We start from the raw sequence: 57,671 nt of genomic DNA, 5'->3' as shown, positions 1-57,671 counted from the left end.
CTTCTGGGGCATCTCCGCAGTATGTGGGGGATTGGCAGTGGCACTGCCTAATATGTTGTTTATGATATTTGCCTGGCGTCACCAGGCGCATACACCTGCTAAGGGCCGCGTGTCCTGGACTTTCGCCTTCGGTGAAGCCTTCAAGGTGTTAGCGATGCTGGTTTTACTGGTGGTGGCGTTGGCGGTTTTAAAGGCGGTGTTTTTGCCGCTGATCGTTACGTGGGTTTTGGTGCTGGTGGTTCAGATACTGGCGCCGGCTGTAATTAACAACAAAGGGTAAAAGGCATCATGGCTTCAGAAAATATGACGCCGCAGGAATACATAGGACACCATCTGAATAACCTTCAGCTGGACCTGCGTACTTTCTCGCTGGTGGATCCGCAGAACCCCCCAGCCACCTTCTGGACGCTCAATATTGACTCCATGTTCTTCTCGGTGGTGCTGGGTCTGTTGTTTCTGGTGATGTTCCGTAGCGTTGCTAAAAAAGCGACCAGCGGCGTGCCAGGCAAGTTTCAGACCGCGATTGAGCTGATAGTCGGCTTTGTGCATGGCAGCGTCAAAGACATGTACCATGGCAAAAGCAAGCTGATTGCGCCGCTGGCCCTGACGATTTTCGTCTGGGTATTCCTTATGAACCTGATGGACTTACTGCCTATCGACCTGCTGCCGTATATCGCTGAGCATTGGCTGGGTCTGCCGGCAACGCGCGTGGTGCCGTCTGCTGACGTCAACATCACCCTGTCGATGGCGCTGGGCGTATTCATCCTTATTCTGTTCTACAGCATCAAAATGAAAGGCATCGGCGGCTTCGCAAAAGAGTTGACGCTGCAGCCGTTCAATCACTGGGCGTTCATTCCTGTCAACTTAATCCTTGAAGGGGTAAGTCTGCTGTCCAAACCGGTTTCTCTCGGTCTGCGACTGTTCGGCAACATGTATGCCGGTGAGCTGATTTTCATTCTGATTGCTGGTCTGTTGCCGTGGTGGTCACAGTGGATTCTGAATGTGCCGTGGGCCATTTTCCACATCCTGATTATTACGCTGCAAGCCTTCATTTTCATGGTTCTGACGATTGTCTATCTGTCGATGGCGTCCGAAGAGCATTAATTTACCAACACTACTACGTTTTAACTGAAACAAACTGGAGACTGTCATGGAAAACCTGAATATGGATCTGCTGTACATGGCTGCCGCTGTGATGATGGGTCTGGCGGCAATCGGTGCTGCGATCGGTATCGGCATCCTCGGGGGTAAATTCCTGGAAGGCGCGGCGCGTCAACCTGATCTGATTCCTCTGCTGCGTACTCAGTTCTTTATCGTTATGGGTCTGGTGGATGCTATCCCGATGATCGCTGTAGGTCTGGGTCTGTACGTGATGTTCGCTGTCGCGTAGTAAGCGTTGCTTGAATTAAGAGCAATATCAGAAGGTTAACTAGATAGAGGCATTGTGCTGTGAATCTTAACGCAACAATCCTCGGCCAGGCCATCGCGTTTATTCTCTTTGTCTGGTTTTGCATGAAGTACGTATGGCCGCCGTTAATGGCAGCCATCGAGAAACGTCAGAAAGAAATTGCTGACGGTCTCGCTTCTGCTGAACGAGCACATAAGGATCTTGACCTTGCAAAGGCCAGCGCGACCGACCAGCTGAAAAAAGCGAAAGCGGAAGCTCAGGTAATCATCGAGCAGGCAAACAAACGCCGCGCTCAGATCCTGGACGAAGCCAAAACTGAAGCAGAGCAGGAACGTACTAAAATCGTGGCGCAGGCGCAGGCGGAAATTGAAGCCGAGCGTAAACGCGCCCGTGAAGAGCTGCGTAAGCAAGTTGCTATCCTGGCTGTTGCTGGCGCCGAGAAGATCATCGAACGTTCCGTGGATGAAGCTGCTAACAGCGACATCGTGGATAAACTTGTCGCTGAACTGTAAGGAGGGAGGGGCTGATGTCTGAATTTGTTACGGTAGCTCGCCCCTACGCCAAAGCAGCTTTTGACTTTGCCGTTGAACACCAAAGTGTAGAGCGCTGGCAGGATATGCTGGCGTTTGCCGCCGAGGTAACCAAGAACGAACAAATGGCAGAGCTTCTCTCTGGCGCGCTGGCGCCGGAAACGCTCGCTGAGTCGTTTATCGCAGTCTGCGGTGAGCAGTTAGACGAAAACGGTCAGAACCTGATTCGGGTGATGGCTGAAAATAATCGTCTGAACGCGCTCCCGGATGTTCTGGAGCAGTTTATTCATCTGCGTGCCGCCAGTGAAGCTACCTCCGAGGTAGAAGTTACGTCGGCAACCGCATTGAGTGAAGAGCAGCTTTCGAAAATCAGCGCCGCGATGGAAAAACGTCTGTCACGCAAAGTGAAGCTGAATTGCAAAATCGATAAGTCTGTAATGGCAGGCGTTATCATCCGGGCGGGTGATATGGTCATTGATGGCAGCGTACGCGGCCGTCTTGAGCGCCTTGCAGACGTCTTGCAGTCTTAAGGGGACTGGAGCATGCAACTGAATTCCACCGAAATCAGCGAACTGATCAAGCAGCGCATTGCTCAGTTCAATGTGGTGAGCGAAGCTCACAACGAAGGTACTATTGTTTCTGTCAGTGACGGTGTTATCCGCATTCACGGCCTGGCCGATTGTATGCAGGGTGAAATGATCTCCCTGCCGGGTAACCGTTACGCTATCGCACTGAACCTGGAGCGCGACTCCGTGGGTGCGGTAGTCATGGGTCCATACGCTGACCTTGCCGAAGGCATGAAGGTTAAATGTACGGGCCGTATCCTGGAAGTTCCGGTTGGCCGCGGCCTGCTGGGACGTGTGGTAAACACCCTGGGTGCGCCAATCGACGGTAAAGGTCCGGTTGATAATGACGGCTTCTCTGCCGTTGAAGCGATTGCGCCGGGCGTTATCGATCGTCAGTCTGTCGATCAGCCGGTGCAGACCGGCTATAAAGCCGTTGACTCCATGATCCCAATCGGTCGTGGTCAGCGTGAACTGATCATCGGTGACCGTCAGACCGGTAAAACCGCGCTGGCTATCGACGCCATCATCAACCAGCGCGACTCCGGCATCAAATGTATCTATGTCGCTATCGGCCAGAAAGCGTCCACCATCTCTAACGTGGTGCGTAAACTGGAAGAACACGGCGCGCTGGCTAACACCATTGTTGTGGTGGCGACCGCGTCCGAATCCGCTGCGCTGCAATATCTGGCGCCGTATGCCGGTTGCGCAATGGGCGAATACTTCCGCGACCGCGGCGAAGATGCGCTGATCATTTACGATGACCTGTCTAAACAGGCTGTTGCTTACCGTCAGATCTCCCTGCTGCTCCGTCGTCCGCCAGGACGTGAAGCATTCCCGGGCGACGTATTCTACCTCCACTCTCGTCTGCTGGAGCGTGCTGCGCGTGTTAACGCCGACTACGTCGAAGCCTTCACCAAAGGTGAAGTGAAAGGGAAAACCGGCTCTCTGACCGCGCTGCCGATTATCGAAACGCAGGCAGGTGACGTTTCCGCGTTCGTTCCGACCAACGTAATTTCCATTACCGATGGTCAGATCTTCCTGGAATCTAACCTGTTTAACGCCGGTATTCGTCCTGCGGTTAACCCGGGTATCTCGGTATCCCGTGTAGGTGGCGCAGCCCAGACCAAGATCATGAAAAAACTGTCCGGTGGTATTCGTACCGCGCTGGCGCAGTATCGTGAACTGGCGGCGTTCTCTCAGTTTGCATCCGACCTTGACGATGCCACCCGTAAACAGCTTGACCACGGTCAGAAAGTGACCGAACTGCTGAAACAGAAACAGTATGCGCCGATGTCCGTCGCGCAGCAGTCTCTGGTTCTGTTCGCAGCAGAACGTGGTTATCTGGCGGATGTCGAACTGGCGAAAATCGGTAGCTTCGAAGCCGCACTGCTGGCTTACGTCGACCGTGATCACGCTCCGCTGATGCAAGAGATCAACCAGTCCGGTGGCTATAACGACGAAATCGAAGGCAAGCTGAAAGGCATCCTCGATTCCTTCAAAGCAACCCAGTCCTGGTAACGTCTGGCGGCTTGCCTTAGGGCAGGCCGTAAGGCATTGAGGAGAAGCTCATGGCCGGCGCAAAAGAGATACGTAGTAAGATCGCAAGCGTCCAGAACACGCAAAAGATCACTAAAGCGATGGAGATGGTCGCCGCTTCCAAAATGCGTAAATCGCAGGATCGCATGGCGGCCAGCCGTCCTTATGCAGAGACCATGCGCAAAGTGATTGGTCACCTTGCGAACGGTAATCTGGAATATAAGCACCCCTACCTGGAAGAGCGCGACGTTAAACGCGTGGGCTACCTGGTAGTGTCGACCGACCGTGGTTTGTGCGGTGGCTTGAACATTAACCTGTTCAAAAAGCTGCTGGCGGATATGAAGGCATGGTCCGATAAAGGCGTTCAGTGCGAACTCGCAATGATCGGCTCTAAGGGCGTGTCATTCTTTAATTCCGTAGGCGGCAACGTTGTCGCTCAGGTGACAGGTATGGGGGATAACCCTTCTCTGTCCGAACTGATCGGTCCGGTTAAAGTGATGTTGCAGGCCTACGACGAAGGCCGTCTGGACAAGCTTTACATTGTCAGCAACAAATTTATTAACACCATGTCTCAGGTGCCGACGATCACTCAACTGCTGCCGCTGCCGGCGTCAGAAGATGATGATCTGAAGCGTAAAGCCTGGGATTACCTGTATGAACCAGACCCGAAAGCGCTGCTGGATACTCTCCTGCGTCGTTATGTGGAGTCTCAGGTTTATCAGGGCGTGGTAGAAAACCTGGCCAGCGAGCAGGCCGCACGAATGGTGGCGATGAAAGCCGCAACCGATAATGGCGGCAGCCTGATTAAAGAGCTGCAGTTGGTATACAACAAAGCTCGTCAGGCCAGCATTACTCAGGAACTCACCGAGATCGTCTCGGGGGCCGCCGCGGTTTAACCAGGTTATTTCGTAGAGGATTTAAGATGGCTACTGGAAAGATTGTCCAGGTAATCGGCGCCGTGGTCGACGTCGAGTTCCCTCAGGATGCCGTACCACGCGTGTACGATGCCCTTGAGGTGCAGAATGGTAATGAGAAGCTGGTGCTGGAAGTTCAGCAGCAGCTTGGCGGCGGTATCGTGCGTACCATCGCGATGGGGTCTTCTGACGGTCTGCGTCGCGGTCTGGATGTAAAAGATCTCGAACACCCGATCGAAGTCCCGGTAGGTAAAGCTACGCTGGGTCGTATTATGAACGTCCTGGGCGAACCGGTCGACATGAAAGGCGAGATCGGCGAAGAAGAGCGTTGGGCGATTCACCGCGCAGCGCCTTCCTACGAAGAGTTGTCAAACTCTCAGGAACTGCTGGAAACCGGTATCAAAGTTATCGACCTGATGTGTCCGTTCGCGAAGGGCGGTAAAGTCGGTCTGTTCGGTGGTGCGGGTGTAGGTAAAACCGTAAACATGATGGAGCTTATCCGTAACATCGCGATCGAGCACTCCGGTTACTCTGTGTTTGCGGGCGTAGGTGAACGTACTCGTGAGGGTAACGACTTCTACCATGAAATGACCGACTCCAACGTTATCGATAAAGTATCCCTGGTGTATGGCCAGATGAACGAGCCGCCGGGAAACCGTCTGCGCGTTGCACTGACCGGCCTGACCATGGCGGAGAAATTCCGTGACGAAGGTCGTGACGTACTGCTGTTCGTCGATAACATCTATCGTTACACCCTGGCCGGTACGGAAGTATCCGCACTGCTGGGTCGTATGCCTTCCGCGGTAGGTTACCAGCCGACTCTGGCGGAAGAGATGGGCGTTCTGCAGGAACGTATCACCTCCACCAAGACCGGTTCTATCACCTCCGTACAGGCGGTATACGTACCTGCGGATGACTTAACTGACCCGTCTCCAGCCACCACCTTTGCGCACTTAGATGCAACCGTGGTACTGAGCCGTCAGATCGCATCCCTGGGTATCTACCCGGCCGTTGACCCGCTGGATTCCACCAGCCGTCAGCTGGATCCGCTGGTTGTTGGTCAGGAACACTACGACACCGCGCGTGGCGTTCAGTCCATCCTGCAGCGTTATCAGGAACTGAAAGACATCATCGCCATCCTCGGTATGGATGAACTGTCTGAAGAAGATAAACTGGTGGTAGCTCGCGCGCGTAAGATCCAGCGCTTCCTGTCCCAGCCGTTCTTCGTGGCGGAAGTATTTACCGGTTCTCCGGGCAAATACGTCTCCCTGAAAGACACCATCCGTGGCTTTAAAGGCATCATGGAAGGCGAATACGATCACCTGCCGGAGCAGGCGTTCTACATGGTCGGTTCCATCGACGAAGCCGTGGAAAAAGCCAAAAAACTTTAACGCCTTAATCGGAGGGTGATATGGCAATGACTTACCACCTGGATGTCGTCAGCGCGGAGCAACAAATGTTCTCCGGTCTGGTCGAGAAAATCCAGGTTACGGGTAGCGAAGGCGAACTGGGGATTTACCCGGGGCACGCGCCGCTACTCACCGCCATTAAGCCTGGTATGATTCGCATCGTTAAGCAGCACGGTCATGAAGAGTTTATCTATCTGTCCGGCGGCATTCTGGAAGTGCAGCCTGGCAGCGTGACCGTTCTGGCGGATACCGCGATTCGCGGTCAGGATCTCGACGAAGCGCGAGCCCTGGAAGCGAAGCGTAAAGCCGAAGAGCACATTAAGAGCTCGCACGGTGACGTGGATTACGCTCAGGCGTCTGCGGAACTGGCCAAAGCGATCGCTAAACTGCGCGTTATCGAGTTGACCAAAAAAGCGATGTAACACCGGCTTGAAAGCATAAAACCAGTCTGATTGCGGACTGGTTTTTTTTTATCCTCTCAATTTTTATTCGATAAACTAGCAACGAAAAAAACAAGCGGCTGAAGGCGACGCGTTTTCAGCGACAGCGCTGTTTTCATTAAATCTTTCTTTCTGTCATTGGCATCTGCACATTGTGCGAAGAAGGAAGGAATGGATGCGTTTTTATTGCATAAAATGAGGGATTATTACTATGTCATTTCAGCCATCCTTTGCGGGTCCACAACCCGACTCAAGGATTGATCGTACTACCTTTATTCGTCGCGCTTATCTTCATCTCGCCGGCGCCATCGTCGGTTTTATCGTATTGAGCGCGGCGTGGAGTTTTATAGGGGTCGGGGAGTATGCGCTTGATGTGCTGCTGGCTGGTGGAAGATATAGCTGGTTGGTTGTTCTCGGCGCTTTTATGCTGGTGGGAATGCTGGCGACCCGTCTGGCGGATAATGCGGGGACTAATCAAACGCAACTTATCGGGCTGGGGATTTATGTGTTGGCAGAATCCCTGATTTTTGCCCCCCTGTTAACGGTGGCGGCGTATATTAACCCGTCGAGCATTGGCGCGGCGGCAATAACGACCCTGTTGCTGGTTGGTGGTCTGACGTTTACCGCTTTTTCCATAAAAAAAGACTTTTCTTTTCTGCGCTCGTTTCTGACTATGGCTGGGTTCATTGCTTTTGGCGCGATTATTGCCAGCGTCATCTGCGGCTTCTCGCTGGGCGTCTGGTTTTCTGCGCTAATGGTACTGCTGTGCGCCGGGTTTATACTTTACGACACTTCTAACATTATTCACCATTACCCTACCGATCGCCCTGCTGGCGCGGCATTACATCTGTTCGCTTCTATCGCGACCATGTTCTGGTATATTTTGCGGATTTTTATGTCGCGTAATTAAGTAAAAAATACGTGCAACGGAAAACCAGCGGCCTCTGTCGCTGGTTTTTGCTTTTCTGACTCCCCTGCGCTTTATTACGTTATCTTCTTTATTTATGGTGTAAAAAAACAGCAAAAACATCGGACTACGTTGCCAATACGCGGGTGTTTTTACTTTTCAGGAGACAAGAGGCGCGGTAATGAACGAAAATGATTCATTAGCAGGCGGGGATGTTATCCCGGTGAGCGTTTTATCCTTCTTCCATTTTACGATGAAAAAAATGTAGTATTTTCAACGTGAAACAGTATAAATTCGTTCTCAAATTACAGTCAGGACGCGTATGTTAAATAGTGCTATGAGCGTAGTGATCCTTGCCGCAGGTAAAGGCACGCGCATGTATTCCGATATTCCTAAAGTGCTGCACACGCTGGCGGGTAAACCCATGGTGCAGCATGTCATTGATGCAGCTACTAAATTAGGGGCCGCACAGGTTCATCTGGTCTATGGCCACGGTGGCGAGTTGTTAAAACAGACCCTGAAAGATGACAAGCTAAACTGGGTGCTTCAGGCGGAACAGTTGGGTACAGGTCACGCAATGCAGCAGGCCGCGCCCTTCTTTAGCGACGATGAAGATATTTTAATGCTTTACGGCGACGTGCCGCTGATTTCGGTTGAAACCTTACAGCGCCTGCGCGATGCCAAACCGCAGGGTGGTATTGGGTTATTAACCGTGAAGCTGGACGATCCGAGCGGCTATGGCCGTATTACGCGTGAAAACGGTAAAGTGACCGGCATCGTTGAACATAAAGACGCCACTGATGAACAGCGTCAGATCCAGGAAATTAACACTGGTATTCTGATCGCCAACGGCGCGGACCTGAAACGCTGGTTGTCTAAGCTGACTAACAATAATGCGCAGGGTGAATATTACATCACAGATATCATCGCGCTGGCTTATCAGGAAGGACGGGAAATCGCCGCGGTGCATCCGGCTCGCATCAGCGAAACGGACGGCGTGAATAACCGTCTACAGCTTTCTCGTCTGGAGCGTATTTACCAGGCCGAACAGGCGGAGAAACTGCTGTTATCCGGCGTTATGTTGCGCGATCCGGCACGTTTTGATCTCCGCGGCACCCTTCATTGTGGAATGGATGTCGAAATTGACGCTAACGTTATCATCGAAGGTTATGTAACGCTCGGTCACCGCGTGAAGATCGGCGCGGGCTGCATTATTAAAAACAGCGTTATTGGCGATGACTGCGAAATTAGCCCATACAGCGTGGTGGAAGATGCGCATCTGGAAGCGGCCTGCACCATCGGCCCGTTTGCTCGCCTGCGTCCCGGCGCTGAGTTGTTAGCGGGCGCTCACGTCGGCAATTTCGTTGAAATGAAAAAAGCGCGTCTGGGTAAAGGTTCTAAAGCCGGCCATCTGACCTACCTGGGCGATGCGGAAATTGGCGACAACGTGAATATTGGCGCGGGGACCATCACCTGTAACTATGATGGCGCGAACAAATTCAAAACGGTTATTGGCGACGATGTGTTTGTCGGCTCCGATACCCAACTGGTGGCGCCGGTTACTGTTGGTAAAGGGGCCACCATCGCCGCAGGGACTACCGTCACCCGTAATGTAGCCGACAATGAACTGGTATTAAGCCGCGTGCCGCAGGTGCATAAGCAAGGCTGGCAGCGTCCGGTGAAGAAAAAGTGATTTTGTAGGCCGGATAAGCGTCAGCGCCATCCGGCAGACCGGAGATGAGAGGATAAAATAATCCTCCGCTCCATGAGCAGTACTTATAAAAATAACCCCACTCTCTACAAGGCTCGGGGCGCCCGCAACGACGGGCATACAGGTCAGCGACAACGCATGGCGTAATGCCATAATCAGGAAATAAAACTATGTGTGGAATTGTTGGCGCTATCGCGCAGCGTGATGTAGCTGAAATCCTTCTCGAAGGTTTACGTCGTCTGGAATACCGCGGATATGACTCTGCCGGTCTGGCCGTGGTGGATGCAGAAGGTCATATGACCCGCCTGCGTCGCCTCGGTAAAGTCCAGATGCTGGCTCAGGCAGCGGAAGAACACCCGCTGCATGGCGGCACCGGTATTGCTCACACTCGCTGGGCGACGCACGGTGAACCTTCAGAAGCTAACGCGCATCCGCATGTTTCTGAACATATTGTGGTGGTGCATAACGGCATCATCGAAAACCATGAACCGCTGCGTGAAGCGTTAAAAGCGCGTGGCTATACCTTCGTTTCTGAAACCGACACCGAAGTGATTGCACACCTGGTAAACTGGGAACTGAAACAAGGCGGCACTCTGCGAGACGCGGTTCTGCGTGCGATCCCGCAACTGCGTGGCGCATATGGCACGGTGATCATGGATACCCGTCACCCGGATACCCTACTGGCTGCCCGTTCAGGTAGCCCGCTGGTGATTGGCCTGGGTATGGGCGAAAACTTTATCGCTTCTGACCAGCTGGCGCTGTTGCCAGTGACTCGTCGCTTTATTTTCCTTGAAGAGGGCGATATCGCTGAAATCACTCGCCGTTCGGTAAATATCTTCGATAACACCGGCGCGGAAGTAAAACGTCAGGATATCGAATCCAATCTGCAGTATGACGCCGGTGATAAAGGCATTTACCGCCACTATATGCAGAAAGAGATCTACGAGCAGCCGAACGCGATCAAAAACACCCTTACCGGGCGCATCAGCCACGGTCAGGTGGATTTAAGCGAGCTGGGACCGAACGCCGACGAACTGCTGTCGAAGGTTGAGCATATTCAGATCCTCGCCTGCGGTACGTCTTACAACTCCGGTATGGTTTCCCGTTACTGGTTTGAATCGCTGGCAGGTATTCCGTGCGACGTTGAAATCGCCTCTGAATTCCGCTATCGCAAATCTGCCGTGCGTCGTAACAGCCTGATGATTACCCTGTCACAGTCTGGCGAAACCGCAGATACCCTGGCTGGCCTGCGTCTGTCGAAAGAGCTGGGATATTTGGGCTCTCTGGCCATTTGTAACGTGCCGGGATCTTCGCTGGTGCGTGAATCCGATCTGGCGCTGATGACCAATGCCGGAACGGAAATTGGCGTAGCATCTACCAAAGCCTTCACCACCCAGTTAACCGTGCTGTTGATGCTGGTGGCGAAACTGGCGCGTCTGAAAGGTCTGGATGCGTCCATTGAGCATGATATCGTGCATGGCCTACAGGCGCTGCCGAGCCGTATTGAGCAGATGCTGTCGCAGGACAAACGTATCGAAGCCCTGGCGGAAGATTTCTCTGACAAACACCATGCACTGTTCCTGGGGCGTGGCGATCAATATCCGATTGCGCTCGAAGGCGCGCTGAAGTTGAAAGAGATCTCTTACATTCACGCGGAAGCCTATGCTGCAGGCGAGCTGAAACACGGGCCGTTGGCGCTGATTGACGCCGATATGCCGGTGATTGTGGTGGCGCCGAACAACGAACTGCTGGAGAAACTGAAATCCAACATCGAAGAAGTTCGCGCACGTGGCGGTCAGTTGTACGTCTTCGCCGATCAGGATGCGGGTTTCGTCAGCAACGACAACATGCACATCATCGAGATGCCGCATGTGGAAGAAGTGATCGCGCCTATCTTCTACACCGTTCCGCTGCAACTGCTGGCGTATCACGTGGCGCTGATTAAAGGCACCGACGTTGACCAGCCGCGTAACCTGGCGAAATCGGTGACGGTAGAGTAAGTACAAATGTTGCACCAGGCAGAAGGCCGTCGACAGACGGCCTTTTTTTGTGCGCTGTGACAGGCGCTGTTCTTTCTCTATGGTGGCTGAAGAGCGACTAAGAGGTGCTACGCCTGCCTGCGCTACGGGCACCCGGTCACATTCTCTTCTTTAAGGCCCTGGCTCAATCCAGGTGGATCGGAAATCAAACCACCCCAGGTTATTCAGGTGGATCCCCCTGGCCCGGTCGGGGCTTTTGAGTCGCATCCAGTGGTGAAAAAGCGGCTGTAGCCAGCCTGAACGGGTGGTTTCCCTGACCAGTTGTTCCGCGCTGATGGTTTCGGCATGCCACTGGGTTTCCCATTGGGCCAGCAGCGCATCATCCCCACCACTGATGGCGTGGCGCAGTAAAGGGGAGCCCAGTAGCCATGTACCGACGTTCCACTCTTCGGGAATGGGGAAATTGACCGTCCCCAGCCAGAGATCCACATTGGCTTTGCCATTCGCCCAGTCATCATAATTCAGCTCAACGCCCTCAAGTAAAATGCCCTGCTGGCGCATGATCTCTTGCATGATATCCAGGAGCATTGGAAATTCAGGGTGCTGATCGTGATAGGCCAGACGCAGTTTCGCGTAGGGCGACGACGAAATAAAAGGTGAACAGGCCGGGCCCGCCTCAATAGTATGAAACCAGGAGGACAGCAGGCTGCCGCCCGGTACCCAGAAGGGGCGAATTGCCTCACTCAGATGCTGGAGTATGGCGTAAGGGCTGAGTGTTTCCCGTAGCCAGCGGCGATGTTCGGCGGTATGCCAGTGCGGGGAGCGGCTGTCGCATAATAAAAAATATCCTCCACGCTCAAGAAACATCTCGCGCAGGTTGTCAGAAGGTTTGCCTGATACCTGGCTAAGCCGTCCGGAAACGTAATCCTCATCGCTCAGGCTGGAGCTGAGCCAGGCTGCCGTGTCGTTATCCGACAGCGATTCCGCCAGATTGTCTGTCTCCGTTAAATTCGGCCAGATAAAGACCTCCACTTCATCCAGCAGCCCGCGCAGACCAAAGTAGTGGTCAAAGGCCTTCATTTGCAGATGAAAGCCATTGTTTTCCACCACCTCATAAGGGCCAGTCCCCACAGGATGTGCCGGGAAATCAGCGCGTTGTGTATGGTCAGGTGGTAGGATCATGGCATCAATATGGCTGAGCAGCAGAGGCAGTCGGTTATCCGGGTGCGCCAGCGTAATTTCAAGGCTCAGCGGCCCGGTGGCCTGAATGGTCTGCAAGTGCGAGAACAACGGCAGCTTAGCGCTGCGGGTCAGTGAAGCGATAACCGCGTCGATCGTCAGCTCCTGACCATCATGCCAGAGGACGGCGGGGCGCAGATAAAAACGCCAGCGCAGTGGATCAATCTGCCGCCAGTGGTGGGCAAGATCGGCTTCGACTTCACCTTTTTCCTCATTTATGCGCGTCAGGCCGCTAAAAATCTGCCTGACCAGATGCTGTTCAGAGCGGCGCAACGGCGTGCCGGGGCACAGCGACGGCATTGTCCGGTAATAGGGGATGCACAGCCGCTGATAGTCTGCCCGCACGCTATAGCCCAGTTTTGAGCGCAGCAGTTGCGCCACCTGGTGCTTATTTTTACCCAGCAGCTGAATGGCCTGATCAACATGACCAGACTCCAGTAACTGCTCCGCCTTTTCGCTTAACAGCTGTTCTGGTTTATAGCGCAGGTGAAGCCGGGCGCGATGCCCACGTCCGGCCTGTGATTGCCAGATGAGCCACTTTGCCTCCTGCATCTGAAGCAACAGATTACGCATATGCCGCCGGGTACAGAACAACACATCCGCCAGCTCCTGTAGCGTCACGCTAACGGGCTTATCGCCATAGTGCTGGAGTAGCTTTAAGTATTTTTGTTCAGTGTGCCGGGTTGTCATAAAAGGTGAAATTTCCCGAACGGGAATGAGCAATTTTTAATATCCCCTTTTTAGCCGATGATTTTCTCTATCGCAACTTCTATGAGGATTCATCATGACAAAGCGCATTAATAAAGATACTCAGGTCTGCATGTCCCTGGCGGCACGCCCAAGTAACTTCGGTACACGCTTTCACAACTATCTGTACGAAGCGCTGGATCTCAATTATCTCTACAAAGCTTTCTCGCCGACCGATCTTACGCAGGCCATTAGCGGCGTGCGCGGTCTGGGGATCCGTGGGTGCGCGATCTCTATGCCGTTTAAAGAAGCCTGCATTCCGCTGGTGGATGAACTGGATGCTTCCGCTCAGGCCATTCACTCAGTTAATACCATTGTGAATACCAATGGCCATCTGAAGGCGTACAACACCGATTACATTGCAATAGCTCGCTTGCTGGCGAGTTACAAGGTCTCTCCCGACCTGGTGTTTGCTTTGCGTGGCAGCGGTGGTATGGCAAAGGCGGTGGCCTGCGCGCTGAAGGATGCGGGGTTTACCCGTGGTTATATTGTCGCGATTGATGAAGCGTCAGGTAAACAACTGGCCGAACTCTATGGCTATGAATGGCGCCCGGATACCGACGGTATTGAAGCCGATTTGTTAATTAACGCCACGCCTATCGGAATGGCTGGCGGTAATGATGCCGACAAACTCTCTTATTCCGAACAGGAAGTGGATAAGGCGAGCGTTATCTTTGATGTGGTGGCGCTACCGCCCGTCACGCCGCTGATCCGCTACGCCCGTGAACGCGGTAAAACCGTGATTACCGGTTCCGAAGTGTTTGCTATTCAGGCCGTGGAGCAATTTGTCCTTTATACCGGGATTCGCCCGGATGACGTGCTGTTTCAGAAAGCCGCGGCCTGGTCACGTCTGTAACATTTTTTCCCGCTTTTTCTTTAAATTAAAAGAACAGGGTACCCTACTATGACTAAAAAAATTGTTGCTGTGACGGCCTGTCCGACGGGCGTCGCCCATACCTTTATGGCGGCAGAAGCGTTGGAAATTGAAGCCCGCAAGCGTGGTGACTGGATCAAGGTTGAAACCCGCGGTTCCGTCGGGGCGAAGAACACGCTGACCGCGGAAGAGATAGCGCAGGCGGATGTGGTGATTATCGCGGCGGATATTGAGCTGGATCTGTCAGGCTTTGTTGGCAAAAGACTCTATCGCACCAGTACCGGCGCGGCGCTAAAAAAGAGTGCGCAGGAAATGGATAATGCTTTCAATAGCGCCGAGGTCTATCAGGGGAGTGCCGGGCGATCTTCTTCAGCTGGTAAAACAGAGCTACCTGGCGTTTATAAGCATTTAATGACCGGCGTATCCCATATGCTTCCTTTGGTGGTGGCGGGAGGGTTGTGTATCGCACTCTCTTTTGTCTTCGGTATCCAGGCCTTCAACGAGCCGGGCACGCTGGCGGCTGCGTTATTTCAAATTGGTGGTAAGGCGGCCTTTGCGCTGATGGTGCCGGTACTGGCTGGGTTTATTGCCTTCTCAATTGCCGATCGTCCGGGTCTGGCCCCGGGGCTTATTGGCGGGATGTTGGCCAGCCTGTGCGGTGCTGGTTTCCTGGGAGGGATTGTGGCCGGTTTTCTGGCCGGTTACAGCGTACGGTTTCTGGCGCAAAATATTAAGCTACCAGCGTCAATGGAAGCGCTTAAGCCTGTGCTGGTTCTGCCGCTACTGTCTACGCTGATTACCGGCCTAATCATGATTTACGTGGTGGGTGGCCCCGTTTCTGCGGTGATGGAAGGGCTGACGACGTTCCTGGGGAATATGACCTCTACGAATGCTATCTTGCTGGGAATGTTGCTGGGCGCAATGCAAGGTTTTGACCTTGGTGGGCCGGTGAATAAAGCTGCGTATACCTTCGGCGTCGGTTTACTGGCTTCTCATTCGTATATGCCGATGGCGGCCATTATGGCGGCAGGGATGGTACCGGCATTAGGGATGGGCGTCGCAACCTGGGCGGCCAGAGCGAAATTCACTGCTTCTGAGCATGAAGCGGGTAACGCATCCTTTATCCTGGGGCTGTGCTTTATCTCTGAAGGGGCGATTCCCTTCGCCGCGCGTGACCCGATGCGCGTCATCCCTTCTACGATGGTCGGTGGCGCAATCGCCGGGGGACTGTCCATGTATTTCGGTTGTACACTGATGGCGCCACACGGCGGCCTCTTTGTCCTGGCGATCCCGCATGCGGTAGAACATGTGATGCAGTACCTGCTCTCGATTGCCCTGGGCACGATTGTCTGCGGCCTGATGTACGCGCTGTTGAAACCGTCTGCGGTTGCGCAAACAGTTTAATTCATCTCCCCCTGCAGGCTGGTCTGGTGTCTCCCCGGGCCAGCTTTTTTATTTCCATTGTCATCAAACCGTCATAATCAAGACATATAACTGTCATCAATTTGTCCTATTTTGCTCATCGTAGCAACTCAAACAACGATTTACCGAAACCGTGCAGGAGACATTATGAAAGTTATGCGTACCACTGTCGCAACTGTTGTCGCCGCGACCTTATCGATGAGCGCGTTCTCTGCCTTTGCAGCAGCAAGCCTGACAGGTGCCGGTGCAACGTTTCCTGCGCCGGTGTATGCCAAATGGGCGGATACCTACCAGAAAGAAACCGGTAACAAAGTCAATTACCAGGGGATAGGCTCTTCCGGCGGCGTGAAACAAATCACCGCGAATACCGTTGATTTTGGCGCTTCCGATGCGCCGCTGTCTGACGAAAAACTGAATCAGGAAGGCCTGTTCCAGTTTCCGACGGTGATCGGCGGCGTGGTGCTGGCGGTGAATATTCCAGGCCTCAAATCCGGTGAACTGGTGCTGGATGGTAAAACGCTGGGTGACATCTACCTCGGTAAAATCAAGAAGTGGGATGATGAAGCCATCACCAAACTGAACCCAGGCGTGAAGCTGCCCTCACAGAATATCGCTGTGGTGCGTCGCGCTGACGGTTCCGGTACCTCCTTCGTGTTCACCAGTTACCTGGCGAAAGTCAACGACGAGTGGAAATCGAAAGTGGGCGCGGGTTCTACCGTGAACTGGCCAACCGGTCTGGGCGGTAAAGGTAACGACGGCATCGCGGCATTTGTACAGCGTCTGCCAGGCGCTATCGGCTACGTTGAATACGCTTACGCTAAGCAGAACAACCTGGCCTACACCAAACTGGTTTCTGCCGACGGCAAACCGGTAAGCCCGACGGAAGAGAGCTTCTCTAATGCGGCGAAAGGCGCAGACTGGAGCAAAACCTTCGCGCAGGATCTGACCAACCAGAAAGGTGACGATGTGTGGCCAATCACTTCCACCACGTTTATCCTGGTCCACAAAGCGCAGAAGAAACCTGAGCAGGGTGCTGAAGTGTTGAAGTTCTTCGACTGGGCCTACAAAAATGGCGCTAAGCAGGCGAATGATCTGGACTACGCCAGCCTGCCGGATAACGTTGTTGAGCAGGTTCGTGCTGCATGGAAGACCAGTATAAAAGACAGCAACGGTAAGGCGCTGTATTAATTAACGAATTGGCGGATGGCGCTACGCTTATCCGCCCTACGGTTTCGACCGCAGGCCCACGTTGTAGGCCGGATAAGCGTAGCGCCATCCGGCAGGGGCAACGTCGTAAAATGCGTTTAATGGAAAGAGTAATTTATGGCTGCAACCAAGCCTGCTTTTAACCCGCCGGGTAAAAAAGGCGACATGATTTTCAGCGCGCTGGTAAAACTGGCTGCGCTGATTGTGCTATTGATGTTGGGCGGTATTATCGTCTCATTGATCATCTCCTCCTGGCCAAGTATTCAGAAATTTGGTTTCTCATTTCTTTGGACTAAGGAATGGGACGCGCCAAACGATATCTACGGCGCTCTGGTGCCCATTTATGGCACGCTGGTGACCTCCTTTATCGCACTGCTGATCGCCGTTCCGGTCAGTTTCGGCATTGCCCTGTTTTTAACCGAGCTGGCGCCAGGCTGGCTAAAGCGTCCGCTCGGCATCGCCATTGAACTGCTGGCGGCAATTCCCAGTATCGTGTACGGCATGTGGGGGCTGTTTATCTTCGCGCCGCTGTTTGCGACGTACTTCCAGGAGCCGGTCGGCAATATTCTTTCCAACATTCCGTTTGTCGGCGCGCTGTTCTCCGGCCCGGCCTTTGGTATCGGCATTCTGGCGGCGGGCGTCATCCTCGCCATCATGATCATCCCCTACATTGCGGCGGTTATGCGCGACGTCTTCGAGCAAACACCGGTAATGATGAAAGAGTCCGCTTACGGTATCGGCTGTACTACCTGGGAAGTTATCTGGCGCATCGTGCTACCGTTCACCAAAAATGGCGTGATCGGCGGCATTATGCTGGGGCTGGGCCGTGCTCTGGGTGAAACGATGGCGGTCACTTTTATCATCGGCAACACTTACCAGCTCGACAGCGCGTCGCTGTATATGCCGGGCAACAGCATCACTTCCGCGCTGGCGAACGAATTCGCTGAGGCGGAATCGGGCCTGCACGTGGCAGCGTTGATGGAGCTGGGGCTGATCCTGTTTGTGATCACCTTTATCGTCCTGGCGGCGTCTAAGTTCATGATTATGCGTCTGGCGAAGAACGAGGGAGCACGTTAATGGCTACGCTTGATATGCAGAACACCGCGCAGCTCGCGGAATCCCGTCGCAAGATGCAGGCGCGTCGCCGCATGAAGAACCGTATCGCACTAACGCTCTCAATGGCGACGATGGCATTTGGCCTGTTCTGGCTGATCTGGATTTTGATGTCCACCATCACGCGCGGCATTGATGGTATGTCGCTGGCGCTGTTTACCGAAATGACGCCGCCGCCGAACACGGCGGGCGGCGGGCTGGCGAACGCCCTGGCGGGGAGTGGATTGTTGATTCTCTGGGCTACCGTATTGGGTACGCCGCTGGGGATTATGGCGGGTATTTACCTGGCCGAGTATGGCCGTAAATCCTGGCTCGCCGAAGTCATTCGCTTTATTAACGACATTCTGCTTTCCGCGCCGTCAATTGTTGTGGGGCTGTTTGTTTACACCATCGTGGTGGCGCAGATGCAGCACTTCTCCGGTTGGGCTGGGGTGATTGCACTGGCGCTGTTGCAGGTACCGATCGTTATCCGTACCACTGAAAACATGCTCAAGCTGGTACCGGATAGCCTGCGTGAAGCCGCTTATGCGCTGGGTACGCCGAAGTGGAAGATGATCTCCGCGATTACGCTGAAAGCCTCTATCTCCGGCATTATGACCGGTATTCTGCTGGCTATTGCCCGTATTGCCGGGGAAACGGCGCCATTGTTGTTTACCGCGCTCTCGAACCAGTTCTGGAGCACCGACATGATGCAGCCGATCGCCAACCTGCCGGTGACCATTTTTAAATTCGCGATGAGTCCGTTTGCCGAATGGCAACAATTAGCCTGGGCGGGCGTGCTGATTATTACCCTGTGCGTACTGCTGCTGAATATTCTGGCGCGTGTTGTTTTCGCGAAGAAAAAACACGGTTAAAGACATTGTAGGCCTGATAAGCGTAGCGCCATCAGGCATTATTTTACGGCGTGGCGGATGCGGCGCTGGATGAGGAAAAGAGTGAAATGAGTATGGTTGAAACTGCCCCGAGTAAGATTCAGGTTCGTGATTTGAACTTCTACTACGGCAAATTCCATGCCCTGAAGAACATTAATCTGGATATCGCGAAGAATCAGGTAACGGCATTTATCGGGCCATCCGGCTGCGGTAAATCAACGCTACTGCGTACCTTCAATAAAATGTATTCGCTTTATCCGGAGCAGCGCGCGGAAGGTGAAATTCTGCTGGATGGCGACAATATTCTCACCAACACCCAGGATATCGCGCTGCTGCGCGCAAAAGTGGGGATGGTATTCCAGAAGCCGACGCCGTTCCCGATGTCCATCTATGACAATATCGCCTTTGGCGTGCGTCTGTTTGAGAAGCTGTCTCGTGCCGATATGGACGAGCGCGTGCAGTGGGCGTTGACCAAAGCCGCATTATGGAACGAAACCAAAGATAAATTGCACCAGAGCGGGTACTCTCTCTCCGGTGGTCAGCAGCAGCGTCTGTGCATTGCGCGCGGTATCGCCATTCGTCCGGAAGTGTTGCTGCTGGATGAGCCATGTTCAGCTCTGGACCCGATCTCCACCGGGCGTATCGAAGAGCTGATCACCGAGCTGAAACAGGATTACACCGTGGTGATCGTGACCCACAACATGCAGCAGGCGGCACGTTGCTCCGATCATACGGCGTTTATGTACCTGGGCGAGTTGATTGAGTTCAGCAACACGGACGATCTGTTCACCAAGCCCGCGAAGAAACAAACAGAAGACTATATCACCGGTCGTTACGGTTAATTCAGGAGTGCGTAATGGACAGTCTGAACCTTAATAAACATATTTCCGGCCAGTTCAACGCCGAACTGGAAAGCATCCGCACTCAGGTAATGACCATGGGCGGCATGGTGGAGCAGCAGCTTTCTGACGCTATCACCGCCATGCACAACCAGGACAGCGAGCTGGCGAAGCGCGTGGTAGAAGGCGATCATCAGGTTAATATGATGGAAGTCGCCATCGATGAAGCCTGCGTGCGTATTATCGCCAAGCGCCAGCCGACGGCGAGCGATCTGCGTCTGGTAATGGCGATTATCAAAACCATCGCCGAACTGGAGCGCATTGGCGACGTGGCGGATAAAATCTGCCGTACCGCGCTGGAGAAATTCTCCCAGCAGCACCAGCCGCTGCTGGTCAGCCTGGAGTCACTGGGCCGCCACACCGTGCAGATGCTGCACGACGTGCTGGATGCGTTCGCGCGCATGGATCTCGATGAAGCGGTGCGTATCTATCGTGAAGATAAGAAAGTTGACCAGGAATATGAAGGCATCGTGCGTCAGCTGATGACCTACATGATGGAAGACTCGCGCACCATTCCCAGCGTGCTGACCGCGTTATTCTGCGCTCGTTCTATCGAGCGTATCGGCGACCGCTGCCAGAATATCTGCGAATACATCTTCTACTTCGTGAAGGGGCAGGATTTCCGTCACGTCGGCGGCGATGAGCTGGATAAACTGCTGGCGGGGAAAGATCCGAAAGAGTAAATCTCATTCTTTTGCCCGGTGGCGCAGCGCTTACCGGGCCTACAGGTACAGATGCTGTAGGCCGGATAAGCGTCAGCGCCATCCGGCATTTCAGTTAACGCGTAATCTCCCACCCGCGCGCTTTCCACAATCCCGGCAACTGCGCCAAATCGGTAAAAGTCGTCACGTTAGGGTGATCGATCGGCTTGTTATGCGGATCGGCGCAGAAATAAAACACTTCCATTCCCGCCGCAATTCCTGACTGCGCGCCTGCGCTGGAATCATCCACCAGAATACACTTCTCAACATTGACCTTCATGGCGTTCGCCGCATGGAGCATCAGCGCCGGATCGGGCTTCCAGCGTTGAATATCGTAACCGCTAAACAGCAAATCAGGAAAATGATGCAACATGCCCAGTTTACCCAGCGAATGCTGCATCTTACTGACCGGCCCGTTGGATACCACGCACATGGGCGTCTTAATGCTGTCCAGCAGCGTATTTGCGCCCGCGATCGCTTCCAGTTCGGTATCGAACAGACGCGCCACTTCCGCGCGGTACACCGGCTCCAGCTCCGCCTTTGCCAGCGCAACGCCATGCTCTTTACTGATGGTATCGATAATTTCGTAGAGCTTTACGCCTTTAAAGCGTCTGAATACTTCCGTGAGCTTAAGCGTAATGCCGAACTGCCGGAACATAGTGACATAGGCGCGCGAGCAAATTACTTCACTGTCGACCAGCGTGCCGTCACAGTCAAAAAACACCGCTTCGATTTGGGACATGTCATTTCCATTTTAACAAGTTTAACGTTTACGTAATGCTGAATGAGGGGACGCAATCGTTGCCGTACTAACAAATTGAGTGAAAAAAATTACCACACAACTGCGCCAGGTGTCGCATTTTGGTATAGGATAACGGCGAATTTTCCCTCCTTTCTCCGGAAATTGATAATGAGTCAACAACACACCACCCAGGCTTCTGGTCAGGGTATGCTGGAACGCGTGTTTAAACTGCGCGAACATGGCACGACGGCACGAACCGAAGTGATCGCCGGTTTTACCACTTTCCTGACGATGGTTTATATCGTTTTTGTTAACCCGCAAATTCTGGGCGTAGCTGGCATGGACACCAGCGCCGTCTTTGTGACCACCTGTCTGATTGCGGCCTTTGGCAGTATTCTGATGGGTCTGTTCGCTAACCTGCCGGTGGCGCTGGCGCCCGCGATGGGGCTGAATGCGTTCTTTGCCTTCGTGGTTGTGCAGGCAATGGGACTGCCGTGGCAGGTAGGCATGGGCGCCATTTTCTGGGGCGCTGTTGGTCTTTTATTGCTGACTATCTTCCGCGTGCGTTACTGGATGATCGCCAACATTCCGGTCAGCCTGCGCGTGGGCATCACCAGCGGCATCGGCCTGTTTATCGGCATGATGGGGCTGAAAAACGCCGGCGTGATCGTCGCTAACCCGGAAACGCTGGTCAGCATCGGCAACCTGACCTCGCACAGCGTGCTGCTGGGGGTTCTCGGATTCTTTATTATTGCGATTCTCGCTTCGCGCAACATTCATGCGGCGGTGCTGGTGTCCATCATCGTCACGACGCTGCTTGGCTGGATGATGGGCGATGTACACTACAACGGCATTGTCTCCGCGCCGCCAAGCGTCACCAGCGTGGTAGGGCATGTCGATTTGGCAGGCTCGTTCAATCTTGGCCTGGCGGGGGTTATTTTCTCCTTCATGCTGGTAAACCTGTTTGACTCCTCCGGTACGCTGATTGGCGTGACCGATAAAGCCGGCCTGGCGGATGAGAAAGGCAAATTCCCGCGCATGAAGCAGGCGCTGTTTGTTGATAGTATATCTTCCGTCACTGGCGCATTTGTCGGAACGTCTTCTGTGACCGCTTATATTGAGTCCTCTTCCGGCGTTTCGGTGGGCGGTCGCACCGGTTTGACGGCGGTAGTGGTCGGTATTTTGTTCCTGCTGGTTATCTTCCTGTCGCCGCTGGCGGGCATGGTGCCGCCTTACGCGGCGGCGGGCGCGCTGATTTACGTCGGCGTGCTGATGACCTCCAGCCTGGCGCGGGTAAACTGGCAGGATTTAACCGAATCGGTCCCGGCGTTTATTACGGCGGTAATGATGCCGTTTAGCTTCTCGATCACCGAAGGTATCGCGCTGGGCTTTATCTCTTACTGCGTGATGAAGATTGGTACCGGTCGCCTGCGCGACCTTAGCCCGTGCGTAGTGATTGTCGCGCTGTTATTTGTGCTGAAGATTGTGTTTATTGATGCACACTGATGAAATGAACCCTCGCCCCATCGGGGGGAGGGTTTTTAAATAACTTACGCTTTAACGCGCTGAATATACTCGCCAAATGCGGTCAGCTGACCGGTCAAATGATCTAACGTTCCCTGATCCACCACTTCTCCAGTCTGCGGGTCGACTTTATTCTGAATCACGCCGCCCATAAACTCCGGTTTGTTCATCACCATTGCATCAAGGAACACCAGAATCTGGCGCAGATGATACTGGCAGCGCGCGCCGCCAATCGCCCCCATTGAGCTGGTCTGGATAAGAACGGGCTTACCCGCCAGCGGCTGCTCAGGCAGACGGGATAGCCAGTCGATGGCATTCTTCAGGCCGCCGGGAACGGAATAGTTATATTCCGGCGTCACAATGACGACGCCGTCGGCGTTGCGAATCTGCTCAGCCAGCGCCTCTACGCTGGCTGGAAATCCCTCTTCCTGCTGGATATCGGCGTCATACAGCGGAATATCCCCGATTGAAGGCAGCGGCGATACCGTCATTCCTGCCGGCGCGACTTTAGGCAGCGTACGCGCCACCATCCCGTTAAAGGAACCTTTGCGTAAACTTCCCAGCAATGTAACCACATTCAGCGTTTCAGACATACGTGCCCCTTTTTTCATTATGAACGATTAAGCGTATACGATTTGGCGGCGGGGAGTTGGGCGAATCGCATCAGACGGCCGGTTGGCTCATTGGTGCGCGTCTGGATATCGGGCAGGCTTTTCCAGCCCAGTTTGCCATCGAACTCCCACACTTTTAATTTTTCTATCGCTGGCGTAACGGTTACGGACCATACCAGCACATCTTCCGCATCGCACACGGCTTCAAGCTGCGTGACATGCGCGCACTTCAGGCGTCCGGCAACGGGTAAAAGTTGCAGCTCCCGCGGATCGTCATTCATGACATCGCCGGTGAGTTTTAACACGCTCTGGCGCAATGTGATGAGTTGCGCTCGCGCTTCGTTGGGATCGTTTTGATTGGCTACCCATAAGTTTTCATTACGGGAGAAAGGGTGGCGTTCGAGCGAATGCGGATGGTGAAAGCCGCGGGAGGTGCGCTGTAATTCCATATCCAGCCCGCACTCTCCTTCGGTGGTCAACGCCACGCCAACCATATTTCCGGCGTAGGAGATAGAAAAGCCTGGCAGATTTTTGTCACGAAACGCGGGTTTACCTTTCGCCTGAATAATGATTTCCGGCAGCTCGCTAATTCCGTACAGCATAAACATCAGTTCGGCAAGAAGGCCTCTGGAGGCGAGAAAACGCGTTCGTCGGTGAGCAGGCAGGTTTCTGGCTTCAATATGGCAAGACGAAGAGAGACGAATTGAAACCAACTGTCCCTCCGTAAGTATCCCTCTGGCAAAGTGAGTCGCCATTTTTCGCTCCGTGATTAATGGGCCGTGATAATGACGAGAGTAACATTAACGTAAATTATGGACAGGTTTTACGCGCTAAAAATTCAATTTCAGAAGGTTCTTTAATCAGACGGTGACATTTCTGGTAAAAGGAAGGTGAATTTATCAACGCAGGTGGTCAGATAAGGCGACGGCAGAGCGTGTTGATAGCCTGTCGTAGCCACACAATCTTGGGATTATGACTATTACGTTTGTGCCATAATAGGGTAAACGGCACCATCAGCTTTTCCCGCTGTTGCGCATCAAAAGGCAGGGGGCGCGCCACTAACGGTAGCTGGTGGAGCTGATTGTAGTGCTGGCAATAGCGCGGCGCGGTTGCTATCAGGGTGTGATCCGGCTGGGCGGCCATAAAGAGCGACTGCTCGAACCCCGGCAGGCTCAACGCAATATGGCGTTTGCGTCCCATTTCTTGCAGGACATCATCCAGCGCCCAGGTATCGCTTTGCTCCCAGCAAATACTGATATGCGGGTAGCGCAGAAAAGTGTCCAGATCCCACGCTTCGCGCAGCGCCGGATGATCTTCCCGCAGCCAGACCCACGGTAAATCGCTAAACAGTACCTCAAAATCAATCGCGAGCGGTAACAGACTGAGCAATTCTCGCGAGCGGGGATGGCTTTCGCGTCCGGTAAATCCGATATCGACTTCCCCACGCGTAATCGCCTCCAGCGAGTCATAATCCCAGTTGTGAACCTTAATGGTAGCCTGCGGATAGCGCTGATAAATCTGCTGCGACAGTGAATTAAACATAATCATCATCAGCGGCGACTCTGCTGCCAACTCAAATTTTAAACCGCGCGGCGTTTGATGATGCGGTTTATCAAGCAGTTGATTCCCCATCTGCATCCAGTCCGCCAGACTTTGCTCCATACTGACCATCAGCGGCGTCGGCGCCAGGCCCAGCGGCGTATTGACGAACAGCGGATCGTCAAACCATGCCCGGAGTTTCGCCAGCGATTTGCTGACCGCTGAGGGCGTTACGTTCATCCGTTTTGCAGCTTTAGTGACGCTGCGCTCCTGCATGAGTAACTGTAGGCATAACAGCAAATTAAGGTCGAGATTGGTAAGGGATTTCTTCATGCTCGGCTACGGACCTGTTGGGCGTGACGGAGAAGATCAGCAGAATACTCACTATGCTACAACCAATCAGAATCCCGATCAGCATATTCATCGCGCTGATACCGAGTATTGCCGCCAGCCAAATCCACAGTGATGAACCGCAAACCTGCGCGATACCGAGCGTGGAACTGGCCACTCCGGCGCGCAGCGAAAACGGCCCCAGCGCCTGGCTCATCGCGACGCCAAAACCAACCGAGAATCCGGCGCAGATAAGCGTCAGGCCAAAGAGTGTGACGGTATTGGTATGAGCAAGGCTTAACGTCACGCCAGCCGTCAAAAACAGCCCCTGTGAGACGAGCATTAAGGTTCGCGGCTTAAATAACCCAAGCGCAAAAGGGGTGGAAAAAGAGACGACCATACTGACGCCTGCGGTGAGCGCCATGGTAATGGCATAGTCGCCACGGCTAAATCCCATCACCTCCATCAGCAGCACTGGAGAGGCATTGACAAAGGTCAGGATCACCGACACGCTAAGGGTGGTGATCGCCAGTCGACTAACGAAAAAACGGTTAATCAGCGACTCGGCGGCGGGCGACGATCGTGATAAATCGCGTGGAGCCAGCCTTACCGGGCGCGTCTCGCGCAGGATAAACAGTGATAACAGGCCCACAATAATGCCCATCGCGGACATCGTATAGAACAGACTTTGCCAGGGGAAACGAAGCATAATCAAATGCCCCACCACCGGGGCGAGTACCGGCACAATACAGGTAATCCCATTCAATAATGACAGCACTTTCGCCCGGCGATGCTCGTCGAGCGTGTCGCGCAGAATGGCGAACGCCACCACATAGCAGCCGCCTGCGCCTACTCCCTGAAGAAAACGCCCACTCAGAAATAGCGAGCCTTCCGACGCCCGTGAACAAAGCAGTGAGGCCATCATAAAGACGAGCGCGCCGACGATCGCGACCGGCTTGCGGCCTGACTGGTCGGCTATCTTCCCGGCAAACAGCATGGCCGTCGCCATTCCGGCCAGGTAAACGGAGAAGGCGATATGCAACTGCGCCTCGCTGGCGTTCAGATCGGCGGCTATACGCGGTAAACCGACCAGATACATATCAATACCGGCAGGATAGAGTAAAACCAGGGCAAAACTACACAGTAGAAAACGTTTCATAGCGGCCTCACGAAAAGTGTGGCGCTAAGAATACGGGGCGACGTTGCGCGAGACGAGTTGCCATTTGGACAACAGTGTTTTCCGCATGGGAAATTATTGTTGCCGGATGGCGGCGTAAACGCCTTATCCGGCTTACGGGTTTTGTAGGCCCGGTAAGCATCGCGCCACCGGGCTACACAACGTTACTTACCAATACAGAAGCTGGAGAAAATCCGTCCCAGCAGATCGTCGGAGGTAAACTCGCCGGTAATCTCGCTTAAGCTTTGCTGCGCCAGGCGCAACTCTTCCGCCAGCAGTTCCCCCGCCCACGCGCCTAATAGCTGCGCTTTGCCCTGTTCAAGATGGTCAGCGGCTTCCGCCAGCGCCTGTAGGTGACGGCGGCGGGCCAGGAAGCCGCCTTCCATATTGGTATCAAACCCCATGCTCTGCTTGAGGTGGTTACGCAACACGTCGACGCCTTCGCCGGTACGCGCCGAGAGGCGAACCAGTGAGTGACCGTTTACTTCACTAATACCCAACGTTTCGCCGGTGATATCCGCCTTGTTACGTACCACGGTAATCGGTAGATTTTTGGGCAGACGGGCGATAAAGTCCGGCCAGATGTCGGCAGGGTCAACGGCGTCCGTCGTGGTGCCATCCACCATAAACAGCACGCGATCGGCCTGTTCAATCTCCTGCCAGGCGCGTTCGATGCCGATACGCTCAACTTCGTCGCTGGCGTCGCGCAGTCCGGCGGTATCGATGATATGCAGCGGCATCCCGTCGATGTGAATATGCTCGCGCAACACGTCGCGCGTGGTGCCGGCGATATCGGTAACAATGGCCGCTTCACGGCCTGCCAGCGCATTCAGCAGGCTGGATTTCCCGGCATTCGGGCGTCCGGCAATCACTACCTTCATCCCTTCGCGCAGCAGGCTGCCCTGGCGCGCTTCGGTGCGCACGGCGTCAAGATCGGCGATGACACCATTGAGCTGCGCTTCGATTTTGCCGTCAGAGAGAAAGTCGATCTCCTCATCCGGAAAATCGATAGCCGCTTCGACGTAGATTCGCAGGTGAGTAAGTGCTTCCACAAGGTGGTTAACGCGGGCGGAAAATGCCCCCTGTAACGAGTTTAGCGCCGAACGCGCCGCCTGTTCGGAACTGGCATCGATCAGGTCGGCAATGGCTTCTGCTTGGGCTAAATCGAGCTTATCGTTGAGGAACGCTCGCTCGGAGAACTCGCCCGGTCGGGCAATGCGCACGCCTGGAAGCGTCAGGATACGTTTTAACAGCAGGTCCAGGATCACCGGACCGCCGTGCCCTTGTAGCTCCAGCACATCTTCACCGGTGAAGGAGTTCGGGCCGGGGAACCACAGCGCAATACCCTGATCCAGCGCGCTGCCGTCAACGTCTTTAAACGGCAGGTAGTCGGCATAGCGCGGCTTCGGCAGCTTGCCCAGCACCTCTTGCGCAACGTCGCGCGCCTTCAGACCAGAGATACGCAGGATACCCACGCCACCGCGTCCCGGTGGGGTTGCCTGGGCGACGATAGTGTCGTTATGGCTCATGGTTAGTCTCAACTTTGTTGCAATAAAAAAGGCGGTCATATGACCGCCTTTTGATTGTAGGCCTGATAAGCGTTAGCGCCATCAGGCTGACCGGCGCGCCTTGCCGGATGGCGGCTCCGCCTTATCCGGCCTACACCGAATCAGGATTTTTTCTTCTCGCGGCTATGCAGGCCACGCTTCTCCAGACCACGGTAAATCAGCTGCTGCTGAATGATGGTGACCAGGTTGCTGACGATATAGTACAGCACCAGACCTGACGGGAACCACAGGAAGAACACCGTAAAGATGACCGGCATAAAGGTCATGATCTTCTGCTGCATCGGGTCGGTCACGGTGGTCGGCGACATCTTCTGAATGAAGAACATCGTTACGCCCATCAGGATCGGCAGAATGTAGTACGGGTCCTGTGCGGACAGGTCATGAATCCACAGAGCGAACGGCGCATGACGCAGTTCAATGGAACCCATCAGCATGTAGTACAACGCCAGGAAGATAGGCATCTGGATGATCAGCGGGAAGCAGCCGCCCAGCGGGTTAACCTTCTCCGCTTTGTACAGGGCCATCATCTCCTGGCTTTGGCGCTGTTTATCATCGCCAAGACGTTCGCGCATCGCCTGAATTTTCGGCTGCAGCATACGCATCTTCGCCATTGACGTGTACTGCGCTTTGGTCAGCGGGTACATGATACCGCGAACGATAAAGGTAATGATGATAATGGAGAAGCCCCAGTTGCCCACAAAGCTGTGGATCCACTTCAGCAACTTGAACAGCGGCTGAGAGATGAACCACAACCAGCCGTAGTCCACGGTCAAATCCAGGTGCGGTGCAACAGCCGCCATTTTATCCTGAATTTCCGGGCCGACCCACAGGGTGCTGGTCATCGCGCCAGTCTGGCCTGGCTGTACCAGTACCGGCTGCGCTTTATAGCCGATAGCGACAATGCCGTTGCCCAGATTGGCGGTGTAGAAATTGTTGGTGCCGTCGTTACGCGGAATCCATGCGGTAGCGAAATACTGCTGCAACATTGCCACCCAACCGCCTTTGGAGCTGACGTTGAGGTTTTCGTTATCGGCAATGGTGTCGAATTTGTATTTCTCATACTTCTCATCCGGCGTGGAGTACGCTGCGCCGCGGAACGTATGCAGCGCAAAGTTGCTGCTGCCGGTGTCGCGATGAGGAGGCAGGTTGACGGATTGTTTTAACTGACCAAAGGTGGAGACTTCCAGCGGTTTTTCGCCGGTGTTCTGCACGCTATAGTTCACGTTAACCGCATAATCGCCACGCTTAAAGACAAACGTTTTGGTAAACGTGTTGCCTGCGGCGTCAGTATAAGTCATCGGAACCTGCAGTTCGTTCTGACCGTCGGCCAGTACAAACGCCTCTTTCTCGACGTTGTACAGCGGACGCGGGCCGTTCGCCGGGTTATCCGGGCCGTCGCGGCCTGTCAGGCCGCTTTGCGCCTGATAGATAAACTGCGGGGTGGTTTCCAGCAGCTGGAACGGTTCGTTGGAACCCAGTTCTTTCGGGTAAGCCGGGAGCAAGGCCTGCTCGACATCACCACCACGGGTGTTGATAGTCAAATCAAGCACATCGGTTTTCACCGTAATCATTTTCCCCTGGCCACTGGCTGGTACGCCCTGGTCGGCGGCGCTACCCGCTGCGGTGGTCGTTGTCTGCGTGGTCTGTTGAGTCTGAGGTTGCGGATTTTTATCCTGCTCCCAGGCTTGCCAGATCATGAAAGACACGAACAGCAAAGCGATGACTAAAAGATTGCGTTGCGAATCCATCGTTAGTGTTCTCTGGTATCAAATGGTCCGGGCGGGACGGGATCGTCACCACCAGGGTGTAAAGGGTGGCATTTTAATACGCGTTTCACCGTCAACCAACTGCCTTTTATCACTCCAAACCTGCGCAATGCCTCAATTCCGTAGCTTGAGCACGTTGGCGTGAAACGACAATGCGGCCCAAGCAGCGGACTGATCAGGCGTTGATAGACCCGAATAAGGGCTATCAGGACCCGCGAGCCAGGCGACAGTGGCGGCGCCATAATTTTTCCAACGCTTCCGAGAGAGCACGGTTATCGAGGTCGGCAACCCCTTTTTTCGCCACCACCACGAAATCCATTGCAGGAAGTTCATGCTGGCGCAGACGGAAGCTTTCACGCGTCAGACGTTTAATCCGGTTGCGTTCATGCGCACGTCGAACATTTTTCTTGGCGACGGTAAGACCGATACGGGGATGCCCCAGCGAATTCAGGCGGCCGAGGATGGTGATTTGCGGCGTGCCAGCCCGTTGAGGTTGCTGGAAGACGAATGTGAAATGAGCGGGAGTTAACAAACGTAACTCCCTGGGAAATGCGAGCTTAACCACTCAGGGGTTAGCTTTATTACTTGGAAACGGTCAGACGAGCGCGGCCTTTAGCACGACGACGTGCCAGAACCTGACGACCATTTTTAGTAGCCATACGAGCACGGAAGCCGTGAGAACGGTTGCGCTTCAGTACAGATGGTTGAAAAGTGCGTTTCATGGCGATTTCTACCTAAACTTGAATAAATTCACTGACTTTTGCGTATACCCGAACAAACTTTGAACGACTTACGCCACAGTGTGGGTGATTAAAGAGGCCGGATTGTAATAATTGTACACTCCGGAGTCAATTCTCTTTCCTTATTTTCCCGCGATTTTCCACGCCTTTTTGTGCGGAAAATAAGCAGCGTTGACGCCATATGACGGGCATTGCGCGACGGGTGGAGAATTATACGGACTGCCAGGTAAAGCGCAAGGATCGCCCTGGATCTTTATGCGATCTTTTAGGCGTCTGCTCACCTTTACCTATTAATTTTTTCAATATGCGCGCGAAAGCGTACAGGAGTTCCCCTGGATCGATTACACTTATCCTTTCCTGGAAAGCCCTGTGGATAAATCGGGAAGAATCTGTGAGAAACAGAAGATCTCTTGCTCAGTTTAGGCTATGATCCGCGGTCCTGATCGTTTCAAACGATCCTGGTCAGGCATGAACACGAAATCTTTCAGACTGCGTGAAGTCGCGATCGTTTGAAAGATCCGTGAAAACCGCAGACAGCGGTTCGTGCGTCACCCTTCATGCAGGGTCTTATCGACGTGCGCCAACAATCATTAATGTATCAGCCTTTGTCATTTATCGACTTTTGTTCGAGTGGAGTCCGCCGTGTCACTTTCGCTTTGGCAGCAGTGTCTTGCCCGATTGCAGGATGAGTTACCAGCCACAGAATTCAGTATGTGGATACGCCCGTTGCAGGCGGAACTGAGCGATAACACGCTGGCTTTGTATGCGCCAAACCGTTTTGTGCTCGATTGGGTAAGAGATAAGTACCTCAACAATATCAATGGATTACTCAACACATTCTGCGGCGCGGATGCCCCACAACTGCGTTTTGAAGTGGGAACAAAGCCCGTTACGCAAACGCTAAAAACGCCTGTGCATAACGTTGTCGCGCCCGCGCAGACAACGACGGCGCAGCCGCAGCGCGTAGCGCCTGCGGCCCGTTCGGGCTGGGATAACGTACCAGCGCCGGCGGAGCCGACCTACCGCTCCAACGTCAATGTAAAACATACATTTGATAACTTCGTCGAAGGTAAATCCAACCAACTGGCGCGCGCGGCGGCACGTCAGGTGGCGGATAATCCTGGCGGCGCTTATAACCCGTTATTCCTCTATGGTGGCACCGGTCTGGGTAAAACTCACCTGCTGCACGCGGTGGGTAACGGCATTATGGCGCGTAAACCCAACGCGAAAGTCGTGTATATGCACTCCGAGCGCTTTGTGCAGGACATGGTAAAAGCCCTGCAAAATAACGCCATCGAAGAGTTTAAACGCTACTACCGCTCCGTTGACGCATTGCTGATCGACGATATTCAATTCTTCGCCAATAAAGAGCGATCCCAGGAAGAGTTTTTCCATACCTTTAACGCTCTGCTGGAAGGCAATCAGCAGATCATTTTGACGTCGGATCGCTATCCGAAAGAGATCAACGGCGTTGAGGATCGTCTCAAGTCCCGCTTTGGTTGGGGGCTAACAGTGGCGATCGAACCGCCAGAACTGGAAACCCGCGTGGCGATCCTGATGAAAAAAGCGGACGAAAATGATATTCGTCTGCCAGGCGAAGTAGCGTTCTTTATCGCCAAGCGTCTACGCTCTAACGTACGTGAACTGGAAGGCGCGCTGAACCGGGTGATCGCCAATGCCAACTTTACCGGCCGGGCGATTACTATCGACTTTGTGCGCGAAGCGCTGCGCGATTTACTGGCGTTGCAGGAAAAACTTGTCACCATCGACAATATTCAGAAGACGGTGGCCGAGTATTACAAAATCAAAATTGCGGATCTGCTTTCTAAGCGTCGATCTCGCTCGGTAGCACGTCCGCGCCAGATGGCTATGGCGCTGGCAAAAGAGCTCACCAACCACAGTCTGCCGGAAATCGGCGATGCGTTTGGCGGGCGCGACCACACTACCGTACTTCATGCCTGTCGTAAAATTGAGCAACTGCGTGAAGAAAGCCACGATATCAAAGAAGATTTTTCTAATTTAATCAGAACATTGTCGTCGTGATCCTATGAAATTTACCGTTGAACGTGAACATTTATTAAAACCGCTTCAGCAGGTCAGCGGCCCGCTGGGCGGTCGTCCTACGCTGCCGATTCTCGGTAACCTGCTCCTCCAGGTAGCGGACGGTACGCTTTCTCTGACCGGCACCGATCTTGAAATGGAGATGGTCGCGCGCGTTACGCTTTCTCAGCCGCATGAGCCAGGCGCCACTACCGTGCCGGCGCGGAAATTCTTTGATATCTGCCGCGGCCTGCCGGAGGGCGCGGAGATTGCCGTTCAGTTGGAAGGCGATCGGATGCTGGTGCGTTCTGGTCGTAGCCGCTTCTCGCTGTCTACGCTGCCTGCCGCCGATTTCCCGAATCTTGACGACTGGCAAAGCGAAGTTGAATTTACGCTGCCGCAGGCCACGATGAAGCGCCTGATTGAAGCGACCCAGTTTTCGATGGCCCATCAGGATGTGCGCTACTACTTAAACGGTATGCTGTTTGAAACGGAAGGCAGCGAACTGCGCACTGTTGCGACCGACGGCCACCGTCTGGCGGTGTGCTCAATGCCGCTGGAGGCGTCTTTACCCAGCCACTCGGTGATTGTGCCGCGTAAAGGCGTGATTGAACTGATGCGTATGCTCGACGGCGGCGAAAACCCGCTGCGCGTGCAGATTGGCAGTAATAATATCCGCGCGCACGTCGGCGACTTTATCTTTACCTCGAAGCTGGTGGATGGTCGCTTCCCGGATTACCGTCGCGTTCTGCCGAAGAATCCGGATAAACATCTGGAAGCGGGCTGCGATATCCTCAAGCAGGCGTTTGCCCGCGCGGCAATCCTCTCGAATGAGAAATTCCGCGGCGTGCGTCTGTACGTCAGTGAGAATCAGCTCAAAATCACCGCCAATAACCCGGAGCAGGAAGAAGCGGAAGAGATTCTGGACGTGAGCTACGGCGGGACGGAGATGGAAATCGGCTTTAACGTTAGCTATGTGCTGGACGTGCTCAATGCGCTGAAGTGCGAAACCGTGCGCATTATGCTGACGGATTCCGTATCCAGCGTACAGATTGAGGATGCGGCGTCACAGTCGGCTGCCTATGTTGTTATGCCAATGAGGCTGTAGAATCTGAAAAGGGGCTGGTTTACTTGCCATTTCGCCTCCCGGCAGTGCTCGAAATGCTCACGTACTTCGTGTACGCTCCGCTTTCTGCGCGCTGGCGGTAGACGAACTGGCTGCGACACACACGCCCCTGGACGAATGTACTAATATATGTCACTGACGCGCCTTTTAATCAAAGACTTCCGCAACATAGAAAATGCGGATCTCGCTTTATCCCCCGGCTTTAACTTCCTGGTTGGCGCCAACGGCAGCGGCAAAACCAGCGTGCTGGAAGCTATCTATACGCTTGGCCATGGTCGGGCGTTTCGCAGTTTGCAGCCTGGCCGCGTGATTCGTCATGAGCAGGAAGCGTTTGTTCTTCACGGGCGATTACAGGGCGAAGAGCGTGAGACGTCGATTGGCTTAACCAAAGATAAGCAGGGCGACAGCAAGGTCCGTATCGACGGTACCGACGGTCACAAGATCGCGGAGCTGGCGCATTTAATGCCGATGCAGTTGATTACGCCGGAGGGGTTTACTTTACTCAACGGCGGCCCCAAATACAGAAGAGCGTTCCTTGACTGGGGATGCTTTCACAACGAAGCCGGATTCTTCACCGCCTGGAGCAACCTGAAACGATTGCTGAAACAGCGTAATGCCGCGCTGCGCCAGGTGAGTCGTTATGAGCAATTGCGCCCGTGGGATAAAGAGCTGATTCCGCTGGCGGAACAAATTAGTACCTGGCGGGCGGAGTACAGTAGCGCTATCGCACAGGACATGGCGGATACCTGTCAGCAGTTTTTACCTGAATTTTCCCTGACGTTCTCTTTCCAGCGCGGCTGGGAGAAAGAGACAGACTATGCGGACGTGCTGGAGCGAAGCTTTGAGCGTGACCGTATGTTGACCTACACCGCGCACGGGCCGCATAAAGCGGACTTTCGCATTCGCGCTGACGGCGCGCCGGTGGAAGATACCCTGTCGCGCGGTCAGCTAAAGTTGTTGATGTGCGCCTTACGTCTGGCGCAGGGCGAGTTCCTTACCCGCGAAAGCGGGCAGCGCTGCCTGTACCTGATAGATGATTTTGCCTCTGAACTTGACGATGCGCGTCGCGGACTGCTGGCCAGCCGCTTAAAAGCCACGCAATCGCAGGTCTTTGTCAGCGCAATTAGCGCTGAACACGTTATAGACATGTCGGATGAAAATTCGAAGATGTTTACCGTGGAAAAGGGTAAAATAACGGATTAACCCAAGATTAAATGAGCGAGAAACGTTGATGTCGAATTCTTATGACTCCTCCAGTATCAAAGTCCTGAAAGGGCTGGATGCGGTGCGTAAGCGCCCGGGTATGTATATCGGCGACACGGATGACGGCACCGGTCTGCACCACATGGTATTCGAGGTGGTAGATAACGCTATCGACGAAGCGCTCGCGGGTCACTGTAAAGATATCGTCGTGACTATTCACGCCGATAACTCCGTGTCCGTAACGGATGATGGCCGTGGCATTCCGACCGGTATTCACCCGGAAGAAGGCGTCTCGGCGGCGGAAGTGATCATGACCGTTCTGCACGCGGGCGGTAAATTTGACGATAACTCCTATAAAGTCTCCGGCGGTCTGCACGGCGTGGGCGTCTCGGTAGTCAACGCTCTGTCGCAAAAACTGGAACTGGTTATCCAGCGAGATGGCAAAATTCACCGTCAGATCTACGAGCACGGCGTGCCGCAGGCACCCCTGGCCGTCACTGGCGATACCGATAAAACCGGCACGATGGTACGTTTCTGGCCGAGCCACGAAACCTTCACTAACGTCACTGAATTTGAATATGAGATCCTGGCGAAACGCCTGCGTGAACTGTCATTCCTGAACTCTGGCGTTTCCATCCGTCTGCGCGACAAGCGTGACGGCAAAGAAGATCATTTCCACTACGAAGGCGGCATCAAGGCGTTTGTTGAATATCTCAACAAAAACAAAACGCCGATCCACCCGAATATCTTCTACTTCTCCACCGAAAAAGACGGTATCGGCGTCGAAGTAGCGCTGCAGTGGAACGATGGTTTCCAGGAAAACATCTACTGCTTTACCAACAACATTCCGCAGCGCGACGGCGGTACTCACCTGGCAGGCTTCCGTGCGGCGATGACCCGTACGCTGAACGCCTACATGGACAAAGAAGGCTACAGCAAAAAAGCCAAAGTCAGCGCCACCGGCGACGATGCCCGTGAAGGTCTGATTGCGGTGGTTTCCGTAAAAGTACCGGATCCGAAATTCTCCTCACAGACCAAAGATAAGCTGGTCTCTTCCGAGGTGAAATCGGCGGTGGAACAGCAGATGAACGAACTGCTGAGCGAATACCTGCTGGAAAACCCATCTGACGCGAAAATTGTCGTCGGCAAAATTATCGACGCCGCGCGTGCGCGTGAAGCGGCGCGTCGCGCCCGTGAAATGACCCGTCGTAAAGGCGCGCTGGATTTAGCCGGTCTGCCGGGCAAACTGGCGGACTGCCAGGAACGCGACCCGGCGCTGTCCGAACTCTACCTGGTGGAAGGGGACTCCGCGGGCGGCTCTGCGAAGCAGGGGCGTAACCGCAAGAACCAGGCGATTCTGCCGCTGAAAGGTAAAATCCTCAACGTCGAGAAAGCGCGCTTCGACAAGATGCTCTCCTCTCAGGAAGTGGCGACGCTGATCACCGCGCTGGGCTGCGGTATCGGTCGCGACGAGTACAACCCGGACAAGCTGCGCTATCACAGCATCATCATCATGACCGATGCGGACGTCGACGGCTCGCACATCCGTACGCTGCTGTTGACCTTCTTCTATCGTCAGATGCCGGAAATCGTCGAGCGCGGCCACGTCTACATTGCGCAGCCGCCGCTGTACAAAGTCAAGAAAGGCAAGCAGGAACAGTACATTAAAGACGACGAAGCGATGGATCAGTACCAGATTTCCATCGCGCTTGACGGTGCGACTCTGCACGCGAACGCCCATGCGCCGGCGCTATCCGGCGAAGCGTTAGAAAAACTGGTCTCTGAATATAACGCCACGCAGAAAATGATTGGTCGTATGGAGCGTCGCTTCCCGAAAGCGCTGCTCAAAGAGCTGGTGTATCAGCCAACTCTGACCGAAGCCGATCTTTCTGATGAGCAGACTGTAACGCGCTGGGTGAATGCGCTGATTACCGAGCTGAACGAGAAAGAGCAGCACGGCAGTCAGTGGAAGTTCGATGTTCATACTAATACGGAACAGAATCTGTTCGAGCCGATCGTTCGCGTGCGTACGCATGGCGTGGATACCGATTATCCGTTGGATCACGAGTTTGTGACCGGCGCGGAATATCGTCGTATCTGCACGCTGGGCGAGAAGCTGCGCGGTCTGATTGAAGAGGACGCGTTTATCGAACGCGGCGAGCGTCGCCAGCCGGTAACCAGCTTCGAGCAGGCGCTGGAGTGGCTGGTGAAAGAATCACGTCGCGGTCTGGCTATCCAGCGTTATAAAGGTCTGGGTGAAATGAACCCGGATCAGCTGTGGGAAACCACCATGGACCCGGAAAGCCGCCGTATGCTGCGTGTGACCGTCAAAGATGCGATTGCTGCCGACCAGCTGTTCACTACGCTGATGGGTGATGCCGTTGAGCCGCGTCGTGCCTTTATCGAAGAGAACGCCCTGAAAGCGGCGAACATCGATATTTAACCTGCCTTAATCCCCGGCCCGCCGCTGGCTGGCCGGGGCATCATGATGTTCATCCATATATCTGAATAGAAACTCTTTAAAGCGCTGCGTGGCGGGCGTTTGCGCGCGCCACGCATGGTAATACACGTTCATATTGCGCCGCAGCGGAGGCGTGAGCGAACAGGTCGCTAATTGGTAGCTTTTGGCGTAATGGCGGGAAAAGGTTCCGGCGATCACCACGCCTTCACACTGCGCCGCCAGCGACATGGCGGTCGCCATATGTTCCACCGTCATTTTGGGCTTAATGCGCACGCCAGCGGTCGCGGAGATCATCGGAATGGATTCGTTGCCTACGGCAATCAGCTCTTCGCTCTGAATCTCTTCCCAACGCACCGTTTTTTTATGCAGCCGATAGTCCGGATGGCAGTACAGGGCGATTTCCGTTGTAAACAGGGTTTGTTTGTCGATTTCTGGTTCCAGCGGCCGCTCCGGGCCGATACCGAAATCCGCTTCCCCCAGCATAATGCTTTTTTGCAGTTGAGACATAGGCTTATCGATTAACTGTACATGGGTATGCGGATGCTGCCGCTTAAAGGCGTGGATAATTTGCGGTAGAAAAGCACAGGCGATCAGCGGCGCGCCGACCACCCGCACCAGGGATTTTTTGATCTCTTTCAGGTCGCGGGCATAATTTTCGGCCCGTTGAAACTCTTCAACAACCCGTATGGCGGCGGGTAAAAACTTTTCGCCGTCGGGCGATAGCTTCACCACGCGCGAAGTGCGGTCGAAAAGGGAAACCTCCATCTGGCTTTCCATTTCGTTGATTAAACCGCTAACAGCTCCCTGCGTGATGCAAAGATATTTGCTGGCGGCGGTAAAACTACGCAAATCCGCGACGGCCAGAAACGCGCGAAATTGCCGGATAGTTAAATTCATTTGCCACCTGTGTTACCCCTCTACTGAGAGGATTTTATCTCAGGCTGGATAAGGTCGCGTTGATACGACTCGCAAATACAGGGGGTCTGCCTGCGCCGCAGGCAGACAGTTAGTTTATTTTACGGTGATGGTTGGTGATTTTTTCATGGTTTCTTCGGTCAGTTCCTGGCCAATGCCGGGAAGCTCCGGGACTTCGTACATGCCGTTTTTCGGCAGGTAGTTGTACTTACAGGTTTGCGTATTCGGCTCCAGCAGCGCATACCGGTGCAGTTCGTGGATGACGAAGTTCGGGATCGCGGTTTCCATATGCAGCGCCACTGCTGTGGAAATCGGCCCGCCGCAAACGTGGATTTGCACCGTTTTGTCATAAACATGCGCCATATCGCAGATTTTCTTCACTTCGGTGATGCCGCCGCAGGTGCAAATATCTGGCTGAATAACGCTCAGGCTGCCGTTTTCCAGGAAAGGACGGTATCCCCAGCGCCAGTAAATGCGTTCGCCAGCCGCCAGTGGAATATTGACCTTATCGGCAACCTGCTTCATCTGCGCGGGGTTCAACGGCATGACCGGCTCTTCGTAGTAGAAGATGCCCAGTTCTTCGATCATGCGGCCAAACTGAATCGCCGAGGTGGTATCCGTAAAGGCATGCATTTCGGCGATGATATCCACATCCGGGCCGACTGCATCGCGAATGGCGGCCATACGGTCGTAGCCCAGACGCAGGATTTTATCGGTGAGAGGCCCGTTGAGGTTTTGCTGGTTCCAGTTGCCGTGGCGATCCATTGCGACGGTATCCACTTTTATCGCGTCATAGCCTTCGCTGACGGCGGTCAGCGCCGCCTGTGCATACTGCTCCGGCTCGGTCAGCATATCTTTATCGCTGCCGTCCCCCCAACCAAACTGTAGCTGACTGGCGTAGGTTCTGATTTTCTCGCGGCTTTTGCCGCCAAGCATTTTATACAGCGGTACGCCCCACGCTTTGCCTTTGATATCCCACAGCGCGATATCGATGCCGCTCATCGCCGCGGAAAAAATGCCGCCGCCGCCCTGCCCCCAGAAGGTTTTTTTGAGCATCTTTTCCCAGATAGCTTCGTTATTCATCGGGTCCATGCCGATGATAATGGCGGCTAAATCTTTTGCCATGCCGATGCCCGCAGAGGCGCCGACGCCGTAAGCCAGCCCGACTTCGCCAAAACCGGAAATGCCCTCGTCGGTATTAATTTTTACCACCACCGGACGCCATTTGCTGGTGGCGGACGCAAAATCATTAGCAACATCAATAATATCAATGCTGGTAATTTTCATCATTTACTCCTTGTGATTAATATTTTTTAATCGTTAAAACGAATGCAGATACCACGGCGATAGCGCTGATGAAAACCAGACATAATAAGCCGCCGGTATAGGTTCCTGTAATAGAGATAAATAAACCGATAAATACTGGTGATAATGATGACAGGCCGTTCGCGACGCCGTTCATTACGCCGCTGGCGGCGGAAATAGATTTTCCGGACACCATCCCTTGTAATAATGTCCACGCAACAGGCGTACCCATCGTGCAAAAAGCGACGGCGAAAGAGAGTAGTACCGCTGACATATATTTGTGTTCGGTTATTGTGCCGAAATAGATACTGATACCGGCGAAAAACATTAACACCATTAATATGGGGGCGCTGCGTCCTATTTTATCGACGAAGACGCCCGCGGCGGCTTTGGAAAATATCGACAAGACAAACGGCAGCGACGCCAGCCAGCCCATTTCTGCCCAGCTAAATCCTCTGGCTGATTTAAGATAGGTTGGCAGCCAGGTAATCATCCCCCAGTACAGGCATTGCAGACACAGGTACCACAGCACCAGCAACCAGTAGCAATAGTTGGTAATCACCGGTTTTACCCGCAACATAAAACTTTCGCTGCTGCTTGCGCTTTCCGTTTCCTGCCCGGCTTTGATATAAGCCAGTTCCTGCTCGCTGATACCTTTAAGTTGTTCTGGTTTATCAGCAACATATCGCCATAGCAGCCAGAGTGGAATTAACCCGAGAGCGGCGCATAAAAAGAAGTTGGAACGCCAGCCGTGGGTGCCTATCCACCAGGTGAAAAAAGGCATCGCAATGGCGGGCGCGACCGACTGGCCGACGATCCACGCTGCGTTTGCCCGGCCACGCTCCTGCTTCGGAAACCAGTTTTTAATAAATACGCTTTGCAGCGGATAATAAAAACCCTCTCCGATACCCAGTAATATGCGGCAAATAATAATTAATGCAAACGATGTCGCAACTCCGCCAATAATTAAGGCGATGGTCCAGATTAGGATACAAAGCATCATCGCTTTTCTCGGACCAAGGTAGTCGCCAAGTGGTGATAATACAACATTAGCGATACCATAAGCGGCCAGAAAAACGGTCATCATCATGCCAATTTGCAATGGCATACCTTCAATACCCATATAGGCTAAGAAGGGTTCGTTTGCGGCTAATACCGAAACATTAACGCGGTCGAGATAGGCAATGAATATTCCAATAAATAAACAGGCAACGATTAAAAATCTTTTCCTGCCAGGCGGGGCGGTAAGGGCCATCGACATTTGGCGATCTCCTTTAATTAAATTAACATCATTTTTGTTTATTTTTACAATAGGGTGATTTATGACCAGGGTAACAATATCGATGAGATTAGAAAAACGGTATTTTCTGTTTGATTAATGAGGTTATCTAATAAATGTGAGTATTCACTGCACAAAACTCGCCTTCTGTACTGAGCAAAAGAGGAAGGTTTGTCTTATTCTTTAGCCTCGTTTATCCCTGACTCTTTTGCTGTTTTTTGAGCGGAATCGCGTTAGCATGAGTCAGGACTCATTTAATGCGGGGATTTCATGGCTATTAAACTCATTGCTATCGACATGGATGGCACCCTTTTGCTGCCCGATCACACCATTTCTCCGGCGGTTAAAAACGCGATTGCCGCTGCGCGTGAAAAAGGGGTAAACGTGGTGCTGACCACAGGCCGTCCGTATGCGGGTGTGCACAGCTATCTGAAAGAACTTCATATGGAACAACCCGGCGACTACTGCATCACCTACAACGGGGCGCTGGTGCAGAAAGCAGGGGATGGCAGTACGGTGGCGCAAACAGCGCTCAGCTATGATGACTACCGTTATCTGGAAAAACTATCCCGTGAGGTGGGTTCTCACTTCCACGCATTAGACCGAAATACGCTTTATACCGCTAACCGCGATATCAGCTACTACACGGTGCATGAGTCGTATGTGGCGACCATTCCGCTGGTATTTTGTGAAGCGGAGAAGATGGACCCGAACACCCAGTTCCTGAAAGTTATGATGATCGATGAGCCTGCCGTTCTCGACCGAGCGATTGCGCGTATACCGGCAGAGGTGAAGGAAAAGTATACCGTGCTGAAAAGTGCGCCGTACTTCCTTGAAATCCTCGATAAACGGGTTAATAAAGGCACCGGCGTAAAATCACTGGCCGAGGCGCTGGGTATTAAGCCAGAGGAGGTGATGGCGATTGGCGATCAGGAAAACGACATTGCGATGATCGAATACGCCGGCATGGGCGTGGCAATGGACAACGCCATTCCGTCGGTCAAAGAGGTGGCTAACTTTGTGACTAAATCGAACCTTGAAGATGGTGTTGCCTGGGCGATTGAAAAATTTGTGCTGAACCCCGATCACTCATCCGGCCATTTTCCCGCCCGATAAGGCATAGTCGCCATCGGGCAAATACGCGCTTAACGACCCGCACTTGCTGCGGGTTTTTTTATGTCTTTCGTTTACGTCTTATAACGTTCTCATAACCAATTGTCGTTTTTGTGATCTAAATTGTAGTACAACATAATTCTGTTGTACTACATTAATGGCATGATAACGACGGTTGATATCACGCTAGTACTACAAAATTGCGGCGTAATTCAGCTATCGCGGTAAAGTAAGAGAGTTCACATCGAGCACAAGGACTCTCTATGACTCTCAATAAAACCGATCGCATCGTTATCACGCTGGGCAAACAGATTGTCAGCGGTAAATACGTACCCGGTTCGGCGCTGCCAGCGGAAGCGGATCTGTGCGAGGAGTTTGAAACGTCGCGCAACATCATTCGCGAAGTGTTTCGTTCGCTTATGGCGAAGCGGCTAATTGAAATGAAGCGCTATCGCGGCGCGTTTATCGCACCGCGTAACCAGTGGAATTATCTCGATACCGACGTGCTGCAATGGGTGCTGGAAAATGACTACGACCCGAGGCTTATCAGCGCGATGAGCGAAATACGAAACCTGGTGGAGCCAGCAATAGCACGCTGGGCGGCGGAACGGGCAACATCAAGCGATCTGGCTGAAATTGAGTCGGCGCTAAACGACATGATTGCCAACAACCAGGACCGGGAAGCGTTTAACGAGGCGGATATTCGCTATCACGAAGCAGTGTTGCAGTCGGTGCATAACCCGGTACTGCAACAGTTAAATGTAGCGATCAGCTCGCTACAGCGAGCGGTATTTGAACGGACCTGGATGGGCGATGCGGCCAACATGCCGAAAACGCTCCAGGAACATAAGGCGCTATTCGATGCGATACGGCATCAGGATGGCGATGCGGCAGAGCAGGCGGCATTAACCATGATCGCCAGCTCGACACGAAGGTTAAAGGAAATCACATGACAGCTCGCTACATCGCAATTGACTGGGGATCGACCAATCTGCGCGCCTGGCTTTACCAGGGCGACAAATGCCTGGAGAGCAGGCAATCAGAAGCAGGCGTTACACGCCTGAACGGTAAATCTCCTGACGCGGTGTTAGCAGAAGTCACAACACACTGGCGCGACAGCGCCACCCCCGTGGTAATGGCGGGCATGATCGGCAGTAACGTAGGCTGGCAAAATGCGCCTTATCTGCCGGTTCCCGCCCTGTTCTCCGCTATTGGCGAACAGTTAACCGCCGTTGGCGACAACATCTGGATCATCCCCGGATTGTGTGTCTCACGCGAGGATAACCACAACGTGATGCGCGGCGAAGAGACGCAACTGCTTGGCGCCCGCGAACTTTCTCCTTCTTCTGTCTATGTCATGCCCGGCACGCATTGCAAATGGGTACAGACTGATACGCAACAAATTCATGATTTTCGTACTGTGATGACAGGCGAACTCCATCACTTGTTGCTGCGTCACTCGCTGGTCGGGGCTGGTTTGCCGGAACAGGAAGCTTCTGGCGACGCCTATGCCGCGGGGCTGGAGCGCGGTCTTAATTCTCCTGCCGTCCTGCCTTCTCTTTTTGAGGTTCGCGCCTCGCACGTGTTGGGGCATCTTGCGCGTGAGCAGGTCAGCGACTTCCTCTCCGGCCTGTTGATTGGCGCGGAAGTCGCCAGCATGAGCGAATCCTTCGCGGCGCAACAGGCTATCACTCTCGTCGCTGGACCCGCGCTGATCTCACGTTACCAACAGGCGTTTAGTGCTATTGGGCGTGATGTTTCAACCGTGGATGGCGATATGGCATTTCAGGCTGGAATAAGGAGCATCGCTCATGCAGTGGCAAACTAATCTCCCTCTCATCGCTATCTTACGCGGTATTACGCCCGATGATGCCCTGGCGCACGTTGGCGCGGTGGTGGATGCGGGATTTGACGCTATAGAAATTCCGCTTAACTCCCCACAGTGGGAAAAAAGCATTTCTTCCGTGGTGAAGGCGTATGGCGGCAGGGCGCTTATTGGCGCTGGTACCGTACTGAAACCGGAACAGGTAGACCAGCTTGCCGGGATGGGCTGCAAGCTGATCGTCACGCCGAATATCCAACCGGAGGTGATCCGCCGGGCGGTGAGCTATGGCATGACCGTGTGTCCGGGCTGCGCCACGGCAACGGAAGCCTTTTCTGCGCTGGATGCAGGCGCACAGGCGTTAAAAATTTTCCCGTCGTCGGCGTTTGGTCCGGGCTACATCAGCGCGCTGAAAGCGGTACTTCCGCCGGATGTTCCGCTATTTGCCGTCGGCGGCGTGACGCCGGAAAACCTGGCGCAATGGATTAAAGCAGGCTGTGTGGGCGCGGGACTGGGTAGCGATCTCTATCGCGCCGGGCAATCCGTTGAACGCACCGCGCAGCAGGCTGCGGCATTTGTTAATGCGTATCGAGAGGCAGTGAAATGAAAATAACTCACATCACCACGTACCGTTTACCTCCACGTTGGATGTTCCTGAAAATCGAAACGGATGAAGGCGTGGTTGGCTGGGGAGAGCCGGTCATTGAAGGTCGGGCACGTACTGTAGAGGCGGCAGTACATGAGTTTGCCGACTACCTGATAGGGAAAGATCCGGCGCGTATCAACGACCTGTGGCAGGTAATGTACCGGGCCGGTTTTTATCGCGGCGGCCCGATTATGATGAGCGCCATCGCCGGTATTGACCAGGCATTGTGGGATATCAAAGGCAAGGTGTTGAATGCGCCGGTCTGGCAGCTCATGGGCGGCCTGGTGCGCGACAAAATCAAGGCCTATAGCTGGGTGGGTGGCGATCGTCCGGCAGACGTCATTGACGGTATTGAAAAATTGCGCGGTATTGGTTTTGACACCTTCAAGCTGAACGGCTGTGAAGAGATGGGCGTGATTGATAATTCCCGTGCGGTGGATGCGGCGGTCAATACCGTGGCGCAAATCCGTGAAGCTTTCGGCAGTGAAATTGAGTTTGGGCTCGACTTCCACGGTCGCGTTAGCGCGCCGATGGCGAAGGTACTGATTAAAGAACTGGAACCCTATCGCCCGCTGTTTATTGAAGAGCCGGTGCTGGCGGAACAGGCGGAATATTATCCACGCCTGGCGGCGCAAACGCATATTCCGATTGCCGCAGGCGAGCGTATGTTCTCGCGTTTTGAATTTAAACGCGTGCTGGACGCGGGCGGGTTGGGGATTCTACAGCCGGATTTATCCCACGCGGGCGGCATTACCGAATGCTATAAAATCGCCGGAATGGCGGAAGCATATGACGTGGCGCTGGCGCCGCATTGCCCGCTGGGTCCAATCGCCCTGGCTGCCTGCCTGCATATCGATTTTGTTTCGCGCAACGCGGTATTCCAGGAGCAGAGCATGGGCATTCACTATAACAAGGGCGCGGAACTACTCGACTTTGTGAAAAACAAAGAAGACTTCAGCATGGACGGCGGCTTCTTTAAACCCTTAACCAAACCGGGTCTTGGCGTAGACATTGACGAGGCCAGGGTGATTGAACTTAGCAAAAGCGCGCCGGACTGGCGTAATCCGTTGTGGCGGCACGCTGACGGATCGGTAGCCGAGTGGTGATCGCCACGCAGTAGGCTCAACAAACGTCGCCCTCCGGGCAACCCAATTTAAATATAAAAACACACCCTCTGTAATTTACAGGGCATGGTGAGCGGCCTCGCTATGCCCAGAATCTGGAGACAGATGACGATGGATATTTCAGTTACAGCAGCACAGCCGGGGCGTCGCCGCTATCTGACGCTGGTGATGATCTTTATTACCGTGGTGATTTGCTACGTCGATCGCGCCAACCTTGCCGTGGCTTCCATGCATATTCAAAAAGAATTCGGCATTACCAAAGCGGAAATGGGCTATGTCTTCTCCGCTTTTGCCTGGCTCTATACGTTATGCCAGATCCCTGGCGGCTGGTTTCTCGACCGTATTGGGTCCCGGCTGACCTATTTTATCGCTATCTTCGGCTGGTCAGTCGCGACGCTATTGCAGGGGTTTGCGACGGGACTATTGTCGCTTATCGGCCTGCGCGCTATTACCGGGATTTTCGAGGCGCCGGCCTTTCCGGCAAATAACCGGATGGTCACTAGCTGGTTTCCGGAGCATGAGCGCGCATCCGCAGTCGGGTTCTACACCTCCGGACAGTTCGTCGGACTGGCATTCCTTACGCCGCTGCTGATCTGGATTCAGGAAATGCTGAGCTGGCACTGGGTCTTTATCGTCACCGGCGGTATCGGGATTATCTGGTCATTGGTCTGGTTTAAGGTTTATCAACCGCCGCGTTTGACGAAAAGCCTTAGCCAGGCGGAGCTGGAGTATATTCGCGATGGCGGCGGTCTGGTGGATGGCGATGCGCCAGCGAAAAAAGAGGCCCGCCAGCCGTTGACGAAAGCCGACTGGAAACTGGTGTTCCATCGTAAGCTGGTGGGCGTCTACCTCGGTCAGTTCGCCGTAAACTCTACGCTATGGTTCTTTCTGACCTGGTTCCCTAATTATCTGACCCAGGAAAAAGGCATTACCGCGCTAAAAGCGGGCTTTATGACGACCGTACCGTTCCTGGCTGCCTTTTTTGGCGTACTGCTCTCCGGCTGGCTGGCGGATAAACTGGTGAAAAAAGGCTTCTCGCTGGGCGTGGCGCGCAAAACGCCGATTATTTGCGGTTTGCTCATCTCCACGTGCATTATGGGCGCTAACTACACTAACGATCCGTTGTGGATTATGGCATTGATGGCGATAGCTTTCTTCGGCAATGGATTTGCGTCCATTACCTGGTCGTTAATCTCTTTCCTTGCGCCGATGCGGTTGATTGGCCTTACCGGCGGTATGTTTAACTTTATCGGTGGGTTGGGCGGGATTAGCGTACCGTTAGTGATTGGTTATCTGGCGCAAAGCTACGGTTTTGCTCCGGCGCTGGTCTATATCTCCGTTGTGGCCCTGCTGGGTGCGCTGTCTTACATCCTGTTAGTGGGCGATGTGAAACGCGTCGGATAAGTTGGCCGTGGCGAGCCGGAAGCTATTATGGCGAAGGATGACCGGCTATCCATGCGTCGAGCGCCGTCACTCCCTGCGTCACGATAGTTTTAATATCTATATCGCTAAGCGGTTGCAATTCCAGCTCCCGACAGGCTTCGGTTGCCTGCGTCATCCCCAGGCTGGCGCAGCCGCTTTTTAATTTATGCGCCAGCCGCTTAATGTTAACGTCGTCATTCATGGCGCGCGCCGCCTCGATCTCCTCGACTAAAGGCAGCGCGCTGTCTTTGAATAAGGCGACCCATTGCCGGAGTTTTTCCGGGCCGACAGACGCCATATCGCCGGCAAGCTGATGTTCATTCAACATCACCCGCGCGTTGTGAGATTTGCCCTGTAAATAGTGCGCTATCATGCGGTAAAGCTCCTCGCGGGGAACGGGTTTTTGAATAATCCCGCAGAAAAGACCGGCGGTACGCTGACGAAGATTATCGTCTATCACATGCGCGCTAAAACCAATGCGTTTCATGGCGGGATACAGGCTCATCAACTGCTGCGCCAGGGTTAAGCCGTCATAATCCGGTAAATCAAAATCCACCAGCGCGACATCAAAGGACTCGCCTTCGGCTAAACAGCGTAGCGCGTCATTCGCGCTTTCAGCTACTGAGACTTTCACCCCTTTACCCGTGAGCATTTCAGCGGTAATACGCTGCGTCAGCATATTATCTTCAATCAGCAACAAGCGTAGTCCGTTAAGATTTATCGGTTCCCTGAACGCACTTTTACTTGCGGGTTTGGAGTGGCAAACCGGCAGTTGTAAACGAAAACAACTGCCAACATGAAGCGTACTGGTGACGGTTAGCGTCCCGCCCATCGCCTCTGCCAGGCTGGCGCTGATAGCCAGCCCCAGGCCCGTCCCGCCCCGGCGTCCAGTCGCCTGCACAAACGGTTTGAAAATAGCCGTCAGCTTTGCTTCAGGGATACCGCATCCGGTATCTTCAACCTCAATAAACCAGCTCTGATCGTCGCAAAACGTGCGCAGCACTATGCTGCCGCGATCGGTAAATTTCGCCGCATTACTTAAAAGATTAATCACAATTTGACGTATCCGGCGCGGATCGCCTTGTAGCGTGGAAGGGAGTTGCTCGCTAAAGTCGGCGATGAGCGCCACCTGCACGCGGCTGTGCATTAAATGCAGCGCGCTATTCAACAATTGTCGCGGTTCAAACGGCTCCTCGCTAATAGAAACGTTGGTGCCGCCTACTTCAATCGCCGAGTAATCAAGAATATCGTTAAGAATCGCCAGTAGCGATTCGCCTGAATCATTAATGGCCTGTAAGTCGTCGCGGTAGTTTGCCATGAGCGGTTTATCGGCCAGCAATTGTACCGTACCGAGAATGCCGTAAAGCGGCGTGCGAATTTCATGGCTCATGGCGGCAAGGAACGTCGATTTCGCCTCGTTGGCCTTTTCCGCTTCGGCGCGCGCCTGCCGGTGTTCCAGCACCAGCGCATGAAGCTCCGCCGTTTGCGAACGCACCTGTTCCGCCAAATCCTCACGATGGCGGTTTAATTTGCGCACGTTGGCGCGAAACGCTTCCATCAGACGGCTGATGGTATCCAGTTCGCTGACGCCAGCCGCCTCCGGAAACGGTGAGTCAATATCGCCCTCCAGTAACCGCTGTAAGGCCTGCGTTTGCTGCGCCAGCGGGCGGGATACGGAACGGTAAACCACTCGCCAAAGAATAAAACTTAATGAGCACAGCGCCAGGATGCCTAAGATCACTAACCCTATTTGCCCACGCTGACTGGCGTGTGTAAGACGCGCTAACCCAGCCTCGTTTCGTTTTTCGATGGCATTCACCAACTGCGACACTTCCGTACTGAAGCGGGTAAACTGAAAGAGGTTATTGGCCATGAGCGTTTGAAGCTGGTCGCGGATGGCGTTTTCCTTACGAAACAGGGTAACCAGTGTGGTGTACTGATTTATTTTCTCCAGCGCGTCGGCGATTTGGGCGCGAACGGTAGGATCTTCTATACGCTGCTGGCGGCGGGATAAAATTTTAACCAACTGATTAAGTTTTTCATCGGTTTCCTCGGCATCGCTCAGCCCTTGCGCGTCTTTTAAGGTCACAATGAGTTGCTTAAACCGCAGGGCATTGACCCGCAACTCATTCATCTGATTCACATACTCAAGGTCGATATCAATCAGCCGGTCAAGCGCGCGTTCAGCCTGGTCCCCTTTACCGCTTTCGATAAGATCGTAAATACCGGCCTGGGTGGCGCCCGCAGATGTCGCTGCATTATTGGCCTGACCGTGAGCCTGGGCGGCAATGCTTTCCGCCGCCTCCGCAATCTGGCGGCTTAACTGCTGTTGCTGTGCGCGCAGCGTGAGAATTTCACCGACCAGCGTTCCCTGCTGCCCAAGCGTTTGCGCAATCTCTTTTTCTTGCCGGGCGATGGCCGAGGTATTAAATCCCTGCTCGCTTAATGCCTGCAAAAGATGGTTAATTTTAAGGCTTTGCGCTTTCAGCATCTTCCCCTGCGCCAGCCAAACGCCCTCGCTGTCGGCATTGGTCAGATTTTGCGCGGAAAAGAGCTCATAAGCGCTGGCTTCGCTTAACTGCCTGGCCATATTCATCGTGGGGAGCAGCGCTTGCGTATTGGTTTGCTCCACCTGACTAATGACGCGCAGGCTTATCCAGCCGATCACGGTGCTGAGCAGGGTGAGTGCCGCCATCAGGGCGAAGGCCAGCCATAATCTGCGGGTCAGTGAAGGCGTTGACATTTATGCGCCGCGGGTGAAATGGGTTGAGTTGCCGCCGGAAAAACCATTAGGATAAAACCTTGTTGCTGGTGGGGCTATCATGCGCGCGCTTATTTCGTTCTTTTTTTTGATAATCATCGTCTCGAATGTAGAAACGGCGTCAGCCGAAACCGGACTGCTACACTGGACGCGCGCCGATCGGGCGATTCCCTGGCGGCAAACGTCAGTCAATGCGAGTAAACCCTGGAAACTGTGCGCATTATACCCCAGCCTGAAAGATTCTTACTGGTTGTCCGTCAACTACGGGATGCAAAAAGCGGCCAAATTGTATGGCGTTGATTTAAAAGTGCTGGAAGCGAATGGCTATCGGCAACTGGCGACGCAACAACAGCAAATGACGCAGTGCCGGGAGTGGGGCGCCGACGCTATTCTGCTTGGCAGCAGTACCGATCGTTTCCCGGAACTGGAACGGTATGCCGGTAATGTGCCGGTTATTGAACTGGTGAACATGATTCACGATGCCAGCGTCGCAACCCGCATTGGTCTGCCGTGGTTTCAGATGGGGTATCTGCCGGGACGTTTCCTGGTGCAGTGGCGCAAAGGAAAAACGCTTAACGTTTTACTCTTCCCGGGGCCGGAAGAAGCCGGCGGCAGTCAGGAGATGGTGGCGGGTTTTCGTCAGGCAATTAAAGGCAGCGCCATCAACATTGTGGATATCGCCTGGGGCGATAACGACATTGAAGTGCAGCGAAACTTACTCCAGGAAATGCTGGAACGCCATCCGGACGCCAATGTGGTCGCCGGGTCGGCGATAGCGGCGGAGGCGGCGATGGGCGAAGGGCGAAATTTGACGACTCCGCTCACGATCGTCTCATTTTATCTGACGCATCAGGTTTATCGCGGTTTAAAACGCGGCCATATCCTGATGGCGCTCAGCGATCAGATGGCCTGGCAGGGAGAATTAGCGATAACGCAGTCGATTAAGGTCTTACAGGGGCAACCGGTGCCTGAAAATATCAGCCCGCCGGTGCTTATTTTGACGCATAACAACGCCGACAGCGCGCGCGTTCGCCGTTCGCTATCGCCTCCGGGATTTCGGCCCGTCTATCTGTATCAATACACCTCCGAGGCTAAAAAGTAGCCTTCGCCATGCTGTGTGACCAGCAGTTCCGGCGTAATTTTATGGCGTAAGCGGCGAACCAGGACATCAATCGTGCGGAGATCCGGAGTCTCTACGCGGCGGGCGGAAAGCATTCGCAGCAGGCGTTCACGATGCAGCACTTTGCCTGGGTTGGTCACAAAGGCCAGCAGCAGCTCGTACTCCGCGCGCGTAAGCTTAATGGCTTCACCGTTATGCTCCAGCGTGTGATTCATCACGTTCAGGCAGTAGCCGGAAAACATATAGCAGTTTTCACTGGCATTTTGCGGCGTGGGGCGGGCCAGATCGATACGCCACAAAAGATTTTTTACCCGCACTACCAGCTCGCGCAGTTCCAGCGGCTTGGTGACGTAGTCGTCCGCGCCCATCTCCAGTCCGACGATGCGGTCGATTTGGTCGCAACGCCCCGTCACCAGAATAATGCCCACCGTGGAACGTTCGCGTAGCGCCCTGGTCAGCATCAACCCGTTTTCGTCGGGGAGGTTGATATCCAGCAGGATCAGCGAAACGTGCTCATGCTCCATGATGTCGCGCAGGCCCGCGCCGCTGTCGGTCACCGAAACGCGATATCCCTCCTGCTCAAAATAGGCCTGTAATCTGGCCTGAGTAACAGGTTCATCCTCAACAATAACAATGTGATGTGACATCCTGCGCGCGGTCTCTTTCTGTTCATATCTGTTCATATATTGCCGTATCCCGTTCATCCTGACCAGTGACGCTGTTCATATTTGCGGAATAAGATCTGCGCATTAAACCATATAATTACAGGGGCTATTATGCGAAAACTCTGGAGAGCGCTACTCAGGCCAAGCGCCCGTTGGTCGATACTGGCGCTGGTCATTGTCGGGATTGTGATCGGCGTTGCGCTGATCGTGTTACCTCACGTCGGTATCAAACTGACCAGTACAACAGAGTTTTGCGTCAGCTGCCATAGTATGCAGCCGGTGTATCAGGAATATAAACAGTCCGTACATTTCCAGAACGCTTCCGGCGTACGCGCGGAATGCCACGATTGCCATATCCCCCCTGATATTCCAGGCATGGTGAAACGTAAGCTGGAAGCCAGCAACGATCTTTACCAGACATTTATCGCCCACTCGATTGATACCCCGGAAAAATTTGAAGCCAAACGCGCCGAGCTTGCCGAGCGTGAATGGGCGCGCATGAAAGAGAATAACTCCGCGACCTGTCGTTCCTGCCATAACTACGATGCGATGGATCACGCGAAACAGAACCCGGAAGCGGCGCGGCAAATGAAAATCGCCGCGAAAGAAAATCAGTCCTGCATCGACTGTCATAAAGGGATTGCCCACCAGCTACCGGATATGAGCAGCGGATTCCGCAAACAGTTTGATGAACTGCGCGCCAGCGCCAGTACGCATAATGACGGCGATACGCTCTATTCGCTGGATATCAAGCCGATTTACGCCGCTAAAGGCGATAAAGAACCGGCAGGTTCGCTGTTACCTGCTTCTGAAGTGAAAGTCCTTAAACGGGACGGTGACTGGCTGCAAGTGCAAATCGAAGGCTGGACGGAGACGGACGGTCGCCAGCGCGTGCTGACGCAGCTGCCCGGTAAACGTATTTTTGTCGCCTCGATTCGCGGCGATGTGCAACAGCATGTGAAAACGCTGGAAGAGACCACCGTCGCGGCGACCAATACTCAGTGGAGCAAATTACAGGCAACCGCGTGGATGCAAAAAGGTGACATGGTAAATGACATTAAACCGATTTGGGCCTATGCCGACTCCCTCTATAACGGCACCTGTAATCAGTGTCACGGCGCGCCGGACAAAGCGCACTTTGACGCTAACGGCTGGATCGGCACGCTCAACGGCATGATCGGTTTCACCAGTCTGGATAAGCGTGAAGAACGTACCTTGTTGAAATATCTCCAGATGAATGCGTCTGATACCACCAACACGCCGCACAGCGATAAGGGAGAACACAATGAAAAATAAGGACACGCTACACGTCTCTCGTCGACGTTTTCTGGCGCAGCTTGGCGGTTTGACGGTGGCAGGAATGCTGGGGCCGTCACTGCTGACGCCCCGTAGCGCCCGCGCAGCGGATGCCGCTGCGCCAGGCGCCGCGACGAAAGAGGGTATCCTGACCGGTTCTCACTGGGGGGCGATTCGCGCCACGGTGGTTGACGGTCGATTTGTGGCGGCAAAACCGTTTGAACAGGATAAATACCCGTCCAAAATGATCGCCGGTCTGCCCGATCACGTCCACAACGCGGCGCGTATCCGTTATCCGATGGTGCGTGTCGACTGGATGCGCAAAGGTCATCAAAGCGACACCTCGCAGCGCGGCGATAATCGTTTTGTGCGCGTCTCCTGGGATGAAGCGCTGGATCTGTTCTATCAGGAACTGGAGCGGGTGCAAAAAACCTACGGGCCGAGCGCGCTACTGACGGCGAGCGGTTGGCAATCTACCGGCATGTTCCATAACGCCTCCGGGATGCTGGCGCGCGCGATTGCGCTACATGGCAATAGCGTTAGCACGGGAGGGGACTATTCGACCGGCGCGGCGCAGGTGATTCTGCCGCGCGTGGTGGGTTCAATGGAAGTGTACGAGCAGCAAACGTCATGGCCTCTGGTTTTACAGAACAGTAAAACGATTGTGCTATGGGGTTCTGATATGGTGAAAAACCAGCAGGCAAACTGGTGGTGCCCGGATCACGATGTCTATCAGTACTATGAACAATTAAAAGAGAAGGTTGCCAGCGGCGCTATCTCGGTCATCAGCATCGACCCGGTCGTCACCTCCACGCACGATTATCTGGGGCGCGATAAGGTCAAACATATCGCCATTAACCCGCAGACGGATGTCCCGTTACAACTGGCGCTGGCGCATACCCTGTACAGCGAGAAACTGTACGATAAAAATTTCCTCGATAACTACTGCGTCGGTTTTGACCAGTTCCTCCCCTATTTGCTGGGCGAGAAAGATGGACAGCCCAAAGATGCCGCCTGGGCGGAAAAACTGTGCGGTATTGACGCCGACACCATCCGCGCGTTGGCGCGGCAGATGGCGGGCGACAGAACGCAAATCATCGCTGGCTGGTGCGTACAACGTATGCAGCATGGCGAACAGTGGTCATGGATGGTCGTCGTGCTGGCGGCAATGCTGGGACAGATTGGTTTACCGGGCGGCGGCTTTGGTTTTGGCTGGCATTACAACGGCGCCGGGACGCCTGGCCGTAAAGGGATCATTTTAAGCGGCTTTTCCGGTTCGACGACCGTTCCGCCAGTGCACGACAGCACGGATTACAAAGGCTACAGCAGCACCATTCCTATTGCGCGTTTTATGGATGCCATTCTTGAACCGGGCAAGGTCATTAACTGGAACGGCAAATCGGTTAAATTACCGCCGCTGAAGATGTGCGTGTTCGCCGGGACTAACCCGTTCCACCGACACCAACAAATTAACCGCATAATTGAAGGCTGGCGCAAGCTGGAAACGGTCATCGCTATTGATAACCAGTGGACGTCGACCTGCCGCTTTGCGGATATCGTTTTGCCGGCTACCACCCAATTTGAGCGTAACGACCTCGATCAGTTCGGCAACCACTCTAACCGCGGCATTATCGCCATGAAACAGGTGGTGTCGCCGCAGTTTGAAGCGCGTAACGACTTTGATATTTTCCGCGATCTCTGCCGACGCTTTAACCGTGAAGCGGCATTTACGGAAGGCCTTGATGAAATGGGCTGGCTGAAACGCATCTGGCAGGAAGGGAGCCAGCAGGGAAAAGGTCGCGGTATCCACTTACCGACTTTCGAGGTGTTCTGGAATCAACAGGAGTACATCGAGTTTGATCATCCGCAGATGTTTGTACGCCATCAGGCTTTCCGTGAAGATCCGGACCTGGAGCCGTTGGGCACGCCAAGCGGTTTGATCGAGATTTACTCCAAAACCATCGCCGACATGCAATACGACGATTGTCAGGGCCATCCCATGTGGTTCGAAAAAATCGAACGCTCGCATGGCGGGCCGGGATCGCAGCGCTGGCCGCTGCACTTACAATCCGTCCACCCTGATTTCCGTCTGCATTCCCAACTGTGCGAGTCGGAAACGCTGCGTCAGCAATATGCCGTTGGCGGCAAGGAGCCGGTCTTTATTAACCCACAGGATGCCAGCGCGCGCGGGATCCGCAACGGTGACATCGTGCGGGTATTCAATGCACGCGGGCAGGTACTGGCGGGAGCGGTAGTTTCCGATCGCTATGCGCCGGGCGTGGCGCGAATTCATGAAGGCGCCTGGTACGATCCTGATAAAGGCGGCGATCTCAACGCGTTATGTAAGTACGGCAACCCTAACGTATTAACGCTGGATATCGGTACATCACAGCTCGCGCAGGCGACCAGCGCGCATACGACGCTGGTGGAAATTGAAAAATATACCGGCCCTATGGATAACGTCACGGCGTTTAACGGTCCGGTCGAGATGGTCGCGCAGTGTGAATATGTACCCGCATCGCAGGGGAATCCGCATGATTAAGCAGCCAGCGCTTGCTCAGGAACAGTACGCCTGCGTATATGCATGGCTGGCGTTACTCTTTTTCCGGGAAGTGGATGATGAAGGGTTAATACAATTACAGTCCGCGGAGATCGCGGACTGGCTGGCGCTGTTAAAGCGTCAGCCCGCGCTGGCGGCGTCGGTGGCGTTACTCGAACAAAAAATTGCCGCACTTAGCCTGCGCCAGGATGCGCAGCTGGAGCTGGCCGCAGATTTTTGCGGATTGTTCCTGATGACGGATAAAAAATCGGCGTTGCCCTACGCCTCGCAATACCCGCAGCAGGAACCCGGCATGATTAAACATTTATTGCTTGAAGCCGGGATGGAAGTCAACGACGATTTTAAAGAGCCGACCGACCACCTGGCGATTTATCTGGAATTACTCAGCCATTTACATTTTTCATTGGGTGAATCGTTCCAACAACGGAGAATGAATAAATTACGCCAGAAAACATTGTCGTCATTACTGGAATGGCTTCCGGAATTTACAAATAATTGCCTTAAGCATGATCCCTATGGCTTTTATGCTGCGTTAAGTCAATTATTGTTGGCTATCGTTCGTTTTGATGACGGAAAAGAGGATTTATCCATTGTTGCTGCTGAATAAACCCTGTGACGGACATCGCAAAATAAATCTTACGATAGTCGGGGGTTATCATATCTATAGGTTTAGCCAATTGTAATTATTGATACCAATCAATATCCATGATGGGTTTGTATTTAGTATTGACGGGCCTCATGAGTAAAAAAATAAAATTTAATTAATCATGCCGCAATACCCCATAAGGATAGTGATATGAAAAAAATTACCCTCTATGCGACAACGGTTATCACCGTTGGGCTGTTATGTTATTTAGGTTTGTCCGGGTATGTATGGTATTACGACAAACAGCGCAGTAAAAAAAGCGATGTGCAGGCCTCGGTTGTGGGTGAAAATAATAAAATACTGGGTTATTTCAGGGAGAAAGGATGTGATTATTGTCATACGCCTTCCGCTGAATTGCCTTTTTATTCCTCTTTTCCGGTGGCAAAGCAGCTAATGGATTACGATATCCAGCTCGGTTACAAGTCGTTTAACCTGGAGGCGGTACGGGCCGCCCTGATTGCGGATACGCCGGTGCCGCAAAGCGAACTGAATAAAATTGAATGGGTTATGCAACATCAGACTATGCCGCCAACCCGCTATGTCGCGCTGCACTGGGCGGGGGGCGTCAGCGATAAAGAGCGTACTGACATCCTGAACTGGATAGCCGATCAGCGTGAGCGCAACTATGCCAGCGCCGATACCGACCCCGCGCACCGGAATGAACCCGTTCAGCCTATTCCGCGCAATATTCCCGTCGATGCGAAAAAAGTCGACTTAGGTTTCCGGCTTTATCATGATGAACGTTTATCCGGCGACAGCACAATATCCTGTGCGCATTGTCACGCGTTAAATGCGGGCGGTGTCGATGGCAGAAAAACCTCAATTGGCGTTGGCGGCGCGGTAGGACCAATAAATGCGCCGACGGTATTCAACTCAGTATTTAATATCGAACAATTTTGGGATGGTCGTGCTGCAACCCTGCAGGAGCAAGCAGGCGGACCACCGTTAAATCCTATTGAAATGGCCTCTAAATCCTGGGATGAAATTATTAGCAAGCTTGATAAAGATCCTGTCCTGAAAAAAGATTTCCAGGCGGTTTATCCGCAAGGATTTACCGGGGAAAATATTACTGATGCGATCGCCGAATTTGAAAAAACGTTGATAACGCCGGACTCCGCCTTTGATAAATGGCTACGTGGAGATGAAAATGCGCTGACCGCGCAACAGAAACACGGTTATCAATTATTTAAAGAAAATAAATGTGCAACCTGTCACGGCGGTATCATTTTAGGCGGGCGCTCTTTTGAACCATTGGGATTAAAGCGAGACTTTAATTTTGGCGAAATTACCGCAGCGGATATTGGTCGTATGAACGTCACCAAAGAGGTTCGCGATAAATTACGGCAAAAGGTCCCGGGCTTACGCAACGTCGCGTTAACAGCGCCTTATTTCCATCGGGGCGACGTACCGACGCTGGATGGCGCGGTAAAACTGATGCTGCGTTACCAGGTTGGCACCGATCTGCCGCAAAACGATATTGACGATATCGTCGCCTTCCTGGAAAGCCTGACCGGTGTTTATACGCCATATCAACCTGAATATGCGCAATGACAATGATGCTTGAAGCCAGAGATCTGCACTGCGAACGGGACGAGAGGACGCTGTTTCGCGGGCTGTCGTTCACCGTGGACGCCGGGGAGTGGGTGCAGGTCACCGGCGGCAACGGCGCCGGAAAAACCACCCTGCTGCGCCTGCTG

Annotated in this window: 52 protein-coding genes (1 of these 52 running past the window's edge); 36 read left to right on the top strand and 16 right to left on the bottom strand. The window is 53.7% G+C overall.

Features of this window, described 5'->3' with window-relative positions:
* The 12 genes from atpI to glmS all read left to right on the top strand — a co-directional run.
* Positions 1 to 280, top strand: the 3' portion of a protein-coding gene (gene atpI, locus HV477_RS22480; RefSeq protein ID WP_000116685.1) for a F0F1 ATP synthase subunit I. It extends 101 nt beyond the left edge of the window; 280 of the gene's 381 nt are visible here — the last part of the coding sequence; its start codon lies beyond the left edge, outside the window; it ends in the stop codon at positions 278 to 280.
* A gap of 8 nt (positions 281 to 288) precedes the next feature.
* Positions 289 to 1,104, top strand: coding sequence for a F0F1 ATP synthase subunit A (gene atpB, locus HV477_RS22475; RefSeq protein ID WP_000135632.1), 816 nt, complete (start codon positions 289 to 291; stop codon positions 1,102 to 1,104).
* A 46-nt stretch (positions 1,105 to 1,150) separates the two neighbouring features.
* Positions 1,151 to 1,390, top strand: a complete 240-nt coding sequence (atpE, locus tag HV477_RS22470; RefSeq protein ID WP_000429386.1) for a F0F1 ATP synthase subunit C — start codon at positions 1,151 to 1,153, stop codon at positions 1,388 to 1,390.
* 59 nt (positions 1,391 to 1,449) lie between these two features.
* Complete coding sequence (atpF, locus tag HV477_RS22465) at positions 1,450 to 1,920, top strand: F0F1 ATP synthase subunit B (protein ID WP_001052212.1); 471 nt, start codon at positions 1,450 to 1,452, stop codon at positions 1,918 to 1,920.
* 14 nt (positions 1,921 to 1,934) lie between these two features.
* The gene (gene atpH / locus HV477_RS22460) at positions 1,935 to 2,468 is read left to right on the top strand and encodes a F0F1 ATP synthase subunit delta (RefSeq protein WP_001288957.1); all 534 of its coding nucleotides are present in this window, start codon (positions 1,935 to 1,937) and stop codon (positions 2,466 to 2,468) included.
* Between the two features lie 12 nt (positions 2,469 to 2,480).
* Positions 2,481 to 4,022 (top strand): F0F1 ATP synthase subunit alpha, encoded by a 1,542-nt coding sequence (atpA, locus tag HV477_RS22455; protein WP_001176751.1) that lies wholly within the window; start codon positions 2,481 to 2,483, stop codon positions 4,020 to 4,022.
* Positions 4,023 to 4,072: 50 nt separating this feature from the next.
* Positions 4,073 to 4,936 carry a F0F1 ATP synthase subunit gamma gene (atpG, locus tag HV477_RS22450; protein WP_000896506.1) on the top strand — a complete coding sequence of 288 codons (864 nt, stop codon included), beginning with the start codon at positions 4,073 to 4,075 and terminating at the stop codon, positions 4,934 to 4,936.
* 26 nt (positions 4,937 to 4,962) lie between these two features.
* The gene (gene atpD / locus HV477_RS22445; protein WP_000190499.1) at positions 4,963 to 6,345 is read left to right on the top strand and encodes a F0F1 ATP synthase subunit beta; all 1,383 of its coding nucleotides are present in this window, start codon (positions 4,963 to 4,965) and stop codon (positions 6,343 to 6,345) included.
* A gap of 20 nt (positions 6,346 to 6,365) precedes the next feature.
* Positions 6,366 to 6,785, top strand: coding sequence for a F0F1 ATP synthase subunit epsilon (locus HV477_RS22440; protein ID WP_001251971.1), 420 nt, complete (start codon positions 6,366 to 6,368; stop codon positions 6,783 to 6,785).
* Between the two features lie 229 nt (positions 6,786 to 7,014).
* Positions 7,015 to 7,713, top strand: a complete 699-nt coding sequence (locus HV477_RS22435) for a Bax inhibitor-1 family protein (RefSeq protein ID WP_061425140.1) — start codon at positions 7,015 to 7,017, stop codon at positions 7,711 to 7,713.
* A gap of 319 nt (positions 7,714 to 8,032) precedes the next feature.
* Positions 8,033 to 9,403: a bifunctional UDP-N-acetylglucosamine diphosphorylase/glucosamine-1-phosphate N-acetyltransferase GlmU gene (glmU, locus tag HV477_RS22430; RefSeq protein ID WP_000934851.1), complete on the top strand. Its 1,371-nt coding sequence runs from the start codon at positions 8,033 to 8,035 to the stop codon at positions 9,401 to 9,403.
* Between the two features lie 188 nt (positions 9,404 to 9,591).
* Positions 9,592 to 11,421 (top strand): glutamine--fructose-6-phosphate transaminase (isomerizing), encoded by a 1,830-nt coding sequence (glmS, locus tag HV477_RS22425; RefSeq protein ID WP_079899293.1) that lies wholly within the window; start codon positions 9,592 to 9,594, stop codon positions 11,419 to 11,421.
* Positions 11,422 to 11,571: 150 nt separating this feature from the next.
* Here the strand turns inward: glmS and HV477_RS22420 are convergent, their stop codons facing one another.
* Complete coding sequence (locus HV477_RS22420; RefSeq protein ID WP_023239316.1) at positions 11,572 to 13,329, bottom strand: SgrR family transcriptional regulator; 1,758 nt, start codon at positions 13,327 to 13,329, stop codon at positions 11,572 to 11,574.
* 94 nt (positions 13,330 to 13,423) lie between these two features.
* Here HV477_RS22420 and HV477_RS22415 point away from each other — a divergent pair, with 94 nt between their 5' ends.
* From HV477_RS22415 to phoU, 7 genes are all read left to right on the top strand, one after another.
* Positions 13,424 to 14,242 carry a shikimate 5-dehydrogenase gene (locus HV477_RS22415; protein WP_079899294.1) on the top strand — a complete coding sequence of 273 codons (819 nt, stop codon included), beginning with the start codon at positions 13,424 to 13,426 and terminating at the stop codon, positions 14,240 to 14,242.
* Positions 14,243 to 14,290: 48 nt separating this feature from the next.
* The gene (locus HV477_RS22410) at positions 14,291 to 15,664 is read left to right on the top strand and encodes a fructose-specific PTS transporter subunit EIIC (protein WP_000162549.1); all 1,374 of its coding nucleotides are present in this window, start codon (positions 14,291 to 14,293) and stop codon (positions 15,662 to 15,664) included.
* A 165-nt stretch (positions 15,665 to 15,829) separates the two neighbouring features.
* The gene (gene pstS, locus HV477_RS22405; RefSeq protein ID WP_000867130.1) at positions 15,830 to 16,870 is read left to right on the top strand and encodes a phosphate ABC transporter substrate-binding protein PstS; all 1,041 of its coding nucleotides are present in this window, start codon (positions 15,830 to 15,832) and stop codon (positions 16,868 to 16,870) included.
* 135 nt (positions 16,871 to 17,005) lie between these two features.
* Complete coding sequence (gene pstC / locus HV477_RS22400) at positions 17,006 to 17,965, top strand: phosphate ABC transporter permease PstC (protein ID WP_000741630.1); 960 nt, start codon at positions 17,006 to 17,008, stop codon at positions 17,963 to 17,965.
* Positions 17,965 to 18,855 carry a phosphate ABC transporter permease PstA gene (gene pstA, locus HV477_RS22395; protein WP_000212199.1) on the top strand — a complete coding sequence of 297 codons (891 nt, stop codon included), beginning with the start codon at positions 17,965 to 17,967 and terminating at the stop codon, positions 18,853 to 18,855. The genes pstC and pstA overlap by 1 nt, the downstream gene beginning before the upstream one ends.
* Before the next feature lie 86 nt (positions 18,856 to 18,941).
* Positions 18,942 to 19,715 (top strand): phosphate ABC transporter ATP-binding protein PstB, encoded by a 774-nt coding sequence (gene pstB, locus HV477_RS22390; protein WP_000063118.1) that lies wholly within the window; start codon positions 18,942 to 18,944, stop codon positions 19,713 to 19,715.
* A 14-nt stretch (positions 19,716 to 19,729) separates the two neighbouring features.
* The gene (phoU, locus tag HV477_RS22385; RefSeq protein WP_000377800.1) at positions 19,730 to 20,455 is read left to right on the top strand and encodes a phosphate signaling complex protein PhoU; all 726 of its coding nucleotides are present in this window, start codon (positions 19,730 to 19,732) and stop codon (positions 20,453 to 20,455) included.
* Positions 20,456 to 20,549: 94 nt separating this feature from the next.
* Here the strand turns inward: phoU and yieH are convergent, their stop codons facing one another.
* On the bottom strand, positions 20,550 to 21,215 hold the full coding sequence (gene yieH, locus HV477_RS22380; RefSeq protein ID WP_079899295.1) for a 6-phosphogluconate phosphatase: 666 nt from the start codon (positions 21,213 to 21,215) through the stop codon (positions 20,550 to 20,552).
* A gap of 168 nt (positions 21,216 to 21,383) precedes the next feature.
* On the opposite strand from yieH, the gene adeP reads away from it, so the two are divergent.
* On the top strand, positions 21,384 to 22,721 hold the full coding sequence (gene adeP, locus HV477_RS22375; protein WP_001519317.1) for an adenine permease AdeP: 1,338 nt from the start codon (positions 21,384 to 21,386) through the stop codon (positions 22,719 to 22,721).
* Positions 22,722 to 22,765: 44 nt separating this feature from the next.
* Here the strand turns inward: adeP and HV477_RS22370 are convergent, their stop codons facing one another.
* From HV477_RS22370 to rpmH, 9 genes are all read right to left on the bottom strand, one after another.
* Positions 22,766 to 23,350, bottom strand: a complete 585-nt coding sequence (locus tag HV477_RS22370; protein WP_001575173.1) for an NADPH-dependent FMN reductase — start codon at positions 23,348 to 23,350, stop codon at positions 22,766 to 22,768.
* The gene (locus HV477_RS22365; RefSeq protein WP_020838427.1) at positions 23,350 to 24,105 is read right to left on the bottom strand and encodes a 4'-phosphopantetheinyl transferase superfamily protein; all 756 of its coding nucleotides are present in this window, start codon (positions 24,103 to 24,105) and stop codon (positions 23,350 to 23,352) included. Before HV477_RS22365 ends, HV477_RS22370 begins: the two co-directional genes overlap by 1 nt.
* Positions 24,106 to 24,262: 157 nt before the next feature.
* Entirely contained in the window at positions 24,263 to 25,222 is a 960-nt protein-coding gene (gene yidZ / locus HV477_RS22360; protein WP_175065398.1) for an HTH-type transcriptional regulator YidZ, read from the bottom strand.
* On the bottom strand, positions 25,191 to 26,378 hold the full coding sequence (locus HV477_RS22355; RefSeq protein ID WP_000819619.1) for an MFS transporter: 1,188 nt from the start codon (positions 26,376 to 26,378) through the stop codon (positions 25,191 to 25,193). The genes yidZ and HV477_RS22355 overlap by 32 nt, the downstream gene beginning before the upstream one ends.
* 182 nt (positions 26,379 to 26,560) lie before the next feature.
* Positions 26,561 to 27,925 (bottom strand): tRNA uridine-5-carboxymethylaminomethyl(34) synthesis GTPase MnmE, encoded by a 1,365-nt coding sequence (gene mnmE / locus HV477_RS22350; RefSeq protein WP_000019079.1) that lies wholly within the window; start codon positions 27,923 to 27,925, stop codon positions 26,561 to 26,563.
* Positions 27,926 to 28,065: 140 nt separating this feature from the next.
* Positions 28,066 to 29,712, bottom strand: coding sequence for a membrane protein insertase YidC (yidC, locus tag HV477_RS22345; protein ID WP_000378283.1), 1,647 nt, complete (start codon positions 29,710 to 29,712; stop codon positions 28,066 to 28,068).
* 2 nt (positions 29,713 to 29,714) lie between these two features.
* Positions 29,715 to 29,972, bottom strand: coding sequence for a membrane protein insertion efficiency factor YidD (yidD, locus tag HV477_RS22340; protein ID WP_001307474.1), 258 nt, complete (start codon positions 29,970 to 29,972; stop codon positions 29,715 to 29,717).
* Complete coding sequence (gene rnpA, locus HV477_RS22335; protein ID WP_000239725.1) at positions 29,936 to 30,295, bottom strand: ribonuclease P protein component; 360 nt, start codon at positions 30,293 to 30,295, stop codon at positions 29,936 to 29,938. Before rnpA ends, yidD begins: the two co-directional genes overlap by 37 nt.
* A 16-nt stretch (positions 30,296 to 30,311) precedes the next feature.
* Positions 30,312 to 30,452 (bottom strand): 50S ribosomal protein L34, encoded by a 141-nt coding sequence (rpmH, locus tag HV477_RS22330; protein ID WP_000831330.1) that lies wholly within the window; start codon positions 30,450 to 30,452, stop codon positions 30,312 to 30,314.
* Between the two features lie 660 nt (positions 30,453 to 31,112).
* Between rpmH and dnaA the strand changes: the two genes are divergently transcribed.
* The 4 genes from dnaA to gyrB all read left to right on the top strand — a co-directional run bounded on the left by dnaA (position 31,113) and on the right by gyrB (position 37,282).
* A complete protein-coding gene (gene dnaA, locus HV477_RS22325) occupies positions 31,113 to 32,513 on the top strand; it encodes a chromosomal replication initiator protein DnaA (protein ID WP_000059093.1) in 1,401 nt (466 codons plus the stop codon).
* Between the two features lie 4 nt (positions 32,514 to 32,517).
* Entirely contained in the window at positions 32,518 to 33,618 is a 1,101-nt protein-coding gene (dnaN, locus tag HV477_RS22320; protein ID WP_000673474.1) for a DNA polymerase III subunit beta, read from the top strand.
* Positions 33,619 to 33,765: 147 nt separating this feature from the next.
* Positions 33,766 to 34,839 carry a DNA replication/repair protein RecF gene (gene recF, locus HV477_RS22315; protein ID WP_079899296.1) on the top strand — a complete coding sequence of 358 codons (1,074 nt, stop codon included), beginning with the start codon at positions 33,766 to 33,768 and terminating at the stop codon, positions 34,837 to 34,839.
* Between the two features lie 28 nt (positions 34,840 to 34,867).
* The gene (gene gyrB / locus HV477_RS22310) at positions 34,868 to 37,282 is read left to right on the top strand and encodes a DNA topoisomerase (ATP-hydrolyzing) subunit B (protein WP_000072047.1); all 2,415 of its coding nucleotides are present in this window, start codon (positions 34,868 to 34,870) and stop codon (positions 37,280 to 37,282) included.
* Between the two features lie 6 nt (positions 37,283 to 37,288).
* On the opposite strand, the gene HV477_RS22305 is transcribed toward gyrB, so the two are convergent.
* From HV477_RS22305 to HV477_RS22295, 3 genes are all read right to left on the bottom strand, one after another.
* Positions 37,289 to 38,197 (bottom strand): LysR family transcriptional regulator, encoded by a 909-nt coding sequence (locus HV477_RS22305; protein WP_079899297.1) that lies wholly within the window; start codon positions 38,195 to 38,197, stop codon positions 37,289 to 37,291.
* A 114-nt stretch (positions 38,198 to 38,311) separates the two neighbouring features.
* On the bottom strand, positions 38,312 to 39,505 hold the full coding sequence (locus tag HV477_RS22300) for a mandelate racemase/muconate lactonizing enzyme family protein (protein ID WP_000975829.1): 1,194 nt from the start codon (positions 39,503 to 39,505) through the stop codon (positions 38,312 to 38,314).
* 13 nt (positions 39,506 to 39,518) lie between these two features.
* Positions 39,519 to 40,781 (bottom strand): MFS transporter, encoded by a 1,263-nt coding sequence (locus HV477_RS22295; protein WP_000061246.1) that lies wholly within the window; start codon positions 40,779 to 40,781, stop codon positions 39,519 to 39,521.
* Between the two features lie 288 nt (positions 40,782 to 41,069).
* Between HV477_RS22295 and yidA the strand changes: the two genes are divergently transcribed.
* The 6 genes from yidA (at position 41,070) to HV477_RS22265 (ending at position 46,908) form a co-directional block, all read left to right on the top strand.
* Positions 41,070 to 41,915: a sugar-phosphatase gene (gene yidA, locus HV477_RS22290; protein ID WP_000985570.1), complete on the top strand. Its 846-nt coding sequence runs from the start codon at positions 41,070 to 41,072 to the stop codon at positions 41,913 to 41,915.
* Between the two features lie 260 nt (positions 41,916 to 42,175).
* Complete coding sequence (gene dgoR / locus HV477_RS22285) at positions 42,176 to 42,865, top strand: D-galactonate utilization transcriptional regulator DgoR (protein WP_000174317.1); 690 nt, start codon at positions 42,176 to 42,178, stop codon at positions 42,863 to 42,865.
* Positions 42,862 to 43,740, top strand: a complete 879-nt coding sequence (locus HV477_RS22280) for a 2-dehydro-3-deoxygalactonokinase (RefSeq protein ID WP_000127130.1) — start codon at positions 42,862 to 42,864, stop codon at positions 43,738 to 43,740. The genes dgoR and HV477_RS22280 overlap by 4 nt, the downstream gene beginning before the upstream one ends.
* Positions 43,724 to 44,341: a 2-dehydro-3-deoxy-6-phosphogalactonate aldolase gene (locus HV477_RS22275; protein WP_001198742.1), complete on the top strand. Its 618-nt coding sequence runs from the start codon at positions 43,724 to 43,726 to the stop codon at positions 44,339 to 44,341. The genes HV477_RS22280 and HV477_RS22275 overlap by 17 nt, the downstream gene beginning before the upstream one ends.
* Entirely contained in the window at positions 44,338 to 45,486 is a 1,149-nt protein-coding gene (gene dgoD / locus HV477_RS22270) for a galactonate dehydratase (protein WP_000704736.1), read from the top strand. Before HV477_RS22275 ends, dgoD begins: the two co-directional genes overlap by 4 nt.
* Before the next feature lie 84 nt (positions 45,487 to 45,570).
* Positions 45,571 to 46,908: an MFS transporter gene (locus HV477_RS22265; RefSeq protein WP_175065397.1), complete on the top strand. Its 1,338-nt coding sequence runs from the start codon at positions 45,571 to 45,573 to the stop codon at positions 46,906 to 46,908.
* 25 nt (positions 46,909 to 46,933) lie between these two features.
* Here HV477_RS22265 and torS read toward each other — a convergent pair whose 3' ends face one another.
* Positions 46,934 to 49,669: a TMAO reductase system sensor histidine kinase/response regulator TorS gene (torS, locus tag HV477_RS22260; protein WP_079899298.1), complete on the bottom strand. Its 2,736-nt coding sequence runs from the start codon at positions 49,667 to 49,669 to the stop codon at positions 46,934 to 46,936.
* Between the two features lie 79 nt (positions 49,670 to 49,748).
* Here torS and torT point away from each other — a divergent pair, with 79 nt between their 5' ends.
* Positions 49,749 to 50,789: a TMAO reductase system periplasmic protein TorT gene (gene torT / locus HV477_RS22255; protein WP_001202044.1), complete on the top strand. Its 1,041-nt coding sequence runs from the start codon at positions 49,749 to 49,751 to the stop codon at positions 50,787 to 50,789.
* Here the strand turns inward: torT and torR are convergent.
* Positions 50,762 to 51,454 (bottom strand): two-component system response regulator TorR, encoded by a 693-nt coding sequence (torR, locus tag HV477_RS22250; protein WP_001562512.1) that lies wholly within the window; start codon positions 51,452 to 51,454, stop codon positions 50,762 to 50,764. The two genes, torT and torR, sit on opposite strands and share 28 nt — an antisense overlap.
* A gap of 129 nt (positions 51,455 to 51,583) precedes the next feature.
* Here torR and torC point away from each other — a divergent pair, with 129 nt between their 5' ends.
* From torC to HV477_RS22225, 5 genes are all read left to right on the top strand, one after another.
* Positions 51,584 to 52,768: a pentaheme c-type cytochrome TorC gene (gene torC / locus HV477_RS22245; RefSeq protein ID WP_001230254.1), complete on the top strand. Its 1,185-nt coding sequence runs from the start codon at positions 51,584 to 51,586 to the stop codon at positions 52,766 to 52,768.
* Positions 52,758 to 55,310, top strand: coding sequence for a trimethylamine-N-oxide reductase TorA (torA, locus tag HV477_RS22240; RefSeq protein WP_079899299.1), 2,553 nt, complete (start codon positions 52,758 to 52,760; stop codon positions 55,308 to 55,310). Before torC ends, torA begins: the two co-directional genes overlap by 11 nt.
* Complete coding sequence (gene torD, locus HV477_RS22235; RefSeq protein ID WP_000595421.1) at positions 55,303 to 55,935, top strand: molecular chaperone TorD; 633 nt, start codon at positions 55,303 to 55,305, stop codon at positions 55,933 to 55,935. Before torA ends, torD begins: the two co-directional genes overlap by 8 nt.
* Positions 55,936 to 56,124: 189 nt before the next feature.
* Entirely contained in the window at positions 56,125 to 57,525 is a 1,401-nt protein-coding gene (locus HV477_RS22230) for a cytochrome-c peroxidase (protein WP_000724476.1), read from the top strand.
* A gap of 5 nt (positions 57,526 to 57,530) precedes the next feature.
* On the top strand, positions 57,531 to 57,671 hold a 141-nt coding region (locus HV477_RS22225), incomplete at its 3' end, for an ATP-binding cassette domain-containing protein (RefSeq protein WP_133308259.1).

This window comes from Salmonella sp. SG203 (assembly GCF_013350575.1).
In the GTDB taxonomy this organism is placed as follows: Bacteria; Pseudomonadota; Gammaproteobacteria; order Enterobacterales; family Enterobacteriaceae; genus Salmonella; species Salmonella enterica.
Note: the sequence above shows the minus strand (reverse complement) of the source record. Positions and strands in the feature narration are given on the sequence as shown.

Excerpts from the sequence above, each read along its gene's own strand:
- recF (WP_079899296.1), top strand. The coding sequence starts at position 33,766 with ATGTCACTGACGCGCCTTTTAATCAAAGACTTCCGCAACATAGAAAAT.
- torC (WP_001230254.1), top strand. The coding sequence starts at position 51,584 with ATGCGAAAACTCTGGAGAGCGCTACTCAGGCCAAGCGCCCGTTGGTCG.
- HV477_RS22355 (WP_000819619.1), bottom strand. The coding sequence starts at position 26,378 with ATGAAACGTTTTCTACTGTGTAGTTTTGCCCTGGTTTTACTCTATCCT.
- glmU (WP_000934851.1), top strand. The coding sequence starts at position 8,033 with ATGTTAAATAGTGCTATGAGCGTAGTGATCCTTGCCGCAGGTAAAGGC.
- yidD (WP_001307474.1), bottom strand. The coding sequence starts at position 29,972 with ATGGCGCCGCCACTGTCGCCTGGCTCGCGGGTCCTGATAGCCCTTATT.
- torS (WP_079899298.1), bottom strand. The coding sequence starts at position 49,669 with ATGTCAACGCCTTCACTGACCCGCAGATTATGGCTGGCCTTCGCCCTG.
- HV477_RS22295 (WP_000061246.1), bottom strand. The coding sequence starts at position 40,781 with ATGTCGATGGCCCTTACCGCCCCGCCTGGCAGGAAAAGATTTTTAATC.
- atpD (WP_000190499.1), top strand. The coding sequence starts at position 4,963 with ATGGCTACTGGAAAGATTGTCCAGGTAATCGGCGCCGTGGTCGACGTC.
- torT (WP_001202044.1), top strand. The coding sequence starts at position 49,749 with ATGCGCGCGCTTATTTCGTTCTTTTTTTTGATAATCATCGTCTCGAAT.
- adeP (WP_001519317.1), top strand. The coding sequence starts at position 21,384 with ATGAGTCAACAACACACCACCCAGGCTTCTGGTCAGGGTATGCTGGAA.
- yidA (WP_000985570.1), top strand. The coding sequence starts at position 41,070 with ATGGCTATTAAACTCATTGCTATCGACATGGATGGCACCCTTTTGCTG.
- phoU (WP_000377800.1), top strand. The coding sequence starts at position 19,730 with ATGGACAGTCTGAACCTTAATAAACATATTTCCGGCCAGTTCAACGCC.
- HV477_RS22370 (WP_001575173.1), bottom strand. The coding sequence starts at position 23,350 with ATGAAAAAAGGGGCACGTATGTCTGAAACGCTGAATGTGGTTACATTG.
- pstB (WP_000063118.1), top strand. The coding sequence starts at position 18,942 with ATGAGTATGGTTGAAACTGCCCCGAGTAAGATTCAGGTTCGTGATTTG.
- dgoD (WP_000704736.1), top strand. The coding sequence starts at position 44,338 with ATGAAAATAACTCACATCACCACGTACCGTTTACCTCCACGTTGGATG.
- HV477_RS22435 (WP_061425140.1), top strand. The coding sequence starts at position 7,015 with ATGTCATTTCAGCCATCCTTTGCGGGTCCACAACCCGACTCAAGGATT.
- torA (WP_079899299.1), top strand. The coding sequence starts at position 52,758 with ATGAAAAATAAGGACACGCTACACGTCTCTCGTCGACGTTTTCTGGCG.
- HV477_RS22365 (WP_020838427.1), bottom strand. The coding sequence starts at position 24,105 with ATGGCGACTCACTTTGCCAGAGGGATACTTACGGAGGGACAGTTGGTT.
- HV477_RS22305 (WP_079899297.1), bottom strand. The coding sequence starts at position 38,197 with ATGAATTTAACTATCCGGCAATTTCGCGCGTTTCTGGCCGTCGCGGAT.
- yidZ (WP_175065398.1), bottom strand. The coding sequence starts at position 25,222 with ATGAAGAAATCCCTTACCAATCTCGACCTTAATTTGCTGTTATGCCTA.
- atpH (WP_001288957.1), top strand. The coding sequence starts at position 1,935 with ATGTCTGAATTTGTTACGGTAGCTCGCCCCTACGCCAAAGCAGCTTTT.
- glmS (WP_079899293.1), top strand. The coding sequence starts at position 9,592 with ATGTGTGGAATTGTTGGCGCTATCGCGCAGCGTGATGTAGCTGAAATC.
- HV477_RS22230 (WP_000724476.1), top strand. The coding sequence starts at position 56,125 with ATGAAAAAAATTACCCTCTATGCGACAACGGTTATCACCGTTGGGCTG.
- HV477_RS22440 (WP_001251971.1), top strand. The coding sequence starts at position 6,366 with ATGGCAATGACTTACCACCTGGATGTCGTCAGCGCGGAGCAACAAATG.
- atpB (WP_000135632.1), top strand. The coding sequence starts at position 289 with ATGGCTTCAGAAAATATGACGCCGCAGGAATACATAGGACACCATCTG.
- HV477_RS22420 (WP_023239316.1), bottom strand. The coding sequence starts at position 13,329 with ATGACAACCCGGCACACTGAACAAAAATACTTAAAGCTACTCCAGCAC.
- yidC (WP_000378283.1), bottom strand. The coding sequence starts at position 29,712 with ATGGATTCGCAACGCAATCTTTTAGTCATCGCTTTGCTGTTCGTGTCT.
- HV477_RS22300 (WP_000975829.1), bottom strand. The coding sequence starts at position 39,505 with ATGATGAAAATTACCAGCATTGATATTATTGATGTTGCTAATGATTTT.
- dnaN (WP_000673474.1), top strand. The coding sequence starts at position 32,518 with ATGAAATTTACCGTTGAACGTGAACATTTATTAAAACCGCTTCAGCAG.
- dgoR (WP_000174317.1), top strand. The coding sequence starts at position 42,176 with ATGACTCTCAATAAAACCGATCGCATCGTTATCACGCTGGGCAAACAG.
- atpA (WP_001176751.1), top strand. The coding sequence starts at position 2,481 with ATGCAACTGAATTCCACCGAAATCAGCGAACTGATCAAGCAGCGCATT.
- HV477_RS22275 (WP_001198742.1), top strand. The coding sequence starts at position 43,724 with ATGCAGTGGCAAACTAATCTCCCTCTCATCGCTATCTTACGCGGTATT.
- HV477_RS22280 (WP_000127130.1), top strand. The coding sequence starts at position 42,862 with ATGACAGCTCGCTACATCGCAATTGACTGGGGATCGACCAATCTGCGC.
- pstC (WP_000741630.1), top strand. The coding sequence starts at position 17,006 with ATGGCTGCAACCAAGCCTGCTTTTAACCCGCCGGGTAAAAAAGGCGAC.
- rpmH (WP_000831330.1), bottom strand. The coding sequence starts at position 30,452 with ATGAAACGCACTTTTCAACCATCTGTACTGAAGCGCAACCGTTCTCAC.
- gyrB (WP_000072047.1), top strand. The coding sequence starts at position 34,868 with ATGTCGAATTCTTATGACTCCTCCAGTATCAAAGTCCTGAAAGGGCTG.
- pstA (WP_000212199.1), top strand. The coding sequence starts at position 17,965 with ATGGCTACGCTTGATATGCAGAACACCGCGCAGCTCGCGGAATCCCGT.
- HV477_RS22415 (WP_079899294.1), top strand. The coding sequence starts at position 13,424 with ATGACAAAGCGCATTAATAAAGATACTCAGGTCTGCATGTCCCTGGCG.
- mnmE (WP_000019079.1), bottom strand. The coding sequence starts at position 27,925 with ATGAGCCATAACGACACTATCGTCGCCCAGGCAACCCCACCGGGACGC.
- HV477_RS22410 (WP_000162549.1), top strand. The coding sequence starts at position 14,291 with ATGACTAAAAAAATTGTTGCTGTGACGGCCTGTCCGACGGGCGTCGCC.
- yieH (WP_079899295.1), bottom strand. The coding sequence starts at position 21,215 with ATGTCCCAAATCGAAGCGGTGTTTTTTGACTGTGACGGCACGCTGGTC.
- atpG (WP_000896506.1), top strand. The coding sequence starts at position 4,073 with ATGGCCGGCGCAAAAGAGATACGTAGTAAGATCGCAAGCGTCCAGAAC.
- torD (WP_000595421.1), top strand. The coding sequence starts at position 55,303 with ATGATTAAGCAGCCAGCGCTTGCTCAGGAACAGTACGCCTGCGTATAT.
- torR (WP_001562512.1), bottom strand. The coding sequence starts at position 51,454 with ATGTCACATCACATTGTTATTGTTGAGGATGAACCTGTTACTCAGGCC.
- HV477_RS22265 (WP_175065397.1), top strand. The coding sequence starts at position 45,571 with ATGGTGAGCGGCCTCGCTATGCCCAGAATCTGGAGACAGATGACGATG.
- atpE (WP_000429386.1), top strand. The coding sequence starts at position 1,151 with ATGGAAAACCTGAATATGGATCTGCTGTACATGGCTGCCGCTGTGATG.
- pstS (WP_000867130.1), top strand. The coding sequence starts at position 15,830 with ATGAAAGTTATGCGTACCACTGTCGCAACTGTTGTCGCCGCGACCTTA.